This is a genomic window from Halomonas sp., from assembly GCF_033549285.1.
In the GTDB taxonomy this organism is placed as follows: Bacteria; Pseudomonadota; Gammaproteobacteria; order Pseudomonadales; family Halomonadaceae; genus Halomonas.
The window spans coordinates 1-57671 of the sequence record NZ_JAWSUJ010000009.1; the positions used below are offsets into that span (position 1 = coordinate 1).

Annotated in this window: 44 protein-coding genes and 1 pseudogene (1 of these 45 running past the window's edge); 26 read left to right on the top strand and 19 right to left on the bottom strand. The window is 61.1% G+C overall.

The features are described 5' to 3' along the window. Positions 1-83 precede the first annotated feature (83 nt). Positions 84-347, top strand: coding sequence for a transposase (locus tag SCI24_RS03475; RefSeq protein WP_318724021.1), 264 nt, complete (start codon positions 84-86; stop codon positions 345-347). Here the strand turns inward: SCI24_RS03475 and SCI24_RS03480 are convergent. The 10 genes from SCI24_RS03480 to SCI24_RS03525 all read right to left on the bottom strand — a co-directional run bounded on the left by SCI24_RS03480 (position 259) and on the right by SCI24_RS03525 (position 12384). Next, positions 259-768: an ABC transporter ATP-binding protein gene (locus tag SCI24_RS03480; protein WP_318724022.1), complete on the bottom strand. Its 510-nt coding sequence runs from the start codon at positions 766-768 to the stop codon at positions 259-261. The two genes, SCI24_RS03475 and SCI24_RS03480, sit on opposite strands and share 89 nt — an antisense overlap. 3 nt (positions 769-771) lie before the next feature. Then, a complete protein-coding gene (locus SCI24_RS03485) occupies positions 772-1863 on the bottom strand; it encodes an iron ABC transporter permease (RefSeq protein ID WP_318724023.1) in 1092 nt (363 codons plus the stop codon). After that, a complete protein-coding gene (locus tag SCI24_RS03490; RefSeq protein ID WP_318724024.1) occupies positions 1860-2891 on the bottom strand; it encodes an iron ABC transporter permease in 1032 nt (343 codons plus the stop codon). The genes SCI24_RS03485 and SCI24_RS03490 overlap by 4 nt, the downstream gene beginning before the upstream one ends. Further along, positions 2888-3865: an iron-siderophore ABC transporter substrate-binding protein gene (locus SCI24_RS03495; RefSeq protein ID WP_318724025.1), complete on the bottom strand. Its 978-nt coding sequence runs from the start codon at positions 3863-3865 to the stop codon at positions 2888-2890. Before SCI24_RS03495 ends, SCI24_RS03490 begins: the two co-directional genes overlap by 4 nt. Positions 3866-4145: 280 nt before the next feature. Beyond that, the gene (locus SCI24_RS03500) at positions 4146-4964 is read right to left on the bottom strand and encodes an HpcH/HpaI aldolase family protein (RefSeq protein WP_318724026.1); all 819 of its coding nucleotides are present in this window, start codon (positions 4962-4964) and stop codon (positions 4146-4148) included. Beyond that, positions 4964-6166, bottom strand: coding sequence for a type III PLP-dependent enzyme (locus SCI24_RS03505; RefSeq protein ID WP_318724027.1), 1203 nt, complete (start codon positions 6164-6166; stop codon positions 4964-4966). The genes SCI24_RS03500 and SCI24_RS03505 overlap by 1 nt, the downstream gene beginning before the upstream one ends. Positions 6167-6180: 14 nt before the next feature. Then, entirely contained in the window at positions 6181-8010 is a 1830-nt protein-coding gene (locus tag SCI24_RS03510) for an IucA/IucC family protein (protein ID WP_318724028.1), read from the bottom strand. Further along, positions 8007-9242, bottom strand: a complete 1236-nt coding sequence (locus SCI24_RS03515) for an MFS transporter (protein WP_318724029.1) — start codon at positions 9240-9242, stop codon at positions 8007-8009. Before SCI24_RS03515 ends, SCI24_RS03510 begins: the two co-directional genes overlap by 4 nt. Continuing rightward, positions 9239-11176 (bottom strand): IucA/IucC family protein, encoded by a 1938-nt coding sequence (locus SCI24_RS03520; RefSeq protein WP_318724030.1) that lies wholly within the window; start codon positions 11174-11176, stop codon positions 9239-9241. Before SCI24_RS03520 ends, SCI24_RS03515 begins: the two co-directional genes overlap by 4 nt. Then, entirely contained in the window at positions 11173-12384 is a 1212-nt protein-coding gene (locus SCI24_RS03525) for a hypothetical protein (protein WP_318724031.1), read from the bottom strand. Before SCI24_RS03525 ends, SCI24_RS03520 begins: the two co-directional genes overlap by 4 nt. Positions 12385-13146: 762 nt before the next feature. On the opposite strand from SCI24_RS03525, the gene SCI24_RS03530 reads away from it, so the two are divergent. Next, positions 13147-14379 carry a DUF4236 domain-containing protein gene (locus SCI24_RS03530; RefSeq protein ID WP_318724033.1) on the top strand — a complete coding sequence of 411 codons (1233 nt, stop codon included), beginning with the start codon at positions 13147-13149 and terminating at the stop codon, positions 14377-14379. A 21-nt stretch (positions 14380-14400) separates the two neighbouring features. Here SCI24_RS03530 and SCI24_RS03535 read toward each other — a convergent pair whose 3' ends face one another. The 5 genes from SCI24_RS03535 to SCI24_RS03555 form a co-directional block, all read right to left on the bottom strand. Continuing rightward, a complete protein-coding gene (locus SCI24_RS03535; RefSeq protein WP_318724034.1) occupies positions 14401-17220 on the bottom strand; it encodes a BPTD_3080 family restriction endonuclease in 2820 nt (939 codons plus the stop codon). Further along, positions 17217-19130 carry an ATP-binding protein gene (locus SCI24_RS03540; protein WP_318724035.1) on the bottom strand — a complete coding sequence of 638 codons (1914 nt, stop codon included), beginning with the start codon at positions 19128-19130 and terminating at the stop codon, positions 17217-17219. The genes SCI24_RS03535 and SCI24_RS03540 overlap by 4 nt, the downstream gene beginning before the upstream one ends. A 3-nt stretch (positions 19131-19133) precedes the next feature. Continuing rightward, the gene (locus SCI24_RS03545; protein ID WP_318724036.1) at positions 19134-22451 is read right to left on the bottom strand and encodes a site-specific DNA-methyltransferase; all 3318 of its coding nucleotides are present in this window, start codon (positions 22449-22451) and stop codon (positions 19134-19136) included. Positions 22452-22547: 96 nt separating this feature from the next. Further along, a complete protein-coding gene (locus tag SCI24_RS03550) occupies positions 22548-23321 on the bottom strand; it encodes a hypothetical protein (RefSeq protein WP_318724037.1) in 774 nt (257 codons plus the stop codon). 99 nt (positions 23322-23420) lie between these two features. Continuing rightward, positions 23421-24257 (bottom strand): hypothetical protein, encoded by an 837-nt coding sequence (locus SCI24_RS03555; RefSeq protein ID WP_318724039.1) that lies wholly within the window; start codon positions 24255-24257, stop codon positions 23421-23423. A 657-nt stretch (positions 24258-24914) separates the two neighbouring features. On the opposite strand from SCI24_RS03555, the gene SCI24_RS03560 reads away from it, so the two are divergent. From SCI24_RS03560 to SCI24_RS03580, 5 genes are all read left to right on the top strand, one after another. Next, a complete protein-coding gene (locus SCI24_RS03560) occupies positions 24915-25856 on the top strand; it encodes an aldo/keto reductase (protein WP_318724041.1) in 942 nt (313 codons plus the stop codon). Positions 25857-26097: 241 nt separating this feature from the next. Next, positions 26098-27810, top strand: a complete 1713-nt coding sequence (locus tag SCI24_RS03565) for a hypothetical protein (RefSeq protein WP_318724042.1) — start codon at positions 26098-26100, stop codon at positions 27808-27810. 371 nt (positions 27811-28181) lie between these two features. Beyond that, on the top strand, positions 28182-29054 hold the full coding sequence (locus SCI24_RS03570; RefSeq protein WP_318724043.1) for a sugar phosphate isomerase/epimerase: 873 nt from the start codon (positions 28182-28184) through the stop codon (positions 29052-29054). 74 nt (positions 29055-29128) lie between these two features. Then, positions 29129-30124 (top strand): inositol 2-dehydrogenase, encoded by a 996-nt coding sequence (gene iolG, locus SCI24_RS03575; protein ID WP_318724045.1) that lies wholly within the window; start codon positions 29129-29131, stop codon positions 30122-30124. 248 nt (positions 30125-30372) lie between these two features. After that, entirely contained in the window at positions 30373-31446 is a 1074-nt protein-coding gene (locus SCI24_RS03580) for a maleylacetate reductase (protein ID WP_318724046.1), read from the top strand. A 41-nt stretch (positions 31447-31487) separates the two neighbouring features. Here the strand turns inward: SCI24_RS03580 and SCI24_RS03585 are convergent, their stop codons facing one another. Continuing rightward, a complete protein-coding gene (locus SCI24_RS03585) occupies positions 31488-32405 on the bottom strand; it encodes a LysR family transcriptional regulator (RefSeq protein WP_318724047.1) in 918 nt (305 codons plus the stop codon). 136 nt (positions 32406-32541) lie between these two features. Here SCI24_RS03585 and SCI24_RS03590 point away from each other — a divergent pair, with 136 nt between their 5' ends. Both SCI24_RS03590 and SCI24_RS03595 read left to right on the top strand, forming a co-directional pair. Continuing rightward, a complete protein-coding gene (locus SCI24_RS03590; RefSeq protein WP_318724049.1) occupies positions 32542-33408 on the top strand; it encodes an intradiol ring-cleavage dioxygenase in 867 nt (288 codons plus the stop codon). A gap of 71 nt (positions 33409-33479) precedes the next feature. Continuing rightward, entirely contained in the window at positions 33480-33785 is a 306-nt protein-coding gene (locus SCI24_RS03595; RefSeq protein WP_318724050.1) for a Dabb family protein, read from the top strand. Positions 33786-34110: 325 nt separating this feature from the next. On the opposite strand, the gene SCI24_RS03600 is transcribed toward SCI24_RS03595, so the two are convergent. Further along, on the bottom strand, positions 34111-35196 hold the full coding sequence (locus SCI24_RS03600) for a Gfo/Idh/MocA family oxidoreductase (RefSeq protein WP_318724051.1): 1086 nt from the start codon (positions 35194-35196) through the stop codon (positions 34111-34113). Positions 35197-35639: 443 nt separating this feature from the next. Here SCI24_RS03600 and SCI24_RS03605 point away from each other — a divergent pair, with 443 nt between their 5' ends. The 17 genes and pseudogenes from SCI24_RS03605 to SCI24_RS03685 all read left to right on the top strand — a co-directional run bounded on the left by SCI24_RS03605 (position 35640) and on the right by SCI24_RS03685 (position 54932). After that, the gene (locus SCI24_RS03605; protein WP_318724052.1) at positions 35640-36560 is read left to right on the top strand and encodes a substrate-binding domain-containing protein; all 921 of its coding nucleotides are present in this window, start codon (positions 35640-35642) and stop codon (positions 36558-36560) included. A 59-nt stretch (positions 36561-36619) separates the two neighbouring features. Next, positions 36620-38173, top strand: a complete 1554-nt coding sequence (locus SCI24_RS03610) for a sugar ABC transporter ATP-binding protein (RefSeq protein ID WP_318724054.1) — start codon at positions 36620-36622, stop codon at positions 38171-38173. Between the two features lie 35 nt (positions 38174-38208). Next, a complete protein-coding gene (locus SCI24_RS03615; protein ID WP_318724055.1) occupies positions 38209-39252 on the top strand; it encodes an ABC transporter permease in 1044 nt (347 codons plus the stop codon). Positions 39253-39464: 212 nt separating this feature from the next. Continuing rightward, positions 39465-40622, top strand: a complete 1158-nt coding sequence (locus tag SCI24_RS03620; protein ID WP_318724056.1) for a carbohydrate porin — start codon at positions 39465-39467, stop codon at positions 40620-40622. 429 nt (positions 40623-41051) lie between these two features. Beyond that, complete coding sequence (locus tag SCI24_RS03625) at positions 41052-42086, top strand: Gfo/Idh/MocA family oxidoreductase (RefSeq protein WP_318724057.1); 1035 nt, start codon at positions 41052-41054, stop codon at positions 42084-42086. A gap of 27 nt (positions 42087-42113) precedes the next feature. Next, positions 42114-42854, top strand: a complete 741-nt coding sequence (locus tag SCI24_RS03630) for a sulfite exporter TauE/SafE family protein (protein ID WP_318724058.1) — start codon at positions 42114-42116, stop codon at positions 42852-42854. 452 nt (positions 42855-43306) lie between these two features. Further along, positions 43307-43672: a hypothetical protein gene (locus tag SCI24_RS03635; protein ID WP_318724059.1), complete on the top strand. Its 366-nt coding sequence runs from the start codon at positions 43307-43309 to the stop codon at positions 43670-43672. A gap of 77 nt (positions 43673-43749) precedes the next feature. Next, positions 43750-44289, top strand: a complete 540-nt coding sequence (gene radC / locus SCI24_RS03640) for a RadC family protein (protein WP_318724060.1) — start codon at positions 43750-43752, stop codon at positions 44287-44289. Between the two features lie 93 nt (positions 44290-44382). Further along, entirely contained in the window at positions 44383-44997 is a 615-nt protein-coding gene (locus tag SCI24_RS03645; RefSeq protein ID WP_318724061.1) for a DUF3275 family protein, read from the top strand. Between the two features lie 82 nt (positions 44998-45079). Next, positions 45080-45673: a hypothetical protein gene (locus SCI24_RS03650; protein WP_318724062.1), complete on the top strand. Its 594-nt coding sequence runs from the start codon at positions 45080-45082 to the stop codon at positions 45671-45673. Between the two features lie 17 nt (positions 45674-45690). Then, positions 45691-46851 (top strand): annotated as a pseudogene (locus SCI24_RS03655) (DUF6094 domain-containing protein); the annotation flags it as partial. Between the two features lie 150 nt (positions 46852-47001). Beyond that, positions 47002-47244, top strand: coding sequence for a plasmid related protein (locus SCI24_RS03660; protein WP_318724077.1), 243 nt, complete (start codon positions 47002-47004; stop codon positions 47242-47244). A 128-nt stretch (positions 47245-47372) separates the two neighbouring features. Next, complete coding sequence (locus SCI24_RS03665; RefSeq protein WP_318724078.1) at positions 47373-49601, top strand: DEAD/DEAH box helicase; 2229 nt, start codon at positions 47373-47375, stop codon at positions 49599-49601. 270 nt (positions 49602-49871) lie between these two features. Continuing rightward, positions 49872-51656 (top strand): MobH family relaxase, encoded by a 1785-nt coding sequence (gene mobH, locus SCI24_RS03670; RefSeq protein WP_318724079.1) that lies wholly within the window; start codon positions 49872-49874, stop codon positions 51654-51656. Beyond that, positions 51653-52594: a tyrosine-type recombinase/integrase gene (locus SCI24_RS03675; protein WP_089686966.1), complete on the top strand. Its 942-nt coding sequence runs from the start codon at positions 51653-51655 to the stop codon at positions 52592-52594. Before mobH ends, SCI24_RS03675 begins: the two co-directional genes overlap by 4 nt. A gap of 564 nt (positions 52595-53158) precedes the next feature. After that, positions 53159-54163, top strand: coding sequence for an ectoine hydroxylase (gene thpD, locus SCI24_RS03680; protein ID WP_318724063.1), 1005 nt, complete (start codon positions 53159-53161; stop codon positions 54161-54163). Positions 54164-54266: 103 nt separating this feature from the next. Further along, positions 54267-54932, top strand: coding sequence for a fumarylacetoacetate hydrolase family protein (locus SCI24_RS03685; protein WP_318724064.1), 666 nt, complete (start codon positions 54267-54269; stop codon positions 54930-54932). 79 nt (positions 54933-55011) lie between these two features. On the opposite strand, the gene speA is transcribed toward SCI24_RS03685, so the two are convergent. Both speA and SCI24_RS03695 read right to left on the bottom strand, forming a co-directional pair. Beyond that, complete coding sequence (gene speA, locus SCI24_RS03690; protein ID WP_318724065.1) at positions 55012-56934, bottom strand: biosynthetic arginine decarboxylase; 1923 nt, start codon at positions 56932-56934, stop codon at positions 55012-55014. Continuing rightward, positions 56931-57671, bottom strand: partial view of a homoserine kinase gene (locus SCI24_RS03695; RefSeq protein WP_318724066.1) — the 3' portion only. The gene runs 219 nt beyond the window's last position; the window shows 741 of its 960 coding nt (coding positions 220-960); its start codon lies off the right edge, out of view; it ends in the stop codon at positions 56931-56933. The genes speA and SCI24_RS03695 overlap by 4 nt, the downstream gene beginning before the upstream one ends.

The following is a 57671-nucleotide window of genomic DNA, read 5'->3' on the forward strand; positions in this document are numbered from 1 at the left end:
CTCCGACATCGAGCGCTGAATCGACACCCGCCGGCGCATCGGGCAAGGTAGCGCCTTTCCCGATGCACGAGATCCGGTTCCCCATGCGTATCGACGACATGAGCCTCGACCAGCTCCTGGCGCTCAACGACCTCATCTGCCGCCGTATCGACGAACTCCAGGCCCGTCAGGAGATGGAGGTGTTGAGCCACCTGACCCTGGGGCAGGCCGTCTCCTTCGAGAGCCGCGAGGGTCAGGTGTTCGGCCGGGTCATCAAGATCAACCGCAAGACGGTCGTCGTGCAGTCGGAAGATAACCGGCAGTGGAAGGTCGCGGTGGCGCTGATCCAGCCACTACGCGACGTATAAGGCAAGCGGAAATCGGCACGCCTTGGAATGATCGCTTACGTACCAGCTGCTCGACGCTGAGCCCCTCGGGCGCCTTGGGATGCTGGGGCAGCATGGCCAGGCGCCGGGCCAAGTGACGGCGGGGCCAGCTCGTCACCGCGCGGCCATTAAGCAGTGCCTGGCCATTTTGGGGCGTCATCAGGCCTGCCAAGGCGCGCAGCAAGGTGCTCTTGCCGCAGCCGTTGGGACCAATCAGGCAGTGAATGCGCGCCGGTTCAAAATCGAGCGTCATGTCCGGCACGATGACCTTGTCGGTGTAACCCAGTCGCAGGTTTTGCGCCGAGAGCCGCGGGGCTTGGGTGCCTGCATCGCCAGAGCCGACTTGGGCCTGGAGACGGGCGGGCTTACCTGCTTGAGAAGGGGAAGACATGCTGGGTGCCATCGCTTAGATTCTCCTGGCCAGCAGGGCGAGAAAGAAAGGCACCCCGAGCAGCGAGGTGACCACCCCGATGGGCAGCTCGGCGGGTACCAGCACGAGGCGCCCGATCAGATCGGAGGCGAGCACCAGCAGGGCACCTAGTAGCGGGCTGACGATGAGCTGATGCTTGAGTTCAGGGCCCACCATCAGTCGCGCGACATGCGCAACGATCAGGCCGACGAAGCCTACCGGGCCAACGATGCCGACGGCACTGGCGGCGAACAGCACCGCCACCAGCAGCAGAGCGAAGCGCGAACGCTCGACGCGGAGCCCGAGGGTGGCGGCGACCTCGTCGCCCAACTGCAGCAGGTTGGCGCCTCGAACCAGCAGCGGCAGCAGGACGAGGCTGGCCGCCGTCCATGGCAGCAGCGCAGTGAGATGCGTCCAGTCGCGGCCATACAGGCTGCCCGAGAGCCAGGCCAGCACCGTTTCGGTGGTGGCCTGGGCCCAGCCGGCTAGTACGCCGGTCGCCAGGGCGTTGAGCAGGCCCGCCACGGCGATACCGCAGAGGACCAGCCGCACTGGGGTCGAGCCACGATTCCAGCTCAGCCGGTAGACAGCCGCCGCCGCCGCCAATCCGCCACCGCAGGCCACCAGGGGCAGCCAGTCGAGGCTCAGGGCCGCGCGCAGATAGGGGTTGCCGTCACCGGCGAGGCGCTCGGCGGCGGCGAAGGTAAGTACCGCCGCGAGGCTCGCGCCGGCATTGATGCCCATCACCCCGGAGTCGGCCAGGGGGTTGCGCATGACCGCCTGCAACAGCGAACCGGCGATGGCAAAGTGGACCCCGACCAAGGCCCCCACCAGCAGACGCGGTAAACGCAGGTTCCAGATGATGTCCTGGGCCACCGGATCGCCGACCGCCGAATCGCCGGAGCCGGTCATCGCCAGCCACACGTGGCTCGGTGACAGGGTGACGGCACCGAACAGCAGGTTGGCGATTGCAGCCAGGACCACCAGGCCCAGCAGCACGGCGACCCTGAGTCGCAGGTGGTCCTTCGCCGCCTTGCCGCCGGCGGAGTAGGGCGAGGTGGGCGTCGCGGCGCGAGCGGAGAAGGTCATGGCGTTCTCGAGCGAATCAGGGCGATGAACAGGGGGCCGCCGATCAGCGCGGTGAATAGCCCCAGTGGCAGCTCCTGAGGGGCCGCCAGGGTGCGGGCGAGCAGATCACTGAGGGTGACCAGCAAGGCGCCGGTCAAAGCGACCAGCGGCAGCGCATGGCGCTGGTCGACCCCCGCCACCAGGCGCACCAGATGGGGGGCAATCAGGCCGATGAACCCCACCGGGCCGGCGATCGCCACCGAGGCCGCGGTCAGCGCCACGGCAAGCGTCACGAAACCGAGACGCAGCAGCGTGACGGCCCCGCCCAGTGAACGCGCCATGCTATCTTCCAGGTGCATCAGGTTGAGCCAGCGGCCGGTACCGAGCGAAAGCGCGAGGCCGCCGAGGGCCCAGGGCAGGATCTGGCCGACGTGGGCCCAGCCGCGCCCCTGCAGGCCACCGGCCAACCAGCCGTAGAGCTGCTGCGCTTGAGCTCCCGAGAACAGCAGAAAAGCGGTGACCAGGGCCGAGGCCAGGGCGGTGACTGCCATCCCGGCCAGGGCGAGCATCAACGGCGAGAAACCGCTGCGCGCCGCCAGCAGAAAGGTCAGGGTGGCGGCACCTGCGCCTCCGATCATGCCGATGGCGGGAAGCCAGGTGACGTCCACCCGCCAGCCAACCTGTGCCATGACCACTGCCATCGAGGCCCCGGCGACGACACCGGTGATGCCGGGTGACGCCAGCGGATTGCGGGTCACCGTCTGCATCAACTGGCCGGCCAGCCCCAGGCTCGCGCCCACCAGCAGGCCGGCGAGGAAGCGGGGCAGGCGTAGCTCCAGCACCAGGATCGCGGCCATGCCGTCGACCCGGCCGGCCAGCACTTCCATCAGCTGGTGAAGCGACAACGGCACACTGCCGATGCTCATGGCCAGTGACCCAATGAGGATGATCGCGAATGCGAGCAGGACGCCCCAAAAGGCGAGGCCCGAGCCGCGGGGCGGCGATGCCGCTCGAGTGCCGTTCGTAGATGGCGGGAGAGCGCCGCTCATGGGTAGGAATGGCTGGCAATGGAAGGCGGCAACTCGGGACGTTCGACGTCCTCGGGATACAGCCGCCAGGCCATCTCGTCGAGAATCAGGCGGCGGGCGATGGGGCCACCGCCCTCCTTCCAGTGGGGGCCGACCTCGAACACCCGGCCGTTCTTCACCGCCTCAAGATAGGGCCACACCGGGTTGTTAGCGAAGGCCCGCTCGCCGCCAGTGGCGAACAGGAAGATGACGTCTGGGTTCAGGGCTAACAGCCGCTCCAGGCTGATCGTGTAGCCGAAAGGGATGGTCTGTCCTGGTGTGGGCGACGGGCCGGCGGCGTTGGTTGCGTTCAGGCGTTCGAGCAGTGCGGCGCTCAGGAAATGATCGTAGTAGGCGAAGGGCGCCTCGCCGGCACCGGCCAGCAGGGTGGCGCTGACGCCCCCGGGGGCATCGCCGAGTTCGGCGAGGCGGGCGTCGAAGGCCTGGTTCAGCGCCTCGCCTTCGGCACGCTTGCCCAGTGCCGTGGCGATCCCCGTTACCGCGCGCCGGCTGTCCGCCAGGCTGACCACATCGAAGGCGTAGAACGGGGCGATGGCCTCGAGCTGGCGGGCATGAGGCTCAGTATAACGGTGGATACCGATGATCAGCTCAGGGTTGAGCTCGGTGAGCAGCTCCAGGTTGGTGCTGGCACGTTGGCCGAGGCTGCGGGTGTCGGAGAGTGAGGCGCCAAGATAACTGGGCAGTGGCTCGCTGCCGAAGGTCGAGGCACCCACTGGCGAGACACCCAGTGCCACCAGGGTGTCGGCGGCGAAGGTGGAAATGGCCGCTACCCGCTTGGCTTGCGTGGCCTCGATCGGGGTGCCCCGGTCATCCTGCAGGGGGGCTGCGCTGGCGCCCTGATTCATGAAGAGGGCCAGAACGAGCCCCAGGGCCACGACGAGCACCGTGCGGAAGACGGCGTGTGTGCTCGAACACGACGCAGCGGTTGTGGCCATGCGGGCAATGGATTTGCCTCGTGGGGTGGCTCCATGAGCAGCGGGAGTGGCCATCGGCGTCGCGGCGCCAACCCGAGGCCACCGGCCCCCGAGCCGCACCCGGACCAGGCGCGAGGGGAACTCGCGTTGCATGCGTCTTCCTTCCATCAGCGTGGGCGAAGTATGGCAGGGAAGTCTAAGGCAAATTGGAATGGTTTGCATTAGTATCCATGAGCATCCTGCTCGCCTGCCTCGTGGGGGTATCGGCCGGTCAGTATCACGGGGTGGTCAGGGTACTTGGTCAGGGCTTTCGGTCCTCCGGGAGGCCTCCAGCATCCGTGGCCGGAACCTCTGAGTCGGGGCCGAAGGAAGTGCGCAGATCGCGCAGCCGGCGAAACAGGATGCCGCGGTCCTCACCCACCAGAAAGCTTGCCACTCCGCGTTCCCTCCAGCGCTGGTGCTGGCCTTCGGCCCGGGGAATCGCACAGAATTGACGCCCCGCGCGCGCGCAGGCCTGGGCCACTCTGTCCAGCGCCTGACGCACGCTGTCGTGTCCCGTGTCCGGGGCTACCCCCAGGCTGTGTGCCAGGTCCATGGCACCTTCGAGTATCCAATCCACCCCGGGTACCTCGACGATGGCGTCGATGTTTTCCACCCCTAGCGGCGATTCGATCATCACCACCACCAGGATCTCGTCGTTGGCGCGGTTCAGGTAGTCGCCGAGCGGCAGCCGCCCGAAGCCGGTGGTTCGGCCCCCGGTGATGCCGCGTCGGCCGAGTGGCTGAAAGCGTGCCGCCGCTACCACCTCGCGGGCCTGGTCGGCGCTCTCGACACGCGGCACTACCACCCCCATGGCTCCGGCATCCAAGGCGAGCTGGATCGCCCCGGTGTTGACCCCGGGCACCCGCACCAGGGGCGTGATGCCGGCGCACTCGGCGGCACGGATCATATGCTCCACGGATTCCGGGTTGACGCTCAGGTGCTCCATGTCGAGCACCACGAAGTCATAGCCCGCGTGGCCCAGCATCTCGACAAGCCAGGGGGTCGGCACCGAGTTGAGCATGCCGTACACGCAGCCCCCTTGCTCGAGACGGCGCTTGAGTGGATTGGACCCGAGCATCAGACGTGCTCCTCATCGTCGATGAAGTGCATGATCGGCGCCGGATGACGCAGGAAGTTCTGGTGGGAGATGTTCCAGGCGTAGGCGCCGGCCAGGGTGAACATCAGCATGTCGCCGATGGCCAGGCGCTCGATCTCGACCTGGCACGCCAGCACGTCCTTGGGGGTACACAGCTGGCCGACGACGCTGACCCTGGTGTGTGTCAGCCCATCCTCGCCGCCGCGCCCGGGCAGGCGCACGAAGGGGTGGTCGTGATTCTGTGCCACCGGGGTGCGGAAGTGGTGGGTGCCGCCACGGCATACCGCGAACCACTGGCCGTGGTTGCGCTTCAGGTCCATCACCTCCATCAGGTAGTAGCCGCAGGGGGCGGTCATGTAGCGGCCACACTCGAAGCGAATGCGATAGCGCTGCAGGCGTGGCTCGGTGAGCCGCTGTGCTAGCCCGTTACAGAAGCATTCCCAGTCGAACTGCTGGCTGGGCTCGCGGTAGTTGATGCCGATGCCGCCGCCGACATTGATCTGGTCGATGTCCAGGCGGTACTGCTCGCGCCAGTGCTCGACCTGGCGAAACAGGTCGCCGAGTAGCCTCAGCTGGGCGTCGGCGTCGAGCTGATGGGAGATCAGGTGAAAGTGAAAGCCACGCAGCTCGATCTCGGGGTGGCGATCGAGGAAGGCGAGACAGGTGTCGAGCTCCTCGGGATCGATGCCGAAGGGGGTGGGCACTCCGCCCATGGTCAGGGGGGTCGAAGGCAGGTTGTCGGTGGCCAGGTTCATGCGCAACAGCACCTCCTGGCGACGCTCACCCTGTTCGAGCAGCCGGGCAAGACGCTCGAGCTCGGTCAGGCTCTCCACATGGATAAGCTCGACGCCAAGTTCGAGGGCGAGCGAGAGCTCCGAGACCAGTTTGCCCGGGCCGCCGAACAGCAACGGGGCCTCGGGGAAACGTTCACGGATCAGCGCCAGTTCACCGCCGGATGCGACCTCGAAGCCGGCCACTCGGTTCTCGAGGGCGTCCAGTATCGGCGCCTCGGCATTAGCCTTGACGGCGTAGAACATCTCACAGCGCTCGGGCAGTGCTGCCACCACGCCCTCGACATGGCGACGCAGGGCCGGAAGATCATACAGATAGGCGCACAGGGGGTCGTCGCTCGCCGTCTGCAGGCGGGCCGCTTCCCGGGCCATGGAGTCGAGTCGAAATTCCATCGGGAGTTCCTGAGTCACTGGGTGTCGAGGGGATAGGCGAAGGGGCTGGCCAGCGGCACGTATTCGGAGGCGCGGTCGGCGCGCTTGAGGACCCGGTTGAGCAGGTTGGTCTTGTTGGGCCAAGGCTCGCCTTCGAGCAGACGCTCGATTAGTCGCGAGGAGAAGGCGTTGCCGTGGCGTTGCTGGTAGCGCCTCAGGCTCGACTCAAGGCAGTGCCATAGCCGAGGCTCGAGCCCGGTATCGTCGCGCGCCAGGCAGAACACCGCCTGGGCGAGGTTGTTGATCAGCAGGCAGTAGCCGATGCGCTTGACCCCCAACTCCTCGGGGTAGCGTACCGAGGCCCTGGCGCGCTCGGTAAGGCTTGTCAGACGCGCATCGGGCCACTGCTCGGGCAGCAGCTTGGTGCCTTCCAGGTCACGGATGTAGATGTGGCTGGGCAGGCCGTGGCGCAGCCCCACCACGACGTTCTGCAGATGCGGCTCGAACACCACCTCGAGCCGGCACAGGGCGAATAGCATCGGGTGAACCAGGTGCTCGATGTAGGCCTCGAACCAGTGCAGTGCCGCCTCCTCCCGGGACAGGCCTCGATGGCGGGCTAGGCGCAAGACCTCGCGCTCCAGTGGCGAGCCCCCCGAGGCGGTATCGGCAAACAGCGCCGCCGTCAGCAGTGGTGTCTCGTCCTCTCCCCAGACCGGGCTCTGACGCAGGATCAGGCCGAAGGCCTCCTGCAAGGCGACGCGTGTCTCCCACGGCTGGTCGCGGAAGTCGGCGGTGACGAAGCCGGGTTCGGCCATCAACGTTAGCGTCGGGAAGGTCTCGCCCAGCGTACTGGCGTCTTCGCTGAGCAGGCGGCTCACGGCGACGGCACTCTCGAGTTCGTACCAGGCGTTCTTGCGTACGCAGTTGGTCAGGCGCACATGCAGCGAGCACTTCAGGAAGCGGTCGCGGCCGGGCTGAAATAGGGTTCGTACCGAGGCCGTGGGGTACCAGGTTTCACCAGCCGGCCCCAGGTCGATCAGGCGGCCGCTGTCGAGCGCTTGGCGCACCACCGCCAAGCCGCGGATATGCTCGACCTGCCAGGGATGCACCGGCAGCGCCCGATAACCGGGAGGAAGGGCGAGGTCCGGGAGCTGGCGCTCGAGCTGCGCATAGGCGTCTTCATCGAGATGGGAGGACTGGTACAGGTCGCCAGTTGCCACGGCGAAGTAGTGGAGCGGGAAGGCTGCACCGAGCTCAGGGGAGTAGCGCCGGATGGCGTCGAGCGCGACCCCCTCGCGGCTCTTGGGGGTGGGGTGGAAGGCGTGGCCGAAGGTCAGCGACTGCTCCGAGCGCAGGTAGGCCGCTTCGCCCTGGCCCCACTCGTCGTCACCGGCGGTGGCGATGAACTCACCCATCAGCTCGACGCTGTTGCCGATCTGGGCCAGCAATTCGTCGTTGAACGGCTGATCGAAGCGCAATGCCAGTTCGCTCAGCAGCATCCGCGCCAGGCGTTGCCAGTCCAGGGCCTGCCAGGGCTTGCCGAAGGTGGCGCCGAAGGGCTCGGAGCGGTAGGCGTGGTTGAGGGTGATCGAGGGGCGCTCGACCGCGATCAGTAGCAGCTGGCCGCTGAACGGCAGCGAGACCTGCAGCACATGGCCCCCCTTGAGACGCCGGTGTTGCCGGATCGCCTGCGGCCACGCGCGGGCGCCGAAGGGGCTGTCCCAGTTGAGGTCGCCGGCCGGCGCGGCGACCTCGCGGCAGTAAGCGTTGAGCAGCGCCCAGATCGAACGGGTGCCGGCCTGGTCACGCACATCCTGTATCTTGAATGCCCTGTGCAGGGCGACGGCGGAGGAGCCAAGGGTCATGTTCGCGTCCTTTGCGAAGGGGATGGAAGAAGCTGAGCGAGCCTGGGGACCAGGCTCAGGCCGAGCGCGGCGAGCACCCAGGCCGAGGCCAGCAGGGGGCTCGCCAGGCCGAAGCGCGAGGCCAGGACGCCGGCGCCGAGGCCGGCCGCGACGCCCGCCCACTTGGCGGCGGCGTCGAGGCGTCCGAAAAGGCGGCCGAAAAGGCGGCCGGCCCGCTGCCGGCTCGCGCTGCTCATCAGCCGGTGGAGCGCGACGAAGGCGGCGGTCATGGCCAGTCCCATCGCCACCCGTGCCAACCACATGCCGGCCTCGGATTGCCAGCCGCTGCCCGCGAGGCCGTACTGCGCCCAACAGGCGAGCGCCATGGCGGCGAAGGCGAGCGTCAGGATGCGCCGTGGGCAGTAGCGCCTCAGCACCTTGCCCAGTGGAGCGGAGAGCGCGAGGTACACCAGGTGGGGCAGGCTGAACAGGGTGGCAAGCGTGACCGTGGAGAGCCCGGTGAAGCGGCCCTGGAGGTCGGCGATGAAGTAGGGATAGGTGACCACACAGGCGAAAGAGAAGCCGAATTGCAGCCACAGCAAAAGCCCCGGTGGCACCGTTTTTGCGGCGCCCGGCGGCGAGCTGCGCGTGTCGCTACTCGCCGAATCCGCGGCCCGAGCCGCTTCACGGGTCGGGCCATGGGCCGGGAAGGTAGCCACCAGGGCCGCCGCCGCCAGCGGCAGCAGGGCGAGCCAGGCGTACAGGGTCAGCGGGGATATCCCGCCGATCAGGTAGCCGAACAGGATCGGGGCAACGACCAGGGCGGCCCTGGCTGAGGCTTGCATGGCGGTGAGCGCCCGAGCCAAGCGCTCTCCTTCGAGCTCTCCGGCGAGCCAGGTATTGGAGGCCGCAAAGGTGCCGCCGAGCATTCCTTGCACGGCCAGCGCCAGGGCGAAGCCGCTCACCGAGCCGGCCTGGCTGGCCAGCAGGAAGCCCAGAGCCAGACCGATCTGGGCGCGGATCAGGGAGCGCCGCGCGCCGTAACGATCGGCGAAGCGCCCCCACCAGGGCGCCGCCAGGGCGGAAAATACCGTAGGCAGCACATACAGCCAGCCGACCAGGTGAAGCTGCGTGGAGGCGAACTCCTCGCTCAACAGGATGGCGAAGAAGGGCGGCATACCCAACGCCGCCAGGGACGCCACGAAGTGGCACAGCATGACCCCCCGGACCCGCTTTCGTTCGTCCCGGTTCATGGCGTTACCTCGAGCCGCGTATCCGATGGCACCTGCTCGAGCTCTGTGTCGAGGGTCGCCTCTTTCAGGAAGTTCGGCGCCGTTCTGCCATAGAACTTGTTGATGTCCTTGGCCCCGGTGCTCGCCTTGCTGGCCAGGGTGCCGGCGGTCAGCAGGTACTTGGCGTCGAGGAAGTCCCGCTCCAGCAGCTGCGTCACGGGCGATCCATCCTCTTCCGGCATGGCGGCCAGGCTTTCGGCCATGGCCCGGCGCACCTCGCCGTAGAGCTTGGCCAGGTCACCGTGGCCGCGCGCGGCCAGGTGCTCTATCAGCGGCGCGACGTTGAGCTGCAGTGTGATGGTGACGACCATCTGCTCGAGCGCCTGGGGCGACTCGCACCAGATGCGCGGGTCCTCGAGCTTCTCCACCAGGCGATAAAGCGCCGGCCAGCGGGTCTCAAGCCTGGCGCGATGCAGACGGGGCGCATCGTTGTCCTTGAGCAACAGGCGCATCTCCCCGCCTTCACGCAGCAGCAGCATCGAGTTCTGCTGATTGGACTCCAGCGCCACGCCATAGCGCAGCCACAGAGGCAGGTGGATATCGAAGGTGAGCCGCAGATAGGCCCGCAAGAAGGCGCGGACATCGGCCTCGAAGAAACGCTCGGCCAGTTCTTCGTAGACCACGGCGCCGCTCTGCTTATCGACCGCTCTCTTGCTGACCGTACCGGGGCAGGCCGCGACGAGCCCCGCCACCGAGACCAGGGTGGCGTCTTCGACCGCCGGCGGGTAGCGGCGCAGGATGAAGCCGAGAAAGGGCTGGCTAGCGACGTGGGCGCCCTGGTGCTCATCGGTGAGCACCAGGCGCCCGGCGAGCAGCGCATCCTGCTTGGCGATGGCGCCGAGCAGACACTGGACCCGCTGGCCATCGCCGATGGTGCTGGGCTTGATGGTGCGGATATTGCGGCTGCCCAGGGTGCGGATGGTCAGCGGTAGCTTGATGTGGGTGGTGGGCCGCTCGGTGAGCATCAGGCTGCGCACCGAGAGGGTGGGCTGGACCTCGACGGCCGCCAGCGGCGCCTTGATTAGGGTCTCGGCCAGGCCCGCCTCCTCGAGCATGGCGTCGAGCCCCGACGCCCACAGGAATGGGTGCACGGGCAGCAGCTGATAGTCGTCGGCCAGGCGAGTGTCGAGCCCTACCCGCTCGAGGCTCGGCCACCAGTCGGGCAGCGCCGTATCACGCAGGTGTAAGAGCGCCCTCGGTACCGCCAGCCAGTGTAACGTGAAGCTCGGCTGGAACTCGGGAGCGAAACGCTCGAGCGCCGCCACATCGAAGCCCAGCTTGGCCCGGGCAGTGGGGTAGTAGGGGTGATCCTGGAACGAGGCCAGGCGGTCATAATGGGTGAAACGGGCCGACCAGTCGTCGGGGGGGAAGGCGTTAGACTCCTGGGCCGCGCAGTGGGCGAAGTAGTCACGCTGGGCCTTGCGGCAGGCCAGTCGCTGGACCTCGGCCTGGCGGCATTCGTCGGCGAAGGCGGTGTAGTAGTCGCACGCCTCTGTCGCCAGTCCCTCACCGAGCCAAGCGATTAGACTCGCCGCATCCGCAAGCTCCCTCATCGCCTCGGCCCCGGGCGTCACGTCGGCCACCATCACCGGTCCCTGGCGATAGCGCCAGGGCTGCATGAATCGCTCCGGCGTCACCGGCAGCCACAGGGTGCCCGAGGCCAGTGTCGTGATCTCGAGCCAGGGCCCCGGCGTGAAGGAGCCGATATCCAGGCAGGCAAACGCCTGGGGCGCCCCGTTCAGCACTCGAGCCTGCCGCGTAATGCCTTGTATATCTTCTCGCAGCAGGGCGTCCACGACGCGCGCAAGAATATAGCGGCGGGCCTCGTCGGCAGTGGCATCAAAGGCGCCATCGCTGCCCTGGGTCTCGATCATCGGGCTCGCGTCGCGGATCATGGTTGGACCTCCCAAGTCAGCGAGTCCAGCGTCGTCGCCACGCGCTCCTTGAGTCGGACGCTGCAGTCCCCGGCGGCGCTCAGTACGCCGAGATAGTCCTTGTTGGAGTGGCTGAGGGTCAGCCGCTCGCCGGGTCGGCGCAGCGGGTGGAAGTCCACGAAGCCATCCTCCCAGCGCCGGCGGAACGCCTCGGGCACCTGCACCAGGTGACCGGGCCGGGTGGCCCTGACGTACTCGATGTGCAGCCCCTTGCGGGCGATATCGATCCTGGGCAGTGCCTCGCCCAGGTGCAGGCGCAGGATGGTGTGGAACAGTTCGATGCCGAGGGTTTCATCGAGGAGAAACTCGCGACCATCGCCGATGGTCCGGTAGTTGATCTCGATCAGCCTAGGCCCTGTTGGGGTCAGTACGAACTCGCTGTGGCAGGAGCCGAAGCCAATGCCGAAGCGACGAATCTGCTCGACGACGTCGTCGATCACTGCCGGGTCGAGATCGAGCCCCCAGTAGGCGGCCAGTTCGATGAAGTGCGGCGGTGGCGACAGCTCGACGCGAAAGCCGCCGAGGACCTCGAGCCGGTCGCCGTCACCCAGGGTTTCCAGAGTGTAAAGCGCCCCTTCCAGGTACTCCTCGAGTAGCAGCGCCTGTCCAGGGTGACGCTGCCACAGGCCTTTGCAGCAGGCGATCAGCGCCTCGCGGGTGTCGACCCTGCTGACGTCCAGGCTTGCCACGCCCTCGCGGGGCTTGATCACGCAGGGTAGCGGGCAGTCCGAGGCGATTTCAGTGAGCTGCGCCGGCGTCGTCACCAGGCGGTGCCAGCATGGGGAAAGTGTCAGCTCGTCGAGGCGCTGGCGCATTGCCGCCTTGTTCTTGGCCGCGAAGCACACCCGCCAGTCCTTACCCGGCAGGCCGAAGTAGTCCGCCACCACGGCCGTGGGGGCCTGCAGATGATCGCTGTGGGAGAACACCGCCCACGGAGCGATGCCGGCCTCCTGCAGCGTCTCGATAATGGCAATGGGGCTGAACACATCACAACCGAGCACCGCCTCCGGATATGCGGAGAGCCCCTCCTGGGCGAAGTGTCGACGGTGATCGCGGGGAAGATCAGTGACGATCACTGGATCAAGCCCCAGATCTCGTGCCGCGGTCAGAAACCCCTCATTGAGGACGTCTGTCACCACATGTGCGACGAAAACAAATGGTTGTGGCATCGCTGGCTCCTTGTCTCTTGGACGAATCGGAACGCCAGGCCAGACAGGCAGCACGTTTCCCCCCGCAGGCTTGGCGGAAGTCATGCTAGTTTAGTTGGTAATGATAATCAATATCGTTTATGGGCGAAGAGAGGCCGCATCCCACTGGGCATTCCTTCAGTCAGGTAATCCGTTGTGTGGATTTCGAGGTTGGCCACCGCTCCGGTGCCTCGCTCCGATTACCACGTGCGCGAGATCGGACCGCTTGGAACAGACCACTCATGCGTTTCAGACGTGCATTTGTCAGGCCGGAGTCCATCGCCTCACTACCTGCTCGGCATGCCGCTCCAGCGTCGTCACGGCCACCGCCATCGACTTGAGAAGTGCCTGGCCGGTAATGGCCTCCCGCATGACCTTTAGGTCGTTCGTGATGCGCCACCGGGCGGCACGCGGAGTTGGCAATGGAGCCAGTCGACGGTCACTTCGGAGTTGGGGTGGTTCTCGGCAACGTCGTGAGCCGGACCGGCTTGCCACATTCCGGGCGGGGGTAGAAGCTGCGCTCGCGCGGCCTCACTAGAGACCTGAATCCGTAATGCCGGTGCCGGCACTTTCCCTGTCACCCCTGAATTCAAGCAATAATCGCAGGTGCTGCGCTTATTGCTTGAATTCAGGACCTCCTGATTCGAAAGTTTCTGCAGCAGCTTTTTCCGTGCTCTCTTCAGCAAAGCTCGCCTGACAGTGCAGAATGAGAGGTTGTCTGCATCTACCGACAAGGAGGTCGACGTGGGCTTTCGCTTCCAGCGCCGCATCACCCTCGCCCCGGGCATTCGGCTCAACCTGAGCAAGCGGGGCCTCGGCCTATCGGTGGGTCCGCGGGGTGCCAGTCTCAGCGTGGGGCCGAGCGGCGTGCATGGTCATGCCGGTATTCCCGGCACCGGCCTGGCCTATCGGCAGAAGCTCAACACCCTGAACCGCCGAGCGTCCGGAGCAAGCGGTAGCGCCGGGCCCTCCAATTCCGCTGCTGCTACCCTGGATGTGCTGCTGTCACAGGGTGAACCTCTTCCGGTGCAGCTCGACATCGATGCCGAGGGCGGCATCCACTACTTCCACGGTGATGGCACCCCCATGGGCGACGATGAGGCCCGCGTGCTGCGGCGGCACGCCAGGGAATCGCTTCGCGAGCAGTTGGAGCAACACTGCGAACGTCTCAACGCGGACCTGGACCGGCTTGGCCGGTTGCACGAGGAAACACCCTTCCCGGGCAAGAACGGCTACGCCACCCAGGCGTTCACCGACGCTCCGCCGCCGCCGCCGCAAAAACAGCAGCCAGCCTGGTGGCACTCTCTATGGCCGCCGGCCAAACGTCGCATAAAGGAAGAAAACCGTCGCCGCCAGGCGGCGTTCGAGGAAGCTTACCGAGATTGGGAGTGGTGTAAGGCTGAGCATGATGCGGCGGAATTCGCTCGCCACCAACGCGAGAGCGAGGATGTCTGGCATGATCCGGACGCCATGGAACAGACCCTGCGGGAGCGTCTGGAGGAGATCGACTGGCCTCGCGAAACCGCCATCGACTTCGACCTTGGCAGCGACGTCAGCACCATTGCCGTGGATATCGAACTCCCAGGCGAAGATGAAATGCCGGACCGCTACTGGGCCATGCCGGCCAAGCAGGTGAAGCTAACCCCGCGTAAGCTCAGTGACACCCGGCAACGCAAGCTCTACCGGGATCATGTACATGGCATTGCCATCCGCGTGCTGGGCGCGGTGTTCGCGCGCCTACCCACCGTGCAGGAGGCCAGGGTATCCGGCTATCGCCAGGTCACCGATCCTGCCACTGGCGGTGAACGCGACCAGTACCTGTTCAGCGTGAAGACCACCCGCACGCAGTGGGGGAAGATCCACTTCGACAATCTGGATCAGGTCGACCCAGTCGCGGCCATGGAGGCCTTCACCCTGCGTCGCGACATGACCAAGACCGGCATCTTCCGCGATATCGAGCCGTTCAAGCTGGTTTAGGCCAGCCCGTACGGCTCCGCATCATAGGTGCCCTTCGATGACGTCGCGGGTCTGGGATGGCTCGAATACGGTATCGAAGACCCACTGCCCGAAGCCTCCCTGCTCGTTGACGGCCTTCACCCAGGTTTCCATGGCGGTGCGCTTCTCGGCGTTCTGCTGACTGTCCTGGCCCTTCACCTCGAGCACGAGCGTCTTACCGTTGGCGAGTCGGATCAGGTAGTCGGGCACGAAGTCGCGCGATGAGCCCCGCCACAGGTAGCGCACCTTGAAGTCGAGGTGGTCATTCTTGGCCCAGGCGGCAATGCTGGGGTGGTCTTCGCAGACGTCGGCGACCATCTTCTCCCAGGTGCTGTCGTAGACCACGTGGCTGATCTGCGAGCGCTCCGTCGGGGCACATGGCTTGGTAGTGAGCCAGGGCCGCATGTAGGCAGTGGCGCCGATGGGCTGGTGCTCATCGAAGATCAGCTCCTGACGCTCCACGTTCTGTTCGGTGACGTGGCGATTCACATGGCCCACTACGGTGTCCATGTTCAGGGCGAACAGCAGACGGCGGCGTACCGGGTCCTGATGCCAGAGACTGGGGATATCCAGCTTGTCGCTGGAGAGAAACTGCTCGACCAGCCGGATCAGCTGCACCGCGAGGAACTGCTTGTCGCCTCCGAAGGTGGCCTGGTTGTGCTGGTAGAGCTTACGGGCTGCGCGGAAGGTGAGGTTCTGCAGCCGGAACTCCTCCACCGCCCGCTCAAGGTCGATCTCGGTGACCATGGCCAGGTTGGGGGAGCCGGTCAGTGAGGGAGCGATATCCGCGTTGAGTGGGGTCTGGGCCGGGTCGAGGGTGAGCGTGGGTACGCTCTGCCAGTCGATCACCAGCTCCGGCTTGAGCACGTTGTCGATGCGATCGACGTTGGGCCAGCGGATTTCCAGGTGGTTGCGGCCAGGTTCCACCTCGATGCGCACGCTTGGCTTGGGTGGTGGCGGTGCCTCGCCGCCTTCGCTGGCATCCTGGAAGATCGAGAGCGGCACGCCGAAGACGTTGACGTACTCGGGGAGAAACTTGCGGTCGGCGTCCATGTCGTGGGAGACGCGGCGCAGCCCGCGGCCGATCACCTGCTCGCACAATAGCTGACTGGTGAAGGCGCGCAGTCCCATGATGTGGGTGACGTTGGCGGCGTCCCAACCCTCGGAGAGCATGGCCACCGAGATGACGTTCTGCAGGTATTGCCCCGGCTGACCACGCTTGCCGACGGTATCGACCAGGGCACGCAGCTGCTCCTCCTGCTTCATGGCCAGCAGGTCGGCCTCCTTGTCGGCAGGGAGTCGGGCCGCCTTGATGAGGGCCTCCAGTCGAGCCGCATACTGCTTGTCCTTGCTGCTGCTGGTTTCGCCCTGCTCGGCCTTCTCGAGCACCTTGGAATCGACCCGCAGGGTGGCGTCGGGTGTCTGGGTCTCCTGGATCAGGCAGTCCCCGCCGTTGAAGAAGTGCTCGATGCGCGCCGCGGTCTCGGTACGGTTGCAGACGGTGAGCATTACCGGAGGAATGCTGTGGCCGGCCTCCTGCCATTGCTGTCGGGTTTCCTTCCAGTCGTAGGCCAGCAGGGCATAGGCCTTCTGCACCAGGTCCGGCAGTGGCGCGGTGACCTCGGCTCGGCGGTTGAGGTCTTCCTTCACCTCATCCTCGCGGTAGAGGTGATAGAGCTTGCTGGCGTAGGTCTTGGCGTTGGCCAGGGCGTCATCGCGCACCACCACCCGTGGCGTCTTGACCAGCCCGGCCTCGATGGCGTCGTTGAGGCCGAAATCGGAGACGATCCACTCGAACAGGCCGGACTCGGTGTTGCTCTTGCCGGTGGGGGCGAAGGGCGTGGCAGAGAGATCGAAGCAGCGCCGGATACGACGGGTCTTGTGGATGCGGTCCAGCCCCTCGATCCAGCGGGTGGCCTCCTCGAGATCGATGCCCAGCTCCTCGGCCTGCTTCTTGCTGATCTTGGATTCGGCCTGCTGGCGATAGGCGTGGTGGGCCTCGTCGTTGATCACGATGAGGTCGCGCTCGTTGGCCAGCGACCCCAGCACGCGCCGGGTGAAGGCCTCGTCGCTCTCCTTGCCCTTCTTGACCACGGAGCGGGCTTGCTCCTTGAGTGGCATCAGGGTGTGCCAGTTCTCGATGACCAGCTCGACCCGGTTGAGCTGCTGCCGCATGGCCTCGTTGGGGCAGAGGTTGAACTCGTCGAAGACGTTCTGGGGGTGGCCTGGCTTCAAGACCTGCAGGCGACTCTTCACCGTGAGCCCCGGGGTGACGATCAGCACCGACTTGGAGAAGCGGCGGTCTTTGGGGTAGTGGATGGCGTTGAGGGTCTGCCAGGTGATGATCAGCGACATCACCGAGGTCTTGCCGGAGCCGGTGGCCATCTTGTTGCAGATGCGCTCCCAGGGGCCGCCATCCCCGCTGAGGAAGATGCCCTGGCGGTAGGGTTCCTGGGCTTCCAGCCACCAGATCAGGGTCTCGATGGCCTCGAGCTGGCAGAAGTAGAACGGATACTGGCGAGGCCCTCCCTCCCAGCGGCAGGCATCCGGGTCCCAGTCACCGCGTTCTATCCAGTGATAGAGAAGTTGGCGACTGACGCTGGTGACACCGGGGTAGCCATCCGCTCGCCACTCATCGACGCGCTGACGAATACGGTTGACCTGCTCCAGGGGCTCGGTGCGCTGGGTGTTGTTGCGGGTATCGAAGATCTCGTAGGCCGCCGGACGACGCCCCTGCTGGAGGGTCATCTGCTTGCCGTCGCGCTCCCAGTAGGTCGATGGGGCATCGTAGGGCGAGTTGATGATCAGAGATTGGGTCGTCATTCGGTAACTCCTTCTACCGTGCGATAGCCCTGATGCCGGTGGTTCGGGACATTGGGGTAGCGCAGCTCGAGCTTGCCTGCCTTCACCAGCGGGGCCACATGCCGCTCACCGACGTTCTTGGGCGAACGCTGGAGCAGCTCGGACAGCTGACGCAGCGTGAGGAAACGGCCTTGGCAGAGTTTGAGCAGCGTCGCCTGCATCGTCTCGGGCGTGGTGCGCTTGGCGGCAGCGACCGGGGCTGCGATGCGCTGCAGTGCTTCCCACGCTTGGGCGTGCTCATCGGCATCGCTGTGGGGAGAGCTCCCTTCACTATGCGGGAAGGTAGTGCCCTTGTGGGGGGAGCTCGGCTCACTATGAGGGCACATAGTGTCGGCGGGTGGGGAGCTGCTCTCCGCCTTGAGGTCGGTGGGGGCAGCGAGCGACGCCGGCAGGGTGTAGTAGGCCCCCCGGCTGCGCCCATGGGGCTCCAGCATGCCCTTCTCCACCAGGCCGCTGAGCATCTGGGTGATATCGACCCGGTGCAGCGTCAGCATCTCCTGCAGTCGACGGTTGGTGACCTGCTGCTCCAGGGCGGCGATGACCAGCGTCTGCGCTTCATCGGGTGAGAGCTTCTCGAAGGCCTGACCGAAGCGCTGCTGCAGGCGTGCCATCACGTCCTCGGGCATCACGCTGATCAGCGGTAGCGTGAGGATGACCCGATCAGGCCGCAGGGTCTCCTTCAGGCTGGGCGGCTGCCACAGGTGGGCGTGCCAGCTGCGCCGGATCTTGTCGAGGCCGGAGCCTGCCTTGTCGCCCACGCCGAGCAGCTGGAACATCAACTGCAGCGACTTATTGCGACACTCGCTGACGCCCCCCGTCATCAACTGCTCCTGAGAGAGCAGCAGGGTGCCGGGGTTGGAGAATTCGAAGCGGTCCTTGAAGCGTTCGCCGATGATGCCTCCCTGGCCGGAGTGGTCGGCATGGATCAGGGCGTTGACCAGGGCCTCCTTGAGCGCCTCGTGGGCATCGCTCTGGCCGCGGCGATCCGGCCGGAAGGGGACCTTGAGGGCCGGGTCATAGCCAAGCTTCTGGGCGACGCGCTGATAGAACTGGAAGAGGTTGGCGACCCAGGTGCCATCGATGTGGATGCGGTCGCTCCAGCGGGTCTCGTCGTCCTCGGCCAGGCGCTCGCGGTAGTCGACCTGGAAGCCCGGCAGGGCGGCGGGGTCCTGGATGGCCTCGGTCTTGCCGAACATCAGCAGCCCGGCCAGGGTCAGCCCCTCCTCCCCGCTGCGGCGCTCCTTGCGCCACCCACCCAGCTTGGTCAGCAGGCCGAGGTCGTTCTCGGTCAGCCAGGGGTGATCGGGCACCCGTGAGGACACCCGATTGCGGTACTGCTGGAGCGAGGCAGTGTCGAGGTCATCGACGCCGAAGTGCTCGAGGATGCGGCTGTCGGCCGGCTGCTGTTCGAGGCGGTCGGCGAACATGCGCTGTACCTCGGCCTCGTTGCAGCGGAAGTCGCCCTCGTGGTTACGGCGGTAGCTGCCCTTGAAGGGGTCGACGCCGATGTAAACCGGCCGCTCGCTGCGTGTGGCACGGGGCACCTCGATCACCAGGATGGCATCGCCCCGGTAGGTCTCGACGCTGACGTGGTGCTCCTGGAGAATGTTCGCGCTGACCTTCTGGGGGTTGTTGAGCGTGACCCAGAACTCACCGCGCAGCTTATCAACATCCGCCTCAGTGAGACCGGCTGTGGATGGCCCCTCATCGCCTTCCTTCACCCCGAGGTAGATCGTGCCACCCGCGGTGTTGGCGAAGGCGCTGTAGGTCTCCCACAGGCTCTTGGGCAGCCCGCCCCGGGCCGCCTTGTATTCGGTATCGACCCCCTCATGGCGAGCCAGCACCTCGAAGAGGCTGGTGTGCTGTGTCATGGGTCAGTCCAGCCGAACGACTTTCAGCGATTCGATGCCGCGGTTATCGACGATCTTCACCGCGATGCAGCGGTTGTCGCCGGGCTCGAAGGGGAGTGACTTGGTGCCGTGGTACTGGCCCAGCAGCTCCTCGTTGAGCTCGGCGCGAATATCCTTCTTGAGCTTGTACCAGCCATCCTTCTTGCCGGCCATGGGGAAGAACACCTGGCGGGGGTAGATGGAGCGGTCGTCGTAATCGGTATCCAGCTCCCACACGGCGATGTCGCGCTTGCCGCCGGACTTGAGCTCGCCGCTCTTGGTATCGAAGTAGTCGAAGCCGTGCACCTCGACCTGCAACTTACCGTCCTTCAGCTCATGCACCTCGACGTCAGGCTGGCCCATCAGCCAGAAGGATTCGTTGCTGCGTGCGTTCTTCTTGAGGTCCTCGGTGAGCAGGTCGGTGTTCATCTGCACCTTGAGGGCCTGGATGCCCTTGATGCTGTCGATATCCTTGGCGGCCTCGGGGTCGAAGGTGAAGGCACAGAACACCAGCAGCTTGGGCAGCGGGAAGAGGTCACCGGCCTCGTTCTTGGCGATCTCCACCTGGCGCTGCTCCAGGGCGGCGTACTCGGGGCCGAAGCTGACGGCGACTCGCTCGCCGGTTTCCGCCACCGTACCCACGGCATGCAGGTACTTGGCCCCGGGCAGGGTCTCGAGGTCCATCAGCTTGAGATGCTGGCCCCCCTTGCCGCGGATACCCGCCTTGAGCAGCTCCTCGCGCCACTGGGCATGGCGGGAGGTGGCCCCGGAGCGCGCCACGGCGACATCGGCCTCCTTGGGCTGCTCGGCCTCGTCCAGACCCAGCACGGTGGCGAAGGGTACGGCCTCGACGGTAAAGGGGCCGGTGATACGCAGCTTGTCGCGGCTCACCTCGGGCTGGTCGTAGAGCACCTCCTGCCCGGCATGGTTGGCGATGCTTTGATCCATGTGTTGCTGCATGGCCTGACGGCAGGAGTGGAACCCGGCCAGAGCGTCCAGCGCCTCCTGGTTCCAGTGCTCGGGATAATCGAAAGGCACCTCCCACTCCAGCAGAGCATTGACCGGCACTTCTTCCCCCGAAGGCAGTGTCTGGGTCTTGCCGGCATCCTTGGCGAAGTCGATCTGCTGCCCCTTGCGAGCGCCTTCCATCACGGTGAAGGGGCGGGAAGGGGGCTCCTGCTGCAAGGAGGCGTTTAGCCGCTCCAGGCAGTGTTGGATTGCAGGATGCTTCTTCTCGTAGATTTCATCGATCTCCGGGTTGTTGGCGATCGACTTGAGGGTGATGTGCGGCACTGTCTTGTAGATGAAACCGCCACCCAGCCCCTCCTGAGGGTACTTCAGCTCGTAGTAGTCGTAACTGGCGGTCATCAGCCGCTGCTTGGCCAGGGTCACGGCCACCCGGGAGGTATCGCAGGTAACCCAGCGCCGGCCCCACTTCTCGGCCACATAGGCGGTGGTGCCGGAGCCGCAGGTGGGGTCTAGTACCAAGTCACCGGGGTCGGTGGTCATCAGTAGGCAGCGCTCTAGGGCTTTCACCCCGGTCTGGACAACGTAGACTTTATCGTCGGTAAAACTTCCTGTTCCAGTATCTTGCCAAGTATTAACAACTGGGTAGACAGGGAAGTCGTCAATGAACCTCACATATCCAAGCGTCGAACCTGAAGGCTCGACTCTTTTTGCCTTTGCAAGATTTTCCAGACCTTTAATCGTTGTTTTCCAATGCTTGTTTCCACCACAATCAAGGTCAAATCCGTTCAAAGGAAAGCTTTCCGAGAGCTTTTCACTGAAGCCAGTGGATGTTGCATTGTCTATCCGGTAGACCTTTGCTCCATTATGAAGCGCTCCATGCCGCCTCTCATCCTTACTAAGCCTCCTTCTTCTTCCATCTTCTTCTTGGCATCTTACATAAACACCTGCAGAATCTGATGTTTGAGACTTCTCATGGTAAAGCTGATTATACTTCACGCTCTCGCGTGATTTGGCATACCAAATCACGAAATCAGTCACAGTGGCCAAGGTCTTGACCTTAGCATCTGGACTGCTTACTGCGGCTGTCTTTCGATAAACAATTTCTGAGCAAAAATTTTCTGCACCAAAGACCTCATCGCATATTTCCCTTACACGATGAACATTCTCATCGGAAATCTGCACAAACACGGACCCGCTCTCACTCAGCAGCTCCCTCGCCAGCAGCAACCGATCCCGCAGGTAGGTGAGGTAGGAGTGGATGCCCAGCTCCCAGGTATCCCGGAAGGCCTTGATCATCTCCGGCTCCTGGGTGAGGTCCTCGTCCTTGCGATCCTTGACGTCGCGCTTGTTCGTGAACGGCTGGAAGTTGGAGCCGTATTTGATGCCGTAGGGCGGGTCGATATAGATCATTTGCACCTGCCCGGCCATGCCTTCCTTCTGCAGCATGGAGTTCATCACCAGCAGGGAGTCGCCGGCGATCAGGCGGTTGGCCCAGTCGCGCTCGTGCTTGTAGAAGTCGATGGCTTCCCGTAGCGGGAGGTTCTCGAAGGGCGCATGGAACATGTCGGGCTGGAAGGCGCTGCCGCCCCTCTTTCCCGCCTTCATGCGCTTCTGCACCTCGCCGAGGATGGTGGCGGGGTCGATGCGCTCATGGACGTGTAGCGAGACGGTATCCACCTCGAAGCTGGTGCGCTCGGCCTTGCCGGTCCACTGCAGGTAGGGGGACTGCCGGCGCTTGAGCTCCTCGAGCGCGGCCTTCATCTGCTCCTGGTCACCGGAGGCCAGGGCATCGTCGATCAACGCCTCGACCTGGGCACGGTTGGCGGAGGAGTCGAACTGCAGCTCGGGATCAAGGTGCGGGTCATAGGCCCAGGTGGTGGTCTCCTCAACCCCGTCGCTGGCGGTATCCACCATGCCCACGTGGGGGTTGTTCTTGCGCTTCTCCTCAAAGCGGTAGGAGAGCACCTCGGCCTGGTCAGGCTTCTTCTGGCGCGGCCTGGTGGCCCGGCTCGGTTTGGCCTGCTGCTGATTCAGCGGCAGCTCCGCAGGGGCCTCCTGCATCTGTAGGGTGAGGTCAGGGGCCATGTCGTCTGAAGCCGGGTCTTCTCTCAGGATGGGGGGATCGGTGAGATAGACCGAACCGCCCCGGCCACGCCCCTTGCCCAGCACGCCTTCCTCGATCAGCCCGTCGCGCACTCGCTCATAGTCGGACTTCTCGACCTCGGCCGCCTCTTCGCTGAGCTGCTTGAGCAGCCTGGCATTGCCGATGGTGTTGCCGTCATCGGGCACGAGGGTGAGGATCAGCTCACGTAGCTGGGCGTCGGTCTGGCTCATGGGGCGTCCCTGTCGTTCTGGCGGCGATGAATGCGCTTAGCCTGCTGATGATACAGGCCATCATGGTGAATCGGCAGGGTGGCCGCAAGGCGCGAGTCAAGGATGGTTATCGAGGCAGGGGTAGCTGCGAATTCGGTGGTACAGAGTTTCCAATTCGCTTTCATCGAGAGCCAGAGTGCGCATCTGGCGCTTCCCACATTCGCTGCACTCCGTCACGACTGCATTGAAGGCGGCTCGGCAGCATGGGCAGAAACTCGCTTGTGACGCCCCGGCATGAAACATGGCTTCCAAGTTACCAGCGCACCTCTTGGCGTCTGCGTCCCTCTGGTCACGCTTCTCCTGCTTAGCTTGCTCTTTCTGCTTTTGCTTTTTTTCGTCCTGAATCTGCTGCTCAAGTAGCCTCTCCATACGCAAGATTGATTCTTCCGCACGCTGCTCTTGCAGGCTGGCGAAATCATCGAAGGATGCAAGTTTAACAGTGAATCTGGGGGAGTTGTTGATCCTTGAAAGTATTCCAATAGCCGGCTTTGAAAGTGCGCTAAGGTATTCGATAATAACCCGGTAGGGAGATATTATGGCGCGATTTTCTTCATGCTCAAGAAACCAGGCGCCCTCGTCAGCATACCATTGTTTTCTTTCTTCCCCTTGTTTCTTCTGGCTACGTTTCAGCTTGTCCAAGGTGGTTATCCAAGGGAGTATGCCATATCTGTTTTCTATTTCCTTTAATACCCAAGAAGCGTGCAGGGTGAAGCCAGGTGGCCGCTTGAAGATGATTCCGAAAAGCACGAATGCCTGCCAGACGAGAGGGTGCGCACTGAATATCCAGTCACCTTTCAATGGGATGTTTGTTATCGGGGGTGTATGGCTCATTGTGTTTTCAAAAGGTACAAGCTTCTTCTCAATCCATCGCTTTGTCTTATGATATCTTGGGTCATTGGACAAGTGCTCATGCCTTGCAGTGATTCCGGCTTAAGTAAGCATATATTCCAGGTTTTTCAATGGTTCTGCATAATGCTCTCTCATCCTTGATTTGTTGTTTTCGATGTCAGCCTCTCGCTTGAGTACGGCCTCCTTCATTGTTTTTTCTCTGAGGATTTTTTCTTTTTCGGCAGCAAGTCGCTCTTGAAGTGACTGTCTGAATTTTTCAACCTTTTCCAGATCGTCGTATAAGGAGCAGCGGTACCATTTCCTGGGGGCGCTAATCAATACTGCCTCTTTGAGCTTTTCCAGATCTGAAACGGTATCCTCGGGAAGTGTGCTCAAGTCAATTTCAAAGAGGTTGTCGAGTTTTTCTGGCTTATCTCCATCAACCGCATGGCTCACATAGATCTCGATAAAAATAGTGGCTCGGGTTTTTAGTCTAGCTGTGATGTCAGGTACCCAGCGCTCTATTCGACTTTCCTGCCGTACATCATGGATAGCAGTGTAGTGTGGCTGGAAATAGGCAGTCCCTGCCAAGGTGATCCCTTCGGGGGAGGTGACCTGAACGCGTACACTGTACTCAGGTAGTGTAACGGATTTGGCGTCATCGATGATCTGCTTGGCCATCCTGTGCAGTGCAGTTTCGTATCCACCAATGCACTCGGTCCTGTCGTGGTGGGCGAAGAATGCAAGGCCCCTCGAGGATCGCTTGGCAACCAGATCAGCACCGCATTCTGGACAGGTACAGCGGCAGCCGAGACCTCTTTCGACATGACCAGGAGGATATAGCCTGCCGTCGCGCTCCCCGAAAGGAACCTTTATCTCCTGGGAACGGCTCGAGGGAGAGAGTATCGACTTCGGTGCTGCGTTAGGGAGATATTCCATGATCCCTGCTGATAGACTTTGGTGATTGCCAATAATGTAGCAGCGCCACTGAAGGCCTGCTTGCAGACTTGTGCAGGACCCTGCTCGCCAGCGTGGAAGGCAAGCAGTTACCACCACGAACTCCTGCTCCACAACTGGCAGCACACCGACTGAAGACTAGCAAACGGTGTTGCCGTTTCGCTTACGCCCAGGGGCCTCAGGTGGACTCTCGACTGATGGGTGCCGGCGTATCCAGCTGCCAGGATACGGTCGGCATGGGCTTCCAGGCCCCACAGCGACACCATTTCACATATTTCCAAGCGCCCATTGTCAAGGCTTTGCTGAAAGTGAAAAATAGTTTTCCACTTATACTAAAGTTTTAGTGCGTGGATTGAAAGACCGATTATAGCACTATAAAATCCATGATAATCGTTAACTTAATTAGCCTGGCGAAGGCGCCAGAAGATCAAGAGACCTGTTAGTGGATGGATGGTTATATAATTTTTTGCGGTTCTCGTGCATCAATAAATGAAAGTGGTTGTGCATTTTGTTTTAGGCCGCAGGGGATATTGTAGAAGTCGTAATGAATAGGTGTGGTGAAATTTTTTATTCAGTTTTAGCAAGTGGTTTTATATGCTTGGGTCTTTTACAAAGCATTTGTCATTGTGAGGTTGTAAGATGAAAAAATATCAGCTTGGGTGCTCGGAGGTCGAGGTATCCCCAATGATTTTTGGCGGGAATGTCTTTGGGTGGACAGCAGATCGAACATGTTCCTTCGAGCTCCTGGATCGCTTCGTGGATCGTGGCTTTGATACCATTGATACTGCAGATGTATATTCAGCATGGGCGCCGGGCTTGGAGGGTGGCGAATCTGAAACCGTGTTGGGAGAGTGGTTAGCTCGCCGCGGACGCCGAGACGACATCGTGTTGATGAGCAAAGTCGGTATGTGGGAAAAGCGTAAGGGACTGTCTTCTGGCAACATCGAAGTTGCCGTAGAGGATTCTCTGCGTCGCTTGCGAACCGAATACCTGGATGTCTGCTTTGCTCACATCGACGATCAAGACGTGCCATTGGATGAAACTCTCGGAGCATTCGCAAAGCTGGTCGAAAGCGGAAAGGTGCGTGCCATCGGTGCTTCAAACTATACGGCTGACCGACTTAATGAAGCTCTTGGCATTTCCCAGAGTCAGGGGCTGCCACGTTATGAAGTTACCCAGCCTCTTTATAATCTTTATGATAGACAAGAGTTCGAGAGTGAGTTGGCTGACTTGGTCAGTGAAAAAAGGCTTGGCGTCGTGAGCTATTTCTCGCTTGCTAGTGGGTTTCTGACCGGAAAGTATCGTAGTTTTGATGATGTGAAGGGTAATCCTCGTGAGGAGTTTCTTAAGGGCTACTTCGATGAGCGAGGGCAAAGGTTGCTTGAGGAGATATTTAGAGCATCAGAAGAAATAGAAGCCAGCCCTAGTCAGGTGGCATTGGCATGGCTTATGGCGCGGAAGCATGTGACGGCACCAATTGTCAGTGCAACAACCCTAGCTCAGCTGGATGAATTGTTAGACTCTTGTTCCTTGTCAGTCCCAGATGTGGTTATGGGAAGGCTTGACATAAATAGTAAATAACGAGTCAATCCCAAAAAGTCAGAGATGAACTGTGGTCAAGTTAGGCGAAGGTGGTGGTCTTTTAGTTGGAGGTATAGACTCAAGTCTATGGTGCCGCGACTCTGGCAGTGGTGATCAGTAAGGCGCTGATGTTTTGTTGGCTGCTGAAATTGGTTGAACCATATGCGTAAGCAGACTGAATAGTGAGTTCATCTCTGCATTTTTTAGATTGAAGCGTTCACAATGAAACATGGAGAAACCCATGAGTTCTCAATCAGCCGGTCCGACAACGAATTCACCTGATGCGGACGACGTCGTCCAGAGCGGTGAGCTTGAGTTTCAACGCATTCCGCCTAGTAAGCAGTTGAGCGGAAAATATTTTCTTGGCGCCTACTCAGGCGAGCATGTGGCAGGAACCGAGTTCGTCATCGGTGCCTCTTTGGTAAGCCTGGGAGTTAGTACCAGTGACCTGATTTGGGGGCTGATCCTGGGCAACTTGATGGCGGTACTTTCCTGGGCCTGGGTGTGCAGCCCGATTGCGACACGGTCGCGCATGACCATCTACTGGTATCTGGAGCGCCTTGCCGGCAAGAAGGTTTCCTACCTCTACAATATCGTTAATGGGGTGCTTTACGCTGTTCTAGCAGGGGCCATGATCACGGTATCAGCCTCGGCGTTTCGGGTACTGATCGATATCCCTCCGCAGACAGGGCTCTACCCGACCAGTGTCAGCTTCGTGTTACTGGCGCTTGCTGTAGGGGGGGTCACCGTTTTCCTGGCTCTGAAGGGCTTCAAGCTGATTGCTAATTTCTCCACGGTCTGTGCGCCATGGATGATCATGATGTTTCTGGTCAGCGGCATCTTGTCCCTACCAATCGTCACCCACTTTGGTGAACAGCAGGGGCTAAATGGCCTTGGTGCAATGCTTGACGCGCTGATCTGGACCGGGACGACCCCGGAGGGCGAGCCCGGCATCAGCATCTGGGTCATTGCCGCCTGGGCCTGGGGGGTCAATCTGCCGTGGCACCTGGGCATGAGCGACATGAGTATCCTGCGCTTCGCCCGTAAGGCTTCCTATGGCTACTTCTCGGCATCGGGCATGTTCATCGGTCACTTCATGGCATGGGTCTGCGCCGGCATCATGGGGGCTACTGCCGCGCTGTTACTCAAAGAACAGCTGATCGATATGGATCCGGGGACCATCGCCTACCGCATTCTCGGTGGCATGGGGCTGCTTGCGGTGGTGGTCGCCGGATGGACCACGGCAATCCCGAGCCTCTATCGTGCTGGCCTGGCCTTCCAATCCGTTTTCTATCATCACAAGCGATCCACTGTCAGCGTATCGGTGGGCGTCGTTACGACTGTAATCGCTTGTTTTCCCTTTGTCTTCACCTCGCTCATGCAAGTACTTTCTTACCTGACTATGCTCCTGGCTCCAATCGGCGCCATCATTGCCGCCGAGCACTTCCTGTTGCCACGACTGGGCATCCGTCCGCTGTGGCGTGAACACCAGGGAGTCGAGGACAATCGTCCCGCCATGTTAACTTGGATCACTGCGGTGGTGGTCGGCATAATTATGGTTGCATTGCCCCAGATCCATCTGTTCCTGGTATTCATCCCGGTGTGGCTGACGTCCTTTATCGTCTATCCGCTTCTGTGCCTCTCCATGGGCGCCGAGACCGAGCCAGGTATCGACTATCTCGAGGCGGGCTACGGCCCGGTAGATCCGCCCGAACTCCCTGGAGATACTGTCCAGTCCCACCCTGCCGTCAATCGCCGTGACCCCTGGTATTTTCTGTCTATCGGCTGCTTGGTAGTTATCCTGTTGGCCAGTTTTTGGCCTTGGATCAATGAGGGTAGCAACGCCATAGACTACGTAGAGACCTACAAGTGGCTAATCGTGCCTTTGACAGTAACTTACTTCATCGCCGCCACGATGTGGATGCGAAATCGTCGCCTAAACAGCGATGAGTAATCGTTATCCGTCCAATTCGTTGTTTGCAGACGCTGATGTTCGTGATGGTGCAATAGGTGATAATCGATGGCGCTTTTTGCGGATAACAGAAAAGGTTGGTTATAAGGCAAGGTCAATCATATGGCCCATTGGTGCTATAACTGATTGAAAACAGGTTGGTTAGCAGGGCGGGGGCTGCGGTTTTTCGCAAAATGAAAAAAACATTTTATTCTATGGGCTTCCAAGGCTGTGGTAAGCGTCCTATGCTCACCTCAGCTAGACGGTACCAATGTCAGAAGAACTCTATTGTTACTGCCCGAGTGATCAGGTCGGTACGCCTCACACCGGGCTCACCCAGACATTCATAAAATGATTCATCAAGAGATTCTGTTATGAAAGAACAAGATATTGAACTGGTGGCGTCATACTTCACGATCTCGGGTGACGTCTATCCCTCAGCACCAACCGAGGTTAGCCCCTATGCGCTTCAAGACAGGATTGAAGCAGCGGCACGAGCGGGTTACAAAGGAATAGGCTTGCTACTTCAGGATCTCCAAGCCGCCGACAAGCAATATGGCATGTCCAACATCCGCCGCATGCTGGATGACCACGACATGAAGCATATCCATCTGGAATTCCTTGTGGACTGGTACCTGGATGGCGAAGAGAGGGTTGTCTCCGACAAGTATCGCCATGAGATTCTGACCGCTGCCCAGGCGTTGGGAGCCGAGACGGTCAAGGTCGGACCCAGTATCCAGGAGACCCGACAGGCGGATGTGCCGCGTATGACCGACGCCTTTGCTGGTCTTTGCCAGGATGCGGCGCCCTACGGCGTCAATATTGCTTTCGAGTTTCTGCCATTCAGCAATGTGAGTCAGATCGATACGGCGTTGGCTATCGTCGAGGGAGCCGACCAACCCAATGGTGGACTGTTGCTGGATATCTGGCATATCAAGCGGGGTGGCATGGGCTTCGAGGAGATTCGAAAGGTGCCTCTGAGATTCATCAAGGCTGTTGAAGTCAATGATGCCTCCAGCGAAGCCTTACCGTCACTGTTCGAAGATTCCACCCATCATCGCCGGCTCTGCGGTGAGGGCGACTTGGATGTGCCGGCCTTCCTTCAAGCGATACAGGACACTGGCTATCAGGGTCCTTACGGTGTCGAAGTCTTGTCCAGAGAGTTCCGCCAGCGTCCACTGGAGGAGATGGCTCATCGGTCGTACGACACGACCATGCAGCAGTTTGCGAAGATAACCGAGTGGTAGGCTAGGTAATTCAGAGCCTCCCAACCATATCCTAATCAATATGTCATAACCAATAACATTGCGAGGAGCCCCACATGAAACTTGCCCTGATTGGCGCCGGTCGTATCGGCAAGGTGCATGCCGAAGCTATTGCTGCCCAACCGGAGATCACCCTGGCCGCGGTAGCCGATTTTTACCGTCCGGCGGCCGAGGAACTAGCCGCCCAGTACGGTAGCCGTGTGATGGACGCCGAGGAAGTGTTTACCTCGCCCAGCATAGATGCTGTATTGATTGCCTCGAGCACACCGACGCATGCGGACTACCTCGAACAAGCTGCTCGTGGCGGCAAAGCGGTACTGTGTGAAAAGCCGATCGACCTGGACCTGGCTCGGACTCGTGAGGCCCTGAAAGTGCTGACCGAGCATCCGGTGACCTGTGCCCTGGGTTTCAACCGTCGTCATGACCCGCAGTTTGGCGCCTTTAAGAAGGGGCTCGAAGAAGGGCGTATCGGTACCCTTGAAACCCTGACCATCATCAGTCGCGACCCGACGCCTCCCCCGGCCGACTACGTCGCGGCCTCGGGGGGGCTGTTTCGCGACATGATGATTCACGATTTCGACATGGCCCGCTGGTTGCTGGATGAACCGATCACCCATATCCAGGCCGCCGGTAGCTGCCTCATTGATCCGGCCATTGGAGATGCGGGAGACGTCGATACCGCCATGGTCACCCTGACCACGGCGAGCGGGCGATTGTGCCATATCAACAATTCACGTCGCGCCTGTTACGGCTACGATCAGCGCATCGAAGCCTTCGGAAGTTCCGGCATGCTCCAGGCGCAGAATGAGAGTGAGACACGGCTTCGCTTCACCGGTGAGCCTGGTCAGGTGGAGGAGAAGCCGAAGTGGTTCTTCCTGCAGCGCTATGCGGAGGCCTATGGACGAGAGGTCGCGGATTTTGCCCGAGCCTGGCGAGAGCAACGCGAGCCCTTGGCATCCGCCGAGGACGGCCTCGAGGCGCTTCGATTGGCTGAGGCTGCCGAGTTATCACTACGTGAGGGTCGTCGTGTGGCGTTGGACGAAATTCGCTGAACGAGAAACGACGAGAAATACGTCAGTGTGTGCCGCCGTTGCGCGGCTACAAGACCTACACCGCTTGTCGTGCGACGTGATGGGTGAGGTGCGGAAAATGTGTGTCCGCACCGAGTGAGCCCTTATGTCGACTGAGTGATGTAGCAATATGAAAGTACAATAGTTTCCTCCCTTCCGGCGTGCTTGGCCGATTCGGCTCTTTATCCAGGGCGATGGCTGCGTACGCCGGTTTTTTTCAGGAGTCACTGATGGCTACAGACAAGTTCATTTACAGCGCTCAACCCGCTCGAGTGATCTTTGGAAAGGATTCGATCCAAGAGTTGGCAAATGAAATCGAGCGTCTCGGGGCACATCGTGCGCTCGTCCTGTCCACTCCCGATCAGCGTGCGCAAGCCGAACAGGTTGCCGAACTGCTGGGCTCACGGGCGGCGGGGATCTTCGACAAGGCCGTGATGCACGTGCCGATCGAAACAGCGCATGAAGCCAGAGAGGTAGCTAAGAAGTTGGAGGCCGACTGTGCCGTGGCTATCGGTGGCGGGTCGACGACGGGGCTCGGCAAGGCCATCGCCATGGAGTCTGAGCTGCCGATATTGGCAATACCGACCACGTATGCCGGATCGGAAATGACACCAGTCTACGGCCTGACCGAACAAGGGCTGAAAAGGACCGGTAAGGATCCGAGGGTACTGCCCAAGACCGTCATCTATGACCCAAGCCTGACTCTGAGCCTGCCGGTCGATCTGTCGGTTACCAGTGGCATGAATGCTATCGCGCATGCTGCCGAAGGCCTCTATGCCCAGGATGGAAATCCGGTGATGTCATTGATGGCCGAAGAGGGGATCCGGTCGATGGCTCAGGGCCTGACCAGGCTCGTGGGGCATGCCGATGACTACGCCGCACGCAGCGACTGCCTTTATGGCGCCTGGCTCTGTGGGACGGTGCTGGGGCATGTGGGCATGGCGTTGCACCACAAGCTCTGCCATACCCTGGGCGGTAGCTTCAATTTGCCACATGCACCGACTCATACCGTGGTGCTGCCCCACGCCATCGCGTTCAATGCCGAGGCAGCGCCAGAGGCGGCGAGGTGCATCAGCAGAGCTCTGGGTGATGAGTCTGTACCGGCGGGAGGTGCGCTATACGATCTGGCGAAGCGCCTGGGCGCTCCCTTGACGCTGCGCGAACTTGGGCTGACGGAACCCGATCTGGATCGGGCTACGGACATTGCCCTATCCAACCCCTACTGGAATCCTCGTCCCATAGAGCGCGAAGGCATCCGGTCACTGTTGCAGGATGCTTTTGATGGGGCCCGTCCCTCTTCGTGATGAAGTTAGGCACGCCTATAACGTGGGCGTGCCTGTGCAACTCATAGCGTGTTCCAATTTTCCTCATAACCTTTCTTTTGGAAGTTTTCCAGGAGGAAATCAATGAACAGGCGTGTTTTGGCAGGCATGTAACGCCGCTCCTGAAAGGCGATGTTGATGATAAGTTTGGGAAGGTGCCAGTCGTGCAAGACAGGAAGAAGTCGGCCGGCAACTAAATCATCATAGATAATATACATCGGTTGCACGAGAATGCCGAGGCCCGAGAGGGCTGCCGAGCGGATAATTTGTCCATCATTACTTTCCAGTGTGGGTTCGATGCCCACTGAAGCTTTCTCGTTCCCGCGGGTGAAGTTGAGACGGTAGGGGTCGTAGGCATGACTATAAATAATCATGTCATGACGACTAAGTTCTTCTACGACTTTAGGTGTGCCCTTGCGTCTCAAATACTCAGGTGATGCGGCAAGAACTCTGCGATTCTGGGCTAATCGGCGAATTGTGATATTTGAGTCAGGTTCGAATTCACGGGTGCGTATGGCCAAGTCGATACCGCTGTCCATAATGTCATGGTACCGGTTAGCACCAATGATGTGGACCTTGATTCTAGGATAAAGTCTCTTGAACTCGGGCAAAATAGGCGCAATGTGAAGCTTGGAAAAGGAGATGGTCGCGGTAACGGTCAAGGTACCCGTGGGCTCGACGACGGATGAACTGACGGCAGACTCTGCTTCATAATATTCGTTCAAAAGGTTCTTGCTTCGTTGGAAAAAGTCATGGCCAATTTTAGTCAATGACAAGCGGCGTGTATTACGTTCAATCAAACGCACTTTTAGCCGGGACTCCAACGAGTATAGATGTCGAGTAGCGCTGGCGTTGGATATCTGGAGATGCTCAGCAGCCTTGCTCAATGTCCCCATTTCGATGGCATGAACAAAAAGCTCGAGTTCGGTTATTCTGTCCATTGTGGTAGCCTCTAAATAAATATTAATTATTTCAGGAGTGAAAAATAATTTTTCAGTCCTAATGTTTCCCCCAGTCATATGGTCATCTATGCTGCATTTATAAAGACCGTAAACGATGCAATATGACGGAGGGGTTATGCGAAACCTGAATGAGAGAACGATTACACAAGCTGTGCTGAAAAGCAATGGCGGGGCTAGTGACGACCGCCTTCAGGAGATCATGGCAAGCCTCGTGCAACACCTTCATGCGTTTGCACGTGAGGTCCATCTAACGGAAGAAGAGTGGCAGTATGGTATCGAATTCCTGACATCAGTTGGTCAGATTTGCAGCCCAACTCGTCAGGAGTTCATTCTTTTGTCAGACACTTTGGGGCTATCGACTCTGGTCGTTGCGCAGAATCACAAGAAGCCCGCAGGATGCACTGAGGCCACTGTTTTCGGACCATTTCACGTTGAAGATGCTCCCCATTACGAACTGGGTGATGATATTAGTAATGGTATGAAAGGGGAGCCGTGGTATATTCGCGGAAAAATTGTGAATCAGGATGGTGAACCAATCCCACATGCCAGAATAGAAGCCTGGCAGGCAGACGATGCTGGTTATTACGATGTGCAGTCTCCAGATCTGTCGGAATACCAGGGGCGTGGAGTGCTGCAGTCCGATGCGCAAGGAAATTACTATTTCAAGTCGATCGTTCCCGAGGCTTATCCGATTCCCCATGACGGACCAGTGGGGAAAATGCTTGAGGCCTTGAATCGGCACCCATGGCGCCCAGCTCACCTGCACTTCATGATCACGGCTCCCGGTTATGAGCGGCTGGTCACGCATGTGTTTCGTGAGGGAGGTGACTATCTAGATTCCGATGCGGTGTTTGGCGTGCGGTCATCGTTGATCGCCGACTGGGTCCGCCATGAAAATGGCTCAACGCCTGATGGTAATTTTTCAGAAACACCTTTCTATACGATGGATTTCGATTTCGTGCTAAATGCTGAAGCCGAGTAAGTATTCTTTCCTTGGCCCGATTAGCAGAGACGCTGTCGGGCCATTTTTGTTGTAGTAGTGAGGGAGTGTCGATGAGTATCATGAAACATGTCGTCATGTGGGACGTCAAGGGTGAGACCGACCAAGAAAGACAGCAGCACATAGAGGTGCTGAAGACAGCTTTCGAGGGGCTGCGAGGAAAGATACCAGGTCTAAGGAAGATTGAAGTCGGTGTGGATATCAGCAATATCGATTATGCTTGCGATGTGGTGCTCTATTCCGAGTTCGAGTCCCTTGATGCATTAGAGGGCTATGCCTCCCACCCAGAACACTTGCGTGTGCGACAAGAGTTGGGCGACATGCGTATTGCGAGGCATCAGGTAGACTATTCAATGTAGTGAACACAGGTTGTGTTTCACGATCAATTATTCAGTTATGATTTATGCCCAGCGCATCTAGTGCATGGGCATAATTTTTTGAGTATGGCTAGCCACTACTCTTGAACAAGTCTACGGGAGATAACTTACCAGTTAGTGATCTTCTTGAAATGCTGTTTTCAGGCGCAACCCGTATCATCTGTCCGGATTGTGAACGGCTTTCTTGATCAGCAAAGGAGCCAGCCGCTAAGGCGGCTGATGAACGACACTGACTGAATGGAGCATGCATACGACCAAAAAAAAGGTTGACGAACGGCGTCGCCAACCTTTTCTCAATGCTGCTGGATCAGGTTCCAGGGATGACCTCGGCGCCGGATTGTTTCGATGACGCGAAGAGTGCCTCAATCAGCAGGTTGACATTGAGGGCCTGTTGGGCCGGCACCTGGGACGACGCACCGGTGCGGATCGAGTTGACGAACGCCTCTGCCTCGCGCTCGAAGAAGAATGGGTTACCGATCTCTGCGAGCTCGGGGGAGTATTCGGTCTTCTTGGCCGCCCATTGAACAGGGAAGGTTGTATCCTGCCAAGAACTCCAGCCTTGGGTGTGGCCCTGTCGATTAGTGTCGTAGATCTTGTAACTGGCCGGCAGGGGGTTAGCATGCATGATCCCATCGGTGCCATACGCCGTGATGTTCCAGCTTTCCAACCAGGGGAGAGGATCCCAGGAGAAGAAGTCGACCACCACGATCTTGTCACGGTAGTTCAGGACGGCACCTGCAGCATCTTCCCGGAAGCTGTCATCCATCTGTCCCGGGAACTTGGAGACCCGAGCGTTGACGGAGAGCGGCATACCGAAATGATGGATGATTTGATCGATGAGATGGCAGCCGATGACGAACATCGCCCCACCCATGTCTTCGGGTTGGTTAAGGTGGCTGGTGGCTGCCTCATCGTGCGACGTCCCGCCATGGGCTCGTACCTGCATGACTTTGCCTAGGCGACCACTCTGCAATGCTTCATGCATGGCAGCCACTGAAGGCGCGTGTCGCCAGCAGTAGCCAACCTGCAGCAAACCACCGGTACGTTCTACGGCATCTCGAATGCGCCGGGCGTCCTCCGAGTTTCGTCCTGCCGGTTTCTCAACGAGTACCGCCTTCCCTGCCTCAAGAGCCTCGATGGAAAGGTCTGCCATCTTGTCGCTCTTGGAGTGAATGATGACCACTTGGGTGTTGGGGTCCTCCATCACTTCCTGCTTATTGCGGACTTCCAAACCGAAGGCATCGGCAAAGACTGGTGTTAGATGGCTGTCATCCACAGCGTATGTGACTTCGACATTTTCCATCTTGTTGAGGGCTTTGACGCGCCCTGAGGTATGTGGATGGGTTATACCCAGGCAAGCCACCTTCAAGGGAGTATCGGGACCAATATTCATGTCGCCTCCTGATGTTGATGTTTGTATTACACACTGGCCACTACGGGCGAGAAACCTGAGTCATTGACCTATTGTCGGAGAGTCTCCCATCACGACGCAGGCCCTCTTTTGCAAGCAGGTTCAGCATAGGTAAGTGCCTGTTCCCACGAAACACCCTCGAACGAATTCTCTTTTTCGCTGTTCGAAAAAATTGCTTGGCAAAGTAGAGAAAAACCCTTAATTAACAGACAGATGCATATTTTTCTTTGCTCGTTGATCGAGCGCTCTGCTAATACCAAAGTCTATAAAAGGTATTTGCTGCGCCATGTGGCGAGGTATATGTTGCATTGGCAAGCTTCAACGGACATGGCGTGAGTTGATCTCTCGGTTTGCTTTTCCGGAATCCCGCAGCCGATGGTCCGTCAGCTGGTAATCACAACAACACTCGCTCAGGAGAAACAATGATGAAACGCCTACTCTTTGGTGCCGCGATATTCGCTGCCTGTTCCTCTACAGCCATGGCTGATACTACCATCGGTGTGTCCTTGGCCTATTTCGATGACGTTTGGCTTACTTCTCTTCGTCAGTCGATGCAAGAAGAAGCTGATTCTCGAGACATCAATATCCAATTTCTGGATGCCCAGGGTGACATCGGTCGCCAGCTCAGTAATGTTCAGAGCCTGGCTGCGAAGGATGTCGATGCCATCGTCACCTTTGCAGTGGATTCCGCTGCCACTGGCATGATGACGAAGGCGGCAGTGGAAAACGATATCCCATTGGTCTATGTCAACAAGGAGCCTGTGGGAAATGATCTCGAACAGGATAATGTGGTCTTCGTTGGCGCTAACGATGTCCGAGCAGGCCGATTGCAGATGGAGAGGCTGGCCGAGCTTATGGATGGGAAAGGTAATGTCGCCATCATGGTCGGTGAGCTGACGTCAAGCTCGGCTCTCGATCGCGTCGAGGGTGTCAAGGAGGTCGTCGCCGACTACCCCGATATCGAGATCGTTGCCGAGCAGTCTGCCAATTTCTTTCGAACTGAAGCCATCGACCTGATGACCAACTGGATCGCCGGTGGCAAGCAGATCGATGCGGTCGCTGCCAACAACGATGAAATGGCACTCGGAGCGCTCGTTGCCATGCGTCAATATGGTGTATCCCCTGATGAAGTGTTTGTCGGGGGCATCGACGGAACCCCTGCTGCTCTCGATTCTGTACAGCGTGGCGAACTGGCGGTAACCGTCTTTCAGGACGCCAAGGGTCAGGCTGTTGCGTCCCTTGATGCAGCCATGGGACTGATCAATGGCGACCCAGTGGACAAGCGCACCATGGTCCCTTTTAAGCTGGTGACTCCCGAGAATCTCGACGACTTCCTCGCCGAATAATGACGGTACGGCCCACACCAAGGTGTGGGTCGTCCCGCGCGCTTGTGGAGTGAAATCTCATGGCGACAATGACTGCTGAAAATTCGACCTCTAGTACGACAAGTGATTACTTGCTAGAAGTCTTCGAGGCTCGCAAGACTTTTCCGGGTGTGGTTGCTCTGGATAATGTCCAGCTCAAGATACGGCCGGGCACCGTCCATGCCCTGATGGGAGAGAACGGCGCGGGTAAGTCTACCCTGATGAAGATCATCGCTGGCGTATACATTCCCGACCAGGGCGAGGTGCGCCTGCATGGCAAGCCACTGACCCTGCATGGTCCGCTGGATGCCTTAGAGGCCGGCATCGCCATGATCCATCAGGAGCTCAACCTGATGCCGTTCATGACTATCGCCGAGAACATCTGGATCCGACGTGAACCGCTAAATGCCATCGGTCTGGTCGATCACCACAAGATGTACGAGATGACCGAGGCGCTATTCGAGCGCTTGGGCATCGACATGGATCCGCAAACTGAGGTACGCCATCTTAGCGTGGCCGGCCGTCAGATGATCGAGATCGCCAAGGCGGTTTCCTATGAATCTGACGTACTCATCATGGATGAGCCCACTTCGTCACTGGCCGATCGTGAGGTGGCACATCTGTTCAGGATCATCAGTGATTTGCGGAGCCAGGGCAAAGGGATCATCTATATTACCCACAAGATGGACGAGGTGTTCGAGATCGCTGACGACATCTCGGTATTCCGTGACGGCCAGTTCGTTCACGCCGCGCCTGCCAGCGAACTGACTTCCGACCGGATTATCCAGCTGATGGTGGGGCGCCAAGTTACTCAGATGTTTCCCAAGGAAGAAGTTCCCATCGGCGACGTGGTGCTGTCGGTCAAGGACCTTGCCTTGGAAGGTGTCTTCGAGAATGTCAGTTTCGACCTGCGGGCTGGTGAGATCCTCGGCATCGCTGGACTGGTGGGCTCAGGTCGCACCAATGTCGCCGAGACCCTGTTCGGTGTGACCCCGGCCAGCGGCGGTAGTATTGCTATCAATGGTCAGGAGACCGTGGTCTCCTCGCCGCATCAGGCGATGCTGCGTGGCCTGGCCCTACTCACCGAGGATCGCAAGGAGACCGGGCTCTTCCTGGGCCTCTCGGTAATCGAGAACATGGAAATGGCCGTACTGCGCGATGGTTACACCAAGGGCCCCTTCGTCGAGCAGGGGCGCTTAGATCACGAGTGCGACGCCATGAAGGAGCTGATGCGGGTCAAAACACCGAGTCTCGATGAGCGCATCAGTAATCTCTCTGGTGGGAACCAGCAGAAGGTACTGATCGGGCGCTGGCTGATGACCAATCCCCGTATCTTGATTCTCGACGAGCCGACCCGTGGCATCGATGTAGGCGCCAAGGCCGAGATCCACAAGATGATCAGCAAATTTGCCGGCCAAGGCATGGCGGTAATCATGATCTCTTCGGAACTTCCCGAGGTGCTGGGCATGAGCGATCGTATCATGGTCATGCACGAAGGCAGGGTCACTGGCCTTCTGGACCGCGGCGAAGCCAACCAGGTTAACATCATGTCTCTCGCCTCCTCGCCGGTGGCACCACCGGTCACCGAGCACTGAATTCCAGATAGCGACAACAAAACAGGTGAACCAACATGGCTAATGCCTCTACGAAAGAAAAGCCGAATACCGGCCAACATCTCGAAGCCCCTCGGAAACGCAAGCGGAAGATACCGACGGAAGTCAGCATCTTCCTGGTCCTCGTTGGTATTGCTGTCCTCTTCGAGGTTCTCGGCTGGGCCGTGCGTGGCGATTCCTTCCTGATGAATCAGCAGCGACTGCTGATCATGATCTTGCAGGTGTCGATCATCGGCATCATTGCCATCGGGGTGACGCAGGTCATCATCACCGCCGGTATCGACCTGTCCTCCGGCTCGGTGCTCGCTCTGACGGCCATGGTCACCGCCAGTCTGGCCCAGCAATCCGAGTACCTGCGCGCCGTCTATCCGGCGCTGACCGACCTGCCCTGGATCATACCGCTGCTGGCGGGCCTCTTGGTCGGGGCCCTGGCCGGTCTGGTGAATGGTGCCTTGATTGCCTTCGCCATGATTCCGCCCTTCATCGCCACCCTGGGCATGATGGTCAGCGCCCGTGGCCTCGCACGTGCCTACACCGACGGTCAGCCGGTGAGCATGCTCACTGAGCAGTTTACCTGGATTGGCTCCGGCGCTAACCCGGTGATCATATTCCTGGGCGTCGCGGTGATCTTCCATATCGCCCTGAAGTACACCCGTTACGGTAAGTACACCTATGCCATCGGCGCCAACCCCCAGGCGGCACGAGTATCCGGCATCAACGTGCGCCGTCACCTGGTGATGGTGTATGCCATTGCGGGTACGCTGGCCGGGCTGGCCGGGGTGGTGGCTGCTGCCCGCGCAGGGACCGGGCAGGCAGGTATGGGTATTATGTATGAACTTGACGCTATTGCCGCGGCGGTCATTGGTGGCACTAGCCTGGCCGGCGGCGTTGGCCGCATCGCTGGTACAGTGATCGGGGCGCTGATCCTCGGCGTGATGCTCAGTGGCTTCACCTTCCTCGGCGTTGATGCCTATTACCAGGATATCGTCAAGGGTGCGATCATCGTCGCCGCCGTGGTGGTTGATCAATACCGTCAGCGCAAGCGTAATAAGACAGCCTGACATCCTCCCCCGCCCACGCTGCCGGCGTAAAGCCGTGCCAGCGTGGGCACCTCCATTACTACTATCTTCCCGCCACCGTGACGGCGCTTCTGCGCCGGTCACTTGGGAAAGTGCGGGCGATTATTAAGCGAGCCCTGGAGGTGATGCAAACCACAGACCGAGAAGTGCAACACAGCAACAGCAATGCATACAACATAATCAGGAGTAAGTAAGTGAGAGCAAAAACATCAATAACAATCTGTATGGGGTCATTAGCCCTTTTTTCTGGCATGCCGGCATTCGCTGAGCTGGTTGTCGAGGGTGAAGCGGGGAAGCTTGCGTTCGGCGGTGATGTGGAACTAGATATCAACGCGCAGAACACCCAAGACGGCCCGATATTCTTTGCTGACGATATCGAAAGCAACGATGAATACAATCAGAGTGGACGCATTCTGCTCGACGTGAGTGGCGAACGGGCCAGTGATACCGGAAATTATGCCCGATTCAAGGCACAACCTCTGATCAAGACCAATGGAGACCCCGGTATCGATGATGCCTGGTTTGCCTTCGGAACGCCTGCCGGTCAGGAAGTCAAGGTTGGTCGTTATGAGGCCTTCGATCTGTTCCCCTTGGGGCAGGACACGGTCTACAGCTATAGCGGAAGTACGTCAGACGGCCTCTATACTGATGGGCAGGGCTATGTGTATCAGGCCAAGGAGGGGAGAGGTCGCGCCGATAGTGCGGGGCAGGTGATGTTTAGCCAGCGCAGCGGCGACTTCTACGCTGAACTCTCTACGCTGTTCGGCGACCGCACCGACTTCTTCCATGGTGCCGGCAATGGCGGCACCTACCATGGATTCGACATCGATCCGGATGCCAAGAACTCCTTCATCGTGCGACCTGTGCTTGCCTGGTCGCCGGGTCCCTGGACGCTGGCCGCCGGCATGGAGACCAACCTGGTGGACAATGCTCTTGTCGATGAGCGCGGTAAAGATATCAGTGACCGCACAGGCTACGGCACGCGCCTGACCTACGCCGAGGGTGACTGGTCAGTGAATGGTAACCTGGCTTACCTGGATGCCCTCGAGGAAGACAACTTGACACTGGGCCTCAATACGGTGTGGAAGAATATTGGAGTGGGGTATATCCACGCCCGCAACGAGATTGATGAAGTCAAGCCTGGTACGAATGGAGACTTTGATCTCAGTGTCCCGGGCGAGTATACTGTCGATACGCTCTATACTTCCTACCGGTTTCCCAATGTGATGAGTATCGATAACTTCGCTATTTATCTCGGCGCCTACTATAGCAGGGTCGATCATAAGGAAATCGACAATATCGATGATGCCGACCGCTACGGTGGTCGACTGCGTTTCAAGTATTTCTTCTAGGAAGTTGAGTTGCTAGCGCTGTTCCTTTTTGCCCCGTTCCGACGGGGCTTTTTTGCCAAGTCCTTGCAGGCTAACCTGCTAGGTCAACATTCTAGCTTGCACGAACCCTAAGGTATTGCCTATTACCTCGGCAAGAAAGATCTCGCTATCGCTAGGGTTTCTCCGTAGTCGTGGATAAGGCAGAACGGCCGGGCATTTGAGCCTACAGATCAACGATTCGGATGCTGGCCATATCTAGTGCCTCCCTCATGTCGCTATCCCCTATATGGCAAAATCCTTTGGCGCCCAAAAAGCGACATTGCTGAAAGTGGCAAGGCTTGAGATTTATCATTTGTTTGCCTTTGGGGATAGGCCAGCATTAGAAATATTCGAAAATATCTAAAGACCTCTGTGCAATCAATATAACTATGCCTTCAGGTGAACGTAATCATGTCTGACGAAAAACATTACACCCCAGTCCGTTGGGGTATTCTGGGTGCCGCGCGCATCGCCAAAGAACATGTCATTCCTGCCATGCATGCCAGCCAATATGGCTATCCAAAAGCCATTGCGGCGAGGGATCAAGATCGGGCGTTAAAGACTGCCAAGGATTTTGACATTCCTTTCGTCTATGACTCTTACGATGCTTTGCTCTCTGATTCCAACATCGACGCCGTCTATATTCCGTTACCCAATCACCTGCACGTTGAATATGCACTGAAGGCAGCAGAGAAGGGCAAGCATGTGCTTTGCGAGAAGCCAATCGCCCTTACGGCGGCACAGGCAGAGAAACTACAGGATGCCGCCCTGCACGTTCATATTGCCGAAGCCTTCATGCCGCGCCATCAACCTCGCTGGCATTATGCTCGCGATCTGGCAATGCGTGGAGCATTGGGAGAGGTGCGAATACTGCAGGCCTGCCTGACCTTCTATATGAATAACCCCACGGATTTTCGCCGCCACCCGGAGTATGGGGGAGGTGCTCTGTATGATGTCGGCTGCTATGCCGTGATGGCGTCACGGTACTTCTTCGCCGCCGAGCCCCAACGCGTCATGGCGCTGATGCAAGGCGATGGAACAGAGGGAGTCGACAACCTGACCAGCGTGATACTCGACTTCGGCTGCGGGCGCCATGCCCTCTTCAGCGTGAGCACTGTGCTCGCTGCCGCACAGCACCTTCATCTCATCGGCAGCCAAGGCAGCGTCGACCTCCCCCTGCCTTTCATCGCCCCCAATGACAGGCCGACCACCCTGGCCTTCGATGACGCCAGTGATCTCTACGCGTGCCATCCACGCGAGATTATTTTCGAGACGATCGACCAATATCTGTGCGAGATCGACCACTTTTCTCGCGTCGTTCGCGGGGAAGAGGTGCCGGGCTTCGGTATTGCAGACGCGGTGGCCAACATGCGGGTGGTCGATGCCCTCTTTGTTTCGGCGCGTTCCGGGACATGGCAAGCCTGTCAACCGCAATCAGCCGGGTGAGGAAGGCTGCCCTTCAGGAGACTCGGTATGCTCCCTGACTACTCAGTGTTGGCCTGGGGGCTGATCATCGCGTCGACCTTTCTGACTGGCGTCTCCAAAGGCGGGTTCGCCGGCGGGTTCGGCTCAATTTCCGTCCCCTTGATGGCGCTTGCAATCGGTCCCATGGAGGCCGCTGGCCTGCTACTACCGCTGCTACTGGTCATGGACATATTCGCCGTGAAGGCATGGCGTGGGCAGCATGACCGGCAGGAACTTCGACGGCTGGTGCCAGGACTAGTCCTGGGGGTCGCGATAGGTACGGGGCTGGTAGGTATTCTCGAGGAAGACCATGTCCGGTTACTGCTGGGGGGTGTGTCGTTACTGTTCGTCGCCTACATGCTCGTCAAGCCGGTGGCGTCCAAACCGATTCGCACCTTCTGGGCCTGGCCCGCTGGCATCGGTGTTGGGATCACGAGTTTCTTGGCGCATGCCGGGGCACCCCCCTTGAATCTCTACCTCGTACCGCGACGGCTGCCCAAGTCGAGCTACCTGGCGACCGCCACCATGGCGTTTGCGGCGGTCAACGTGCTGAAGCTGCCGCCATACTTGTGGCTAGGGGAAATTAACCTGATCAGTACATGGGCATCACTGATCCTGGTACCCGTCGCGTGGCTGGGCGTGCGCAGCGGGTTGTGGCTCCAGTCTCGGTTGGATGAACAATTCTTCTATCGTCTGGTGATTTTGGCCATGGCGATCGTGGGCGTTCAGCTGATAATTAAGGCTATATGATATGTCTCGGCGAGTCTCCTCGGCAGTAGCTATCCTTGCTTTCATTTACCGACACCCTTTGGCAACGCCGGCGGGCCCTTGATCCGATTGTTGTTGGTGCAATGAGTGTACCGATTAGTTTATTAGAGGTGGGTAGTGAGCGAGTGCTGGGTGAGTAGTGCGCTTGACTCCCGGTGCTCGTGTCGTAAGCTCACTGATGCATGCGCCGCCCATGGCGGCCCGGTGGTCTCGACCGGCACCAACCGAGGCACCCCGGCACCCAGGCGTTCCAAGGGTGCGCCGCTAAGCGGTACGCCACCTCCCAAGGCCTCGCGCATCCCGAGACGAGGCCGCCTGCCCGGGCTGGATGCTTAACCTCTTCCTCGGCACTCACGTGCCATCACCCACCAGGGGATTCACATTCCCGGTGGGGAAGGTGTGTCCCTTGTGTGCATTCCCACAGGAGATCCACCATGAAATCCTACGATATGTCGTCTCTGGCGCGTGACCACGGCTTTGTGGGCAAGGTCCGCATCAGTGAGCGGGTCATGGACGACTGTATGTATGTCGCAGAGCTCGTGGTCTCGGAGTATGGGGTCACTCCCATCGAACGATTCCAGCTACTGCTGCAGAGCGTGGCCAGCCAGTTGTCCGGGTACCCGGCAGGGACCCAGGCGGTGCGGCTGACTCACCATCGTATCCCGCCCAGCGGGAACCCTCACCAGCCTCTGGCTCTCGAGCTCGAGGCCCTCGTGGTGCAGAACGACCGTCAGCATGGTGACTACCTGCTGGTGGCTCGCCACGACGAGCTGAATCACGCGCCGCTCTTCGCCGCGTAACCCTTCCTCACTATCCACCCCGACCGGGACATCGCTCCCGGAGGGGGCGGTCTCGGTCATGTCCGGAGGTTCTGGTCATGACACACGCCTCAGCAGCTGCCCTCCCGGCAGATTCTCGCTACTCCCCATCCAGCGCGCCTCAGCTGTTCGTGCGCGACAGCGACGGCAACTACCTGGCGGCCCCTGATGACCGCGTCATCGATGCGGCGCGGCAGGTGGTGGAGCGCTCCGTTTCCAAGGGCATGAAGCTCAATACACCCAATCGGGTACGTGAGTTTCTGTGGCTCAAGCTGGCCGGCTACGACCACGAGGTGTTCGGTGCCATCTTCCTGGACACCCAGCACCGCGTGATCGAGTTCAGCGAGCTGTTCCACGGCACCCTCGACTCCGCTTCGGTCTATCCGCGGGAGGTGGTGAAGGCGGCGCTGCACCACAACGCCGGTGCGGTGATCTTCACCCACAACCACCCCAGCGGGGAGCCCGATCCGAGCGATGCGGACCGACGCATCACCCAGCGCCTTAAGGAAGCACTGGGTCTGATCGAAGTTCGCGTGCTCGACCACATCGTGGTGGGTGGCTCTGACTCGGTCTCCTTCGCGGAGCGGGGCTACCTCTGATCCTTCGGGCTCCTGCCCGAGGCTTCACGGACGGGCGCCGGCGCTGCCGGCCCCGTCCGCTCTTCTCGCATCCTGTCGAATAGGAGTCTGGTGATGATCAAGATCCCCGGGCGGCTCACCGTCCGCACCATTCATGGGCGCAACGGCCCCTTCAACGTGGGCCGGCTGGCGGCCTCGATCGGCGAGTTCGTCATCAAGGACCCTCAGCTGGACCAGTTCAGCGAAGGGGTGTTTGAGGGCGAGTTTCTGCTGATTCAGATCCGTCCAGCGAGCTACTTCGCCGGTGGCCGGCTGGTCGTGGAGGTCCGTGCCAAGGTTGGCGATATGCTGCTGACCGAGGACGGCATGCTGGTGACCCAGCATGGCCCACGCTTCGACTCCGCGGAGATGGATCCCCTGGAGGAGGAGGCCGCACCTGTGCCTCCCGAGCCACCACCCCCATCCACGCCTGAGCCGGGCGAACCGATGGCACCGCCGCCTCAGTGTGAAGCCGGCGAGGTGCCTAGGCCGCAAGCACCTGATACCCACGCAGCTGGCCAGGAGGCCAACCCCGACGCCGAGCTCTTCGGCCTGCTCTGGCCCCTGGGGCCGAGCGTCAAGCTCGATCCCACCGTGGATCGGGCGCTGTTCCGCCGTCAGGTGAGTCGATTGAAGGAACTGGGTTACCGATTCCAGGCACCGACGCAGACCTGGCAAGCCGCTGCCTGAGGCAGCCACTCCCCACCGGGGCATCTCGATGCCCTGGGCTCGGGATGTCCCCATCGATCTTCGCTAACCGATGGAGACCATCATGCCCGAGCTCTACACCCTCGATGAGTGCCTGGACCTGTACGCCGATGCGTTCTGCATTGGCCGGCAGCGCGAGTGCCTGTTCCTCTCCCTGTGGGGGCGGGACACGGCGCTCCAGGAGCTGCTGGCCAGGCTGACGCTGCCAACGGCAGACAACGGCCTGGATACCTTGCATCTGTGCCAGGGCGACACTCGCCACGCCATGGTCTTTGGCGACATGGACCGCTACTCCCGGCGCTCCGCCCGGGTGCGCCAGACTCGCTTCGGCACCCTGGTGCACGTGTGGCTCTTCGATCAGCGCTGCATCACGCCGGATCGCGCCAACCTGCACAGCATCGCGCTGCTCGACGACGAGGAGGGCACCTGCCCGGTGAATGACCAGCTGTGGCCTCGCGTGCGCGAGCTCTGCCCGCTGCCACTGCTGGATCACTGGCAGGCGCCGGTGATGACGCTGCTGCATGCCCAGCATGCGGTGCTTCCGGCCCAGTTCTCACAGGGGCCGATCCAGGCCTGGGAGATCTCCCTCGACGAGAACGACCTGGCCTTGCGCCTCAGCGGCATGATCCGCGCCGGCGTGCTCACCCCCGAGCCCTGAGCTCTCGTTCCACCGCGGTGCGGCCGTTCTGGCCGCGCCTACCAAACCCAACCGACAGGAGGTGTCGCATGGCACTGATGTTTCAGCGCATTGCGCGCAACTTCGCCAGGAATGGCTACTTCCCCACGGACGAGGCGTCGCTCGAGCGGGTGCTTCAGGCGCTCAGCCCGGCCAGCGCCGGCCGGATGCGGGTGCTCGACCCCTGTGCGGGGGAGGGCGCTGCCATCGCCGAGCTTGCGCACCACTTAGGGCGCGAGCGCGTTCAGGCCTGCGGCGTGGAGTATCACGTCGAGCGGGCCGTCTCGATGACTGGCCTGGTGGATAGGGGCCTGCAAGGCGACCTGATGGACACGGTGATCTCACCGCGCAGCATGGGCTGTCTGTGGCTCAATCCGCCCTACGGCGATCTTCTGGCCGACCACGCCGGCTACGAGCTCTATCAGGGCAAGGGGCGCAGGCGCCTGGAGAAGCTGTTCTACCAGCGCACCATCGGCACCCTGCAGTATGGGGGCGTGATGGTGTTGATCGTCCCCGACTATGCCCTGGACAAGGAGCTGACCGGCTGGCTGGTCAACCACTTCACCGAGCTGCGGGTCTTCCGCGCCGCCGTGGATGACTTCCAGCAAGTCATGATCCTGGGGCGTCGGGTGCGACGCCGTGAGGCGGAGCGCAGCCAGGAGGCCAAGGCCATGCGCGCCCAGCTGCTGCGCGTGGGGAACAAGGAGGTCACGCCCGAGGTGATCCCGGAGGTGTGGCCCTTTGCGCCCTACGTGGTGCCGGCGGCTCAGGGTGAGCTGCGTCACTTCTACCGCGTATCGCTCGATGCCGAGCAGCTGGCCGATGAGGTCGTGCGGCTGCAGGGGCTCTGGCCCGAGGTGAGCAGCGTGTTCGGGAAGACCGGTCTGGCGCCGCGTCCCCCGGTGCGCCGGCTCTCCTCCTGGCATCTGGCCCTGTCGCTGGCGGCCGGGGCGATCTCCGGCGTGGTCACTGCGCCCAGCGGGCGCTGCCTGGTGGTCAAGGGCAACACCCACAAGGATAAGGTCGCCAAGACCGAGTTCACCGAGGGGGAGGATGGCTCCATCACCGAGACCCGCGTGCTCACCGACCGCTTTGTGCCGGTGATCCGCGCCTGGGAGATGACGCCAGACTCGCCTCGTTGTGGGCAGCTTCTGACCATTACCTCGACGCCGGCGGCCAGAGATGGCGAACCGGAGGCGGGTAGCACGGCGGAAGATGCCGGGCCAGACGATGCCCCTGCACCGCTCAACCAGGTCGCCGAGCGTGCCGCGAGGCCGGATCCACGCCGCTTCGATGTAGGGCGCGTGGTGATGACTCGGACCGTCAACGAGCTAGTGGAGCGAGGCGAGGTCTCGCCCATGGCGCTACTCCGACGACACGTCACCGGCGACTGGGGTGACCTGCCCGAGGAGGACCGCCAGAGCAACGAGCAGGCCCTGATCCACGGTGACAGGCTGCTCTCGTCCTACCGGGTCGGTGAGTTGCTCACCGTCTGGATCATCACCGAGGCAGATCGCAGCGTCACCACGCTGCTACTGCCAGAGGACTACTGATCGGCGCCCCGGGCGCCATTCCCCACGGCGGGCCTTTCCAACCCGCCAGGGGAGGGGAGTGTCCGCCGTTTTCTTGTGAAAAGGAGACGGACATGAACGACATCACTCAACTGCCGGCGCCGGCCGGCATGGCGCAGTCTGGCGAGGCCTTCGGGCCTCAGGTGGACCTCAACGCCTTCGTGGAGGAGTTTGGTGATGGCCTGCTGGCCTCGCTTAACCGCTCCCATCCCCCGGTCTATGACGGCGAGGCCAACCCTTGTCGCCAGGCCGTCATGGCGGCCCTCAAGCGGGCGCCTTTCCCTGAGCAGGCTGAGGTGGTCCAGGCCATCTCGGCGCTGCTGCTCGATCGGCACGAGCCGGCGGGCATCATCAACGCCGAGATGGGCACCGGCAAGACCATGATGGCCATCGCCACCGCGGCAGTCTGTCACGGCGAGGGCTATCGGCGCTTCCTGGTGATTGCGCCGCCCCACCTGGTCTACAAGTGGCGGCGGGAGATCCTGGAGACCGTCGATCAGGCCAGGGTCTGGGTGCTGAACGGCCCGGACACTCTGGTCAAACTGCTCAAGCTCCGTGAGGCCCTGGGCCAGCCGTCCGATGGACGGCCGGAGTTCTTCATCCTGGGGCGTGTGCGTATGCGCATGGGCTTCCACTGGCGTCCCGCCGCGGCGCGCAAGCGCGTGCCGGGCGGCGAGCTGGCGGCCTGCCCCCAGTGCGGTGGCACGGTGGTCGACTGCGACAACGAGGTGGTATCGCTGTCACAGTTTCTCCGTGAGGAGCGGCGCCACAAGTGCCGGCACTGTTACAGCCCTCTCTGGACGCTAATGAGGCCACAGCGGGCGACGGGCAACCTGCAGCGCGACCTGGTGCTCAAGGCGCTGCGCAAGCTGCCCACCATCGGCAAGGTCTCCTCGGAGCGCCTGGTGCAGCAGTTTGGCGAGGAATTCATAGCCACGCTGCTGGGCGACAACATCCACGAGTTCATCAACCTCATGGATGAGAACGGGGAGCTGGTGTTCTCCGACCGGCAGGCGGCCCGCATGGAGCGGGCCATGGCCACGATGGAGTTCGGCTTCGGTGAAGGCGGCTATCAGCCGACCGAGTTCATCAAGCGGCAGCTGCCGGATCACACCTTCGATCTGTTGATCGTGGACGAAGGGCATGAGTACAAGAACGCCGGGTCGGCCCAGGGCCAGGCCATGGGCGTGCTGGCGGCCAAGGCGCGCAAGTCGCTGCTGCTGACCGGCACCCTGATGGGCGGCTATGCCGACGATCTGTTCCACCTGCTGTTCCGCATCCTCACGCCGAAGATGCTCGAGGACGGATATCGCCCCAACGGGCGCGGATCGATGGGACCTGCGGCCATGTCGTTCCTGCGCGACCACGGGGTGCTGAAGGACATCTACACCGAGCGCGATGGCGAGTCGCACAAGACAGCGCGAGGCAAGAAGCTGTCGGTGCGCACCGTCAAGGCCCCGGGCTTCGGCCCCAAGGGGATTATGCGCTACGTGCTGCCCTTCACCGTCTTCCTCAAGCTCAAGGACATCGGTGGCAATGTACTGCCGCCCTACGATGAAGACTTCATCGAGGTGCCGATGGACGACGAGCAGGCCTTTGCCTACCGGCGGCTCGAGGGTCAACTGACCGCCGAGCTCAGACAGGCGCTGGCACGCAAGGACACCACCCTGCTGGGCGTGGTGCTCAATGCGCTGCTGGCCTGGCCGGACTGCTGCTTCCAACCGGAGACGGTCAAGCATCCGCGTTCGGGCAGCCTGCTGGCGTTCGTGAAGAGCCTATACGGCGAGCAGCAGCCGATGCCCAAGGAGCGGGAACTGGTGGAGATCTGCCGGCGAGAGAAGGCGGAGGGTCGCAAGGTGCTGGTCTACACGACCTACACCGGCAAGCGTGATACCAGCAGCCGACTCAAGGCGATGCTCGCTCAGGCGGGCTTCAAGGTCGCGGTGCTGCGCTCCAGCGTGGAGACCCAGCGCCGTGAGGACTGGATTGCCGATCAGGTCGACCGCGGTGTCGACGTACTGATCACCAATCCGGACCTGGTGAAGACCGGGCTCGACCTGCTGGACTTCCCCACCATCGTCTTCATGCAGACGGGCTGGAACGTCTACACCCTGCAGCAGGCCGCCCGCCGCTCCTGGCGGATCGGTCAGCGGCAGCCGGTGAAGGTGCTCTACCTCGGCTATGCTGGGTCGTCACAGATCGCCTGCCTGTCGCTGATGGCCAAGAAGATCGCCGTTGCCCAGAGCACGTCGGGAGACGTGCCCGAGTCGGGCCTGGATGCCCTCAATACGGACGGAGACTCCGTGGAGATGGCCCTGGCCAGGCAGTTGGTCAGTTGATGCTCACCTTACTCAGCCCCTCTCCGGAGGGGCTTTTTGTTACCTGTGAAGACGGTGCGTAGACTTTAGTTGTAATCCAGAGTCTATGTCTGGTGAGGATAAAGATTACGTCATTTTAAATATCCCTGAAATACTATATGGGTATAATAAATGCAACTGGTTATCATTATATGTATATCAGTTGCATGATTTGGGCACGGATCGCCCGGTCGAAACCTCTCTCATCGCAGTTAACGTTTCTACTGGCTCCCGAGGGGAGTCAAGTATGTGATGCATGGAAAGCATCACCTGGAGCGAGAATTGTTGAACCTACGTTTTCTGCGCGGCCGGCGTCGTAGCCTGCCAGATATCCCCAATGACTCGTGTGCTCCTGGCTGGGAAGTGCCTCGTACTGGTGCTGAATTGTTGGCGGCGCCTTATCGGCAGCAGTTGCTCAAGGCCATTCAGGAAGGTACCTCGCTGACAGATTTGGTGTTCGAGGCCTACGTCAAGGAGCCTCTGAAACGATATGCAGAGCATGTCCAGCTGCTGCCAGCCTCGGAATCTCACCACCATAGCTACCCCGGTGGCATGCTGGACCACGGCCTCGAGACCTGTGTGTTTGGCCTCAGGCTCAGACGACAGCACCTGCTTCCTCCGAAGGAGACACCCGAAAAGCAGTCCTCTGCCGGAGAGCTGTGGAGCGTGGCGGTCATCTATGCCTGCCTGCTGCACGATATCGCCAAGGTCATCGTCGACGTCGATATATACCTGAGATCTGGCCGCAGGTGGTGCCTGTGGGAGGGCATCATTCCCGACCAGTATCGCGTTCGCTATATCAAGGGGCGAGACTACTTCCTTCACGCTGCGGCCAACCCCCTCTTGTGCAAGGAGGTGATTGGCAATCCCGGGCTCGAGTGGTTGAGAAGCCAGCCGGAGCTGTTTGGCCTGGTGATTTACGCGATCAGTGGCCACACGGAGCGCTCCGGGGTTGTCGGTGAGATTGTCAGTCAGGCTGACAGGGCCAGCGTGGCCAAGTCGCTGGGTGGAAAGGTCTCCAATATCGACAAGGCACCCCGGGAATCCCTACAGAGCAAGCTCAAAGGTGCTATTCGCCACATCGTGACAGAAAAGATCCGCCTGAATGAAAAAGGCGCTCAGGGGTTTGTCACTCCCGAGGCGCTCTGGCTGGTGACGCCGCTGGTACCACGGGAGATCAAGAGCTATCTGCTTTCCCATGGCATCGAGGGCGTGCCATCCAATGAGTCTCGCCTCTATGACGAAATGCAGTCCCATGGCCTGATTATAGAGAATCCAGAGGGGCGTTCGGTCTGGAAGTGTAGGGTCGAGATGGGGGAATGGCGGACCGATCTTTCCATGCTCAAGGTTCATAAGTCGCTCGTTTGGAGCGGTGATGAGGAGCCTGAGGTTTTCTCGGGGAGTGTCGAGGCCATTGACGTTGGTGAGATTGGTGAAGGTAGTCAGCAAGCTAGGCAACATCGTAAAGATCAGGAGAAAGGTGAAAAGCCTGCAACTGCAGAAACTTCGGAAAGCCAGGATGACCTGGAATCCTCCATTCTTGATATCGCCACAGGCGGTAATGAGAAAGCAGCGCCAGGTATGGAGCGGCAGCCAAGTCGTAATCCTGATGAGGGTGCCGAGAAACTTGCGGAACAGGCATCGCCCGGGCATTCATCATCAGGGGAAGAGTTTCTCGCCTGGCTGCGAGGCGGGTTGAAAACTCACAAGGTATTGATGAACGACTCCAAGGCCCTGGTGCATGCCGTGGATGGAATGCTGATGCTGGTCAGCCCCAAGGTGTTCAAGCGCTATTGTCAGGAGGTGAGCGGAGAAGAGAAAGGCTGGAAAGAAGTTCAGGATTCATTCCAGAAGCTGAAGCTGCACAAGAAAAACAAGGATGGCGGAAGTTTTCACAAGGTAAAGGTGGTCGGCCCAAATAAGAAGTCGAGCACGCTTTCTGGGTATCTTGTGGGTAAAGATGACCTGATGGAGGAGGGTAAGGAGGTGTTTGATAACCCCTTTATTGACCTGATTGATGGGAAGCCTGAAGAATGAAATCATTTACCTTTGACGACTTGCTGCAATCCTATTTTTCCGAGCGCTGGTTAACCGAAAGAAGCCGTATTTCCTATAGCGTTCCGGTGAAACTATTCCGCAGGTTCGTGGGCCAGGATAAGCTGCCAGTGGAAGTGACTCGTGATGATGTCAGGGAGTGGAGGGAGTTCTGCTTCTCGGAGGAGGGTAGAAACCTCGCTCACTCAAGCTGGAATAACTACTGCCGGCATAACCGGATACTCTTCAAGCATGCGATTGATCATGCCTTGATCGATACCTCCTTCAACCCTTTTGCCAAGATGGAGGTCACCTCTCCCAGGAAGCGAAAGAAGACACTGAGCAAGCGGCAGGTCGAAATGGCGCGTGAAGCCATCAGCCTATATAAAAAGATGGAGCTCTACCGAAAAAAACCTTCGATACTCCACCCTGTTTGGTTCTGGGAGGTCGTGTTCGAGACGTTTTACCATACGGGTATCCGTCTGACTCAGCTGTTGCTGATGAAGCCAGAGGATATCAACCTTAAAAGTCGCGTGCTCACCGCTACCTGGCAGGGGGCCAAGAACAACCGCGAACACTTTGTCCCCATCTCCAATGCTCTCTACCCGCACCTGGAAAACTTGATGAATTCGGCCAAGATGGTGGGTATCCAGCGTGGCGAGCAGCTCTTCAATGTGAACCGATTCAGCGTTCGGCACCGAATGGAGACGATGGACTCCTGGCAGGTGGAGAGCTTCTATCAGAAGCTCTCCCAGATTTGCGGCTACCAGATGAGTCCGCACCGATTCCGCCATACCTTGGGCACTGAGCTGATGAAAGAGCCGGACCGCAACCTGCACATCGTCAAGGCGCTGCTCGGCCACAGCAACATCAGCACGACGCTGGAGTACGTCGAGGTCGATATCGGCAGCCTGCGCAGTGCCATTGAGGGGCGCCTCTAAACTCGGGCGCCATTAGGCAAACCCGGTCACGACCCAGGCGGTGCCGGACTGATGAGTCAGCCCGGCACCGCTTTTTGCTTCCATCGAGAGCCCTTCCGCGCCTGCCTGCCTTTGACGATCGTCTGAATTAGCCCGCCCTGATTCAGGTTGACACTTGCAGCCTCATCCTCTTCAATAGCTACTCGATGATGCCGTGTGATGCTGGTGGTAATTCCTGATTCTCAGGCTGTCTCTATACGCATTTCACGAAGCCTTACGCCAGGCGTAATGCACTGATTTTTAACGGTTTTTGGTGGTGTGACTTGTAATCAGTAGGTCGCGGGTTCGACTCCTGCTGCCGGCACCATCAAGCACCGGGAAGTCCCTGGCCCATCGCCAGGAAAACCAAGAGTCGCAGCATAGAAGAGGCCACCCGTCGAGGTGGCTTTTTTCGTTGCCCTTGAAACCCCCGAGGGCGTCACCATATGGCATCGTGCGGCTCCTTCACTGGGGTCGCCCGCGGCTGTCCTGCCGTCGGAACGTGTTCGAACTGAGACTGATCACGGATTCACAGGAGGTGATTGGATGTCAGTGCAGACATCGTCCTACCGCACGCTGGAACAGGCTGACCTCAACGCCGTCGTCGATTCCCCCGACCCCCAGAGCCGCGTGAAGAGCGCGCCGCGCCCGGGCCAGGATCCCTATCCCACCCGGCTGGCCGAGCCGCTGGACATGCCGTGGCTCAGCCGCCACGAGGGGGTGGTCAAGGGGCGTGCCGAGGAAGGGCCACTGAGCCAGGCGCAGCTCGATGCGTTCGAGCGCCAGGGGTTCCTCTTCGAGCCCGGTTTCATCACTGGCGACGAGCTCGCCGAGCTGCGCCGGGAACTCGAGGCCCTGCTCGACAACGGCGACTTCCGCGGCCGAGACTTCAGCATCACCGAGCCCCAGGGCAACGAGATCCGCTCGCTGTTCGCCGTGCACTTCCTCTCGCGGCGCCTCTCCCGCCTGGCCCATGACGAGCGCCTGATGGGCCGTGCCCGGCAGATCCTCGGCGGGGAGGCCTATGTGCACCAGTCGCGCATCAACTACAAGCCGGGCTTCGAGGGCAAGGGCTTCAGCTGGCACTCCGACTTTGAGACCTGGCACGCCGAGGATGGCATGCCGGCGATGCATGCGGTGAGCGCCTCCATCGTGCTCACCGACAACCACCACTTCAACGGCCCGCTGATGCTGGTGCCGGGCTCCCACCGGGTCTTCGTGCCCTGCCTCGGCGAGACCCCGGACGACAATCACCGGCAGTCGCTCAAGCAGCAGGAGGTCGGGGTGCCGGGACGCGAGGCGCTGCGCGCGCTGATCGACCGGCATGGCATCGAGGCGCCGACCGGCGCGGCGGGCGGCCTGCTGCTGTTCGACTGCAACGTGCTGCACGGCTCCAATGCCAACATGTCACCGGACCCGCGCAGCAACGCCTTCTTCGTCTACAACCGCCTCGACAACCGCTGCGTGGCCCCCTTCGGGGCGAACCGCCGGCGCCCGCGCTTCCTGGCCCACGAGCCGGGCGAACGCTGGTCGCCCGAGGCGCCATCGTGAGCGGCGGGCCATGCCGGTACGCTGGACCCACGGTGTCGCTGGGGTAGACTGAAGGGCTTGTCGCCTGACCGCGGCGGCGACCACCAGAAGGAGAAGAACCGCCATGCGTTTCGTGCCCCGTTTCACCGATGGCCAGCCATTTCCCGAGCCGCTGGGCAAGATCGTCTGCGTCGGCCGCAACTACGCCGACCATGCCCGGGAACTGGACAACCCGGTGCCCAGCGAGCCCCTGCTGTTCATCAAGCCGGCGACGGCCGCCGTCCCGCTGGAGCAGCCGGTCGACGCCCCCTTCACGCGGGGCGAGGTGCACTACGAGACGGAGCTGGCGCTGCTGATCGGTGAGGAGCTCTCCCACGTCACCGCCGACGAGGCCGAGCGCGGCATCGTCGGTATCGGGCTGGCCCTGGACCTGACCCTGCGCGACGTCCAGTCGCGACTCAAGGAGAAGGGGCACCCCTGGGAGATCGCCAAGGCCTTCGACGGCGCCTGCCCGCTCTCGTCCTTCCTGCCGCTCTCTCAGGTGCCCAACTGGAGCGGCCTCGCCTTCACTCTGGAGGTGAACGGCGAGCCGCGCCAGCACGGCGAGGGGGCGGACATGCTCTTCCCGGTGGCGACCCTGGTGGCGGAGATGAGCCGCCACTTCACCCTGCAGCCCGGCGACGTGGTGCTCACCGGCACCCCGGCCGGGGTGGGGCCGCTGGAGCGCGGCGCAACGCTGCACTTCACCCTCACCGGCGGGCTGGAGGTTACCACCCGCGTGGTGGAGTAGACGGCACCATGCCTGCCCCGAACGACGACGCCCCGCAGCTCGCGCTGCGGGGCGTCGTCGCATTCGGAGCGAACTGAGCTCACTCCAGGTAGGTGTAGCCCTCCAGGCCATCCGAGAGGTCGTCGAGGAAGGCCTGCTGCTCGGCCCGTTCCAGGCCGCTGCGCGCGAGCTGCTCGGCCAGCCGCTCGCGCAGGGCGGCGACGTCGAAGTTGACGTAGCCGAGCACGTCGGCGACCCGGTCCCCCTGCTGGATCTGGCTGATCGACCAGCGGCCGTTGCCGTCCAGGGCGGCATCCGCCGAGTCGGTGTCGCCGAACAGGTTGTGCAGGTCGCCGAGGATCTCCTGGTAGGCCCCCACCATGAAGAAGCCCAGCAGCTTCTCGTCGCCCTCCTGCCATTCCGGCAGCGGCAGGGTGGTCTCCACGCCCTGGCCATCCACGTAGCCGTCGATGCGCCCGTCCGAGTCGCAGGTGATGTCCTGGATCACCCCGCGGCGCACCGGCTCGTGGTCCAGGCCGGTCAGCGGCAGCACCGGGAAGATCTGCTGGATGCCCCAGACGTCGGGCACCGACTGGAACAGCGAGAAGTTGACGAACAGCTTGTCGGCGAGCTTCTCGGCCAGCTCGTCGTCGATCTCGCGGTGGGCGCGGTTGCGGGTATCGAGGCGCGCACGCAGCCGGGCGCAGGCGGCGAAGTAGACGCCCTCGCCCTCGGCCCGGGCGGTGATGTCGGTGAGGCCCATCACGAAGCGCTCGTGGAGCTCGCCCATGGCCTGCACCAGGTCGTGCCAGGCCTCCACCAGGCCGCGCGGTTCGGCCTGGTCGTGCAGCAGGTCGTGGACGCGCCACAGCTCGTCCACCTGGGGGTCGCCCTCGACCCGGCGGGGGGGCGCCTCGTCGCCGATGCGCTCCTCGCCGATCACGTTGGTGATCAGCACCGCGTGGTGGGCGGTGAGCGCCCGGCCCGACTCGCTGATCAGATGGGGCTGGGGCAGCTCGAACTCCTGGCAGGCCAGGCGGAAGGCGTACACCACGTTGCGGGCGTACTCCAGCATGGAGTAGTTGGCGGAGCAGAAGCTGCGCGAGCGGGTGCCCTCGTAGTCGACACCGAGGCCGCCGCCCACGTCCACGGTGTCCACCGGTGCGCCCAGCGCCACCAGGCTCTGGTAGAAGCGCGCGCACTCGCGCAGGCCACGCTGGATGTCGCGGATGTTGGCAATCTGCGAGCCGAGGTGGAAGTGCACCAGCTGCAGGCTGGCCAGGGCATCCGCCTCGCGCAGCTGCTCCACCACCGCCAGCACCTGGCTGGCGGTGAGGCCGAACTTGGACTTCTCGCCGCCGGTGTTCTGCCAGCGGCCGCGCCCCACGGTGGCCAGGCGGGCGCGCAGGCCGATGCGCGGCGTGACGCCGATGCGCTCGGCCTCCTCGAGGATCAGCGGCAGCTCGGAGAGCTTCTCCACCACCAGATAGACCCGGTGGCCTAGTTTCTCGCCCATCAGCGCCAGGCGCACGTACTCGCGGTCCTTGTAGCCGTTGCAGACGATCAGCGAGGGGCCGTCGCCGGAGAGCGCCAGCACGGCGAGCAGCTCCGGCTTGCTGCCGGCCTCGAGCCCCACCCGGCCATGGCCGCGCTCCTGGGTGCCGAGGATCTCCTCCACCACCCGGCGCTGCTGGTTGACCTTGATCGGGTAGACCGCGGTGTAGCCGCCGCCGAACTCCTCCTCCTGCATGGCGGTATCGAAGGCCGCGCAGAGCTGCTCCACGCGGTCGTGGAGGATGTCGGTGAAGCGCACCAGCACCGGCAGGCGCAGCCCTGCCTGGCGCAGCTCGGTCACCAGGTCGTCCAGCGGCAGCGCCGGGCCCTCGGCCTCGCTGCCCAGCGGGCGCACCAGGGCATGGCCGGAGTCGTCGACGTCGAAGTAGCCGCTGCCCCACTGGTCGATGTTCCAGGTGCGCCGCGCGCGCTGTGCCGGGCCGGCGGCACTGCTCTTGGACAGGCTCATTCGCTCACCTCGGGCAGCGGCAGGGCGCCATGGTCCAGGCGCGCCGTGAGGATGGTACGGAACTGGTCGGGGTCGTGTGGCGTGAGGTCGTGGGCCGGCGGGTCCACGTAGACCACCAGCAGCCGCGACAGCCAGTAGCGCAGGGCGGTCAGGCGCAGCATCATCGGCCAGGCGTCGCGCTCGGCGGCGCTCAGCGGCCGGCGCGCCAGGTAGGCGGCGAGGATGGCATCGTGGCGCGCGGCATCCAGGCAGCCGTCGGGGCCGGTGGCCCAGTCGTTGATGACGATGGCCAGGTCGAACAGCAGGTCACCGGTGCAGCCGTTGTAGAAGTCGATCAGCCCGCCCAGGCGGTCGCCGTCGAAGAGGGTGTTGTCGCGGAACAGGTCGCCGTGCAGCGCGCCCTGGGGCAGTGCCGGGGCGTCACCGAAGAACCCCTGGTAGATCTCCACCTCGTCCTTCATCAGTGCCTGGTCCTGCGGCGAGAGGTAGACCAGCACCTTGTGGTGCATGGGCAGCAGCCAGTGCAGGTCCCTCGGGTTGGGGCGGTGGCCCGGGAAGTGGCGGGAGACCACGTGCATGCGCCCGAGGGTGTCGCCGAGCTCGCGGCACTGCGCCAGGTTCGGGTCCTTCGGGTGCCGGCCGGGCAGCTTGGGGAACAGCAGGGCGGGCTTGCCGGCCAGGGTGTGCAGGGCGACGCCGTCGCGGTCGTGCAGGGGGCCTGGCACCGGCAGGCGGTG

What these genes read in the sequence shown, in the direction of transcription:
- SCI24_RS03475 (WP_318724021.1), top strand. Translation starts at nt 84, where the DNA reads ATGCGTATCGACGACATGAGCCTCGACCAGCTCCTGGCGCTCAACGAC.
- SCI24_RS03480 (WP_318724022.1), bottom strand. Translation starts at nt 768, where the DNA reads ATGGCACCCAGCATGTCTTCCCCTTCTCAAGCAGGTAAGCCCGCCCGT.
- SCI24_RS03485 (WP_318724023.1), bottom strand. Translation starts at nt 1,863, where the DNA reads ATGACCTTCTCCGCTCGCGCCGCGACGCCCACCTCGCCCTACTCCGCC.
- SCI24_RS03490 (WP_318724024.1), bottom strand. Translation starts at nt 2,891, where the DNA reads ATGAGCGGCGCTCTCCCGCCATCTACGAACGGCACTCGAGCGGCATCG.
- SCI24_RS03495 (WP_318724025.1), bottom strand. Translation starts at nt 3,865, where the DNA reads ATGGCCACAACCGCTGCGTCGTGTTCGAGCACACACGCCGTCTTCCGC.
- SCI24_RS03500 (WP_318724026.1), bottom strand. Translation starts at nt 4,964, where the DNA reads ATGCTCGGGTCCAATCCACTCAAGCGCCGTCTCGAGCAAGGGGGCTGC.
- SCI24_RS03505 (WP_318724027.1), bottom strand. Translation starts at nt 6,166, where the DNA reads ATGGAATTTCGACTCGACTCCATGGCCCGGGAAGCGGCCCGCCTGCAG.
- SCI24_RS03510 (WP_318724028.1), bottom strand. Translation starts at nt 8,010, where the DNA reads ATGACCCTTGGCTCCTCCGCCGTCGCCCTGCACAGGGCATTCAAGATA.
- SCI24_RS03515 (WP_318724029.1), bottom strand. Translation starts at nt 9,242, where the DNA reads ATGAACCGGGACGAACGAAAGCGGGTCCGGGGGGTCATGCTGTGCCAC.
- SCI24_RS03520 (WP_318724030.1), bottom strand. Translation starts at nt 11,176, where the DNA reads ATGATCCGCGACGCGAGCCCGATGATCGAGACCCAGGGCAGCGATGGC.
- SCI24_RS03525 (WP_318724031.1), bottom strand. Translation starts at nt 12,384, where the DNA reads ATGCCACAACCATTTGTTTTCGTCGCACATGTGGTGACAGACGTCCTC.
- SCI24_RS03535 (WP_318724034.1), bottom strand. Translation starts at nt 17,220, where the DNA reads ATGACGACCCAATCTCTGATCATCAACTCGCCCTACGATGCCCCATCG.
- SCI24_RS03540 (WP_318724035.1), bottom strand. Translation starts at nt 19,130, where the DNA reads ATGACACAGCACACCAGCCTCTTCGAGGTGCTGGCTCGCCATGAGGGG.
- SCI24_RS03545 (WP_318724036.1), bottom strand. Translation starts at nt 22,451, where the DNA reads ATGAGCCAGACCGACGCCCAGCTACGTGAGCTGATCCTCACCCTCGTG.
- SCI24_RS03550 (WP_318724037.1), bottom strand. Translation starts at nt 23,321, where the DNA reads ATGAGCCATACACCCCCGATAACAAACATCCCATTGAAAGGTGACTGG.
- SCI24_RS03555 (WP_318724039.1), bottom strand. Translation starts at nt 24,257, where the DNA reads ATGGAATATCTCCCTAACGCAGCACCGAAGTCGATACTCTCTCCCTCG.
- SCI24_RS03560 (WP_318724041.1), top strand. Translation starts at nt 24,915, where the DNA reads ATGAAAAAATATCAGCTTGGGTGCTCGGAGGTCGAGGTATCCCCAATG.
- SCI24_RS03565 (WP_318724042.1), top strand. Translation starts at nt 26,098, where the DNA reads ATGAGTTCTCAATCAGCCGGTCCGACAACGAATTCACCTGATGCGGAC.
- SCI24_RS03570 (WP_318724043.1), top strand. Translation starts at nt 28,182, where the DNA reads ATGAAAGAACAAGATATTGAACTGGTGGCGTCATACTTCACGATCTCG.
- iolG (WP_318724045.1), top strand. Translation starts at nt 29,129, where the DNA reads ATGAAACTTGCCCTGATTGGCGCCGGTCGTATCGGCAAGGTGCATGCC.
- SCI24_RS03580 (WP_318724046.1), top strand. Translation starts at nt 30,373, where the DNA reads ATGGCTACAGACAAGTTCATTTACAGCGCTCAACCCGCTCGAGTGATC.
- SCI24_RS03585 (WP_318724047.1), bottom strand. Translation starts at nt 32,405, where the DNA reads ATGGACAGAATAACCGAACTCGAGCTTTTTGTTCATGCCATCGAAATG.
- SCI24_RS03590 (WP_318724049.1), top strand. Translation starts at nt 32,542, where the DNA reads ATGCGAAACCTGAATGAGAGAACGATTACACAAGCTGTGCTGAAAAGC.
- SCI24_RS03595 (WP_318724050.1), top strand. Translation starts at nt 33,480, where the DNA reads ATGAGTATCATGAAACATGTCGTCATGTGGGACGTCAAGGGTGAGACC.
- SCI24_RS03600 (WP_318724051.1), bottom strand. Translation starts at nt 35,196, where the DNA reads ATGAATATTGGTCCCGATACTCCCTTGAAGGTGGCTTGCCTGGGTATA.
- SCI24_RS03605 (WP_318724052.1), top strand. Translation starts at nt 35,640, where the DNA reads ATGAAACGCCTACTCTTTGGTGCCGCGATATTCGCTGCCTGTTCCTCT.
- SCI24_RS03610 (WP_318724054.1), top strand. Translation starts at nt 36,620, where the DNA reads ATGGCGACAATGACTGCTGAAAATTCGACCTCTAGTACGACAAGTGAT.
- SCI24_RS03615 (WP_318724055.1), top strand. Translation starts at nt 38,209, where the DNA reads ATGGCTAATGCCTCTACGAAAGAAAAGCCGAATACCGGCCAACATCTC.
- SCI24_RS03625 (WP_318724057.1), top strand. Translation starts at nt 41,052, where the DNA reads ATGTCTGACGAAAAACATTACACCCCAGTCCGTTGGGGTATTCTGGGT.
- SCI24_RS03630 (WP_318724058.1), top strand. Translation starts at nt 42,114, where the DNA reads ATGCTCCCTGACTACTCAGTGTTGGCCTGGGGGCTGATCATCGCGTCG.
- SCI24_RS03635 (WP_318724059.1), top strand. Translation starts at nt 43,307, where the DNA reads ATGAAATCCTACGATATGTCGTCTCTGGCGCGTGACCACGGCTTTGTG.
- radC (WP_318724060.1), top strand. Translation starts at nt 43,750, where the DNA reads ATGACACACGCCTCAGCAGCTGCCCTCCCGGCAGATTCTCGCTACTCC.
- SCI24_RS03645 (WP_318724061.1), top strand. Translation starts at nt 44,383, where the DNA reads ATGATCAAGATCCCCGGGCGGCTCACCGTCCGCACCATTCATGGGCGC.
- SCI24_RS03650 (WP_318724062.1), top strand. Translation starts at nt 45,080, where the DNA reads ATGCCCGAGCTCTACACCCTCGATGAGTGCCTGGACCTGTACGCCGAT.
- SCI24_RS03660 (WP_318724077.1), top strand. Translation starts at nt 47,002, where the DNA reads ATGACTCGGACCGTCAACGAGCTAGTGGAGCGAGGCGAGGTCTCGCCC.
- SCI24_RS03665 (WP_318724078.1), top strand. Translation starts at nt 47,373, where the DNA reads ATGGCGCAGTCTGGCGAGGCCTTCGGGCCTCAGGTGGACCTCAACGCC.
- mobH (WP_318724079.1), top strand. Translation starts at nt 49,872, where the DNA reads ATGCATGGAAAGCATCACCTGGAGCGAGAATTGTTGAACCTACGTTTT.
- SCI24_RS03675 (WP_089686966.1), top strand. Translation starts at nt 51,653, where the DNA reads ATGAAATCATTTACCTTTGACGACTTGCTGCAATCCTATTTTTCCGAG.
- thpD (WP_318724063.1), top strand. Translation starts at nt 53,159, where the DNA reads ATGTCAGTGCAGACATCGTCCTACCGCACGCTGGAACAGGCTGACCTC.
- SCI24_RS03685 (WP_318724064.1), top strand. Translation starts at nt 54,267, where the DNA reads ATGCGTTTCGTGCCCCGTTTCACCGATGGCCAGCCATTTCCCGAGCCG.
- speA (WP_318724065.1), bottom strand. Translation starts at nt 56,934, where the DNA reads ATGAGCCTGTCCAAGAGCAGTGCCGCCGGCCCGGCACAGCGCGCGCGG.